Source organism: Streptomyces sp. NPDC020801, from assembly GCF_044334385.1.
In the GTDB taxonomy this organism is placed as follows: Bacteria; Actinomycetota; Actinomycetes; order Streptomycetales; family Streptomycetaceae; genus Streptomyces.
Map to the genome: position 1 here is coordinate 1 of NZ_JBIRST010000037.1, position 55,788 is coordinate 55,788.

41 protein-coding genes and 1 pseudogene are annotated in these 55,788 nt (G+C 72.0%); 15 read left to right on the forward strand and 27 right to left on the reverse strand.

The annotated features are described in order from the left end of the window. Positions 1-267: 267 nt before the first annotated feature. From ACH4UM_RS39200 to thyX, 3 genes are all read right to left on the reverse strand, one after another. Positions 268-1,953 (reverse strand): ribonuclease J, encoded by a 1,686-nt coding sequence (locus ACH4UM_RS39200; RefSeq protein ID WP_398190663.1) that lies wholly within the window; start codon positions 1,951-1,953, stop codon positions 268-270. Between the two features lie 185 nt (positions 1,954-2,138). Then, positions 2,139-3,038: a 4-hydroxy-tetrahydrodipicolinate synthase gene (gene dapA / locus ACH4UM_RS39205; protein WP_398190666.1), complete on the reverse strand. Its 900-nt coding sequence runs from the start codon at positions 3,036-3,038 to the stop codon at positions 2,139-2,141. Between the two features lie 221 nt (positions 3,039-3,259). Further along, the gene (thyX, locus tag ACH4UM_RS39210; protein WP_398190669.1) at positions 3,260-4,000 is read right to left on the reverse strand and encodes an FAD-dependent thymidylate synthase; all 741 of its coding nucleotides are present in this window, start codon (positions 3,998-4,000) and stop codon (positions 3,260-3,262) included. 202 nt (positions 4,001-4,202) lie between these two features. Between thyX and ACH4UM_RS39215 the strand changes: the two genes are divergently transcribed. Together ACH4UM_RS39215 and ACH4UM_RS39220 are read left to right on the forward strand one after the other, a co-directional pair. Next, entirely contained in the window at positions 4,203-4,433 is a 231-nt protein-coding gene (locus ACH4UM_RS39215; protein ID WP_398190672.1) for a hypothetical protein, read from the forward strand. Positions 4,434-4,566: 133 nt separating this feature from the next. Then, entirely contained in the window at positions 4,567-5,121 is a 555-nt protein-coding gene (locus tag ACH4UM_RS39220; protein ID WP_398190675.1) for a hypothetical protein, read from the forward strand. 285 nt (positions 5,122-5,406) lie between these two features. Here ACH4UM_RS39220 and ACH4UM_RS39225 read toward each other — a convergent pair whose 3' ends face one another. From ACH4UM_RS39225 to rpsO, 5 genes are all read right to left on the reverse strand, one after another. After that, positions 5,407-5,862 carry a hypothetical protein gene (locus ACH4UM_RS39225; protein WP_398190677.1) on the reverse strand — a complete coding sequence of 152 codons (456 nt, stop codon included), beginning with the start codon at positions 5,860-5,862 and terminating at the stop codon, positions 5,407-5,409. A gap of 24 nt (positions 5,863-5,886) precedes the next feature. Next, complete coding sequence (gene dapB, locus ACH4UM_RS39230) at positions 5,887-6,639, reverse strand: 4-hydroxy-tetrahydrodipicolinate reductase (RefSeq protein WP_398190680.1); 753 nt, start codon at positions 6,637-6,639, stop codon at positions 5,887-5,889. A 57-nt stretch (positions 6,640-6,696) separates the two neighbouring features. Continuing rightward, complete coding sequence (locus ACH4UM_RS39235; RefSeq protein ID WP_398190683.1) at positions 6,697-8,076, reverse strand: M16 family metallopeptidase; 1,380 nt, start codon at positions 8,074-8,076, stop codon at positions 6,697-6,699. Then, positions 8,073-10,298: a polyribonucleotide nucleotidyltransferase gene (locus ACH4UM_RS39240; RefSeq protein WP_398190686.1), complete on the reverse strand. Its 2,226-nt coding sequence runs from the start codon at positions 10,296-10,298 to the stop codon at positions 8,073-8,075. Before ACH4UM_RS39240 ends, ACH4UM_RS39235 begins: the two co-directional genes overlap by 4 nt. A gap of 402 nt (positions 10,299-10,700) precedes the next feature. Further along, positions 10,701-10,988 (reverse strand): 30S ribosomal protein S15, encoded by a 288-nt coding sequence (gene rpsO, locus ACH4UM_RS39245; RefSeq protein WP_004982702.1) that lies wholly within the window; start codon positions 10,986-10,988, stop codon positions 10,701-10,703. Between the two features lie 279 nt (positions 10,989-11,267). On the opposite strand from rpsO, the gene ACH4UM_RS39250 reads away from it, so the two are divergent. Next, positions 11,268-11,570: a DUF397 domain-containing protein gene (locus tag ACH4UM_RS39250; protein WP_398190688.1), complete on the forward strand. Its 303-nt coding sequence runs from the start codon at positions 11,268-11,270 to the stop codon at positions 11,568-11,570. Between the two features lie 76 nt (positions 11,571-11,646). Here the strand turns inward: ACH4UM_RS39250 and ACH4UM_RS39255 are convergent, their stop codons facing one another. Further along, positions 11,647-13,140, reverse strand: a complete 1,494-nt coding sequence (locus ACH4UM_RS39255; protein ID WP_398190691.1) for a hypothetical protein — start codon at positions 13,138-13,140, stop codon at positions 11,647-11,649. Between the two features lie 71 nt (positions 13,141-13,211). After that, positions 13,212-14,726: a type VII secretion integral membrane protein EccD gene (eccD, locus tag ACH4UM_RS39260; RefSeq protein WP_398190694.1), complete on the reverse strand. Its 1,515-nt coding sequence runs from the start codon at positions 14,724-14,726 to the stop codon at positions 13,212-13,214. 340 nt (positions 14,727-15,066) lie between these two features. Between eccD and eccCa the strand changes: the two genes are divergently transcribed. Then, entirely contained in the window at positions 15,067-19,035 is a 3,969-nt protein-coding gene (gene eccCa, locus ACH4UM_RS39265) for a type VII secretion protein EccCa (protein ID WP_398190697.1), read from the forward strand. A 227-nt stretch (positions 19,036-19,262) separates the two neighbouring features. Here the strand turns inward: eccCa and ACH4UM_RS39270 are convergent, their stop codons facing one another. From ACH4UM_RS39270 to eccB, 4 genes are all read right to left on the reverse strand, one after another. After that, entirely contained in the window at positions 19,263-19,565 is a 303-nt protein-coding gene (locus ACH4UM_RS39270; RefSeq protein WP_398190700.1) for a WXG100 family type VII secretion target, read from the reverse strand. A gap of 78 nt (positions 19,566-19,643) precedes the next feature. Continuing rightward, positions 19,644-19,982, reverse strand: coding sequence for a WXG100 family type VII secretion target (locus tag ACH4UM_RS39275; RefSeq protein ID WP_398190702.1), 339 nt, complete (start codon positions 19,980-19,982; stop codon positions 19,644-19,646). A gap of 546 nt (positions 19,983-20,528) precedes the next feature. Then, entirely contained in the window at positions 20,529-21,782 is a 1,254-nt protein-coding gene (mycP, locus tag ACH4UM_RS39280; protein WP_398190705.1) for a type VII secretion-associated serine protease mycosin, read from the reverse strand. A 15-nt stretch (positions 21,783-21,797) separates the two neighbouring features. After that, positions 21,798-23,321, reverse strand: a complete 1,524-nt coding sequence (gene eccB / locus ACH4UM_RS39285; RefSeq protein WP_398190708.1) for a type VII secretion protein EccB — start codon at positions 23,319-23,321, stop codon at positions 21,798-21,800. A gap of 198 nt (positions 23,322-23,519) precedes the next feature. On the opposite strand from eccB, the gene eccE reads away from it, so the two are divergent. The 8 genes from eccE to ACH4UM_RS39325 all read left to right on the forward strand — a co-directional run bounded on the left by eccE (position 23,520) and on the right by ACH4UM_RS39325 (position 35,740). Further along, complete coding sequence (gene eccE, locus ACH4UM_RS39290; RefSeq protein ID WP_398190711.1) at positions 23,520-24,854, forward strand: type VII secretion protein EccE; 1,335 nt, start codon at positions 23,520-23,522, stop codon at positions 24,852-24,854. A gap of 5 nt (positions 24,855-24,859) precedes the next feature. Continuing rightward, positions 24,860-25,627, forward strand: a complete 768-nt coding sequence (locus ACH4UM_RS39295; RefSeq protein WP_398190713.1) for a hypothetical protein — start codon at positions 24,860-24,862, stop codon at positions 25,625-25,627. A 339-nt stretch (positions 25,628-25,966) separates the two neighbouring features. Next, the gene (locus ACH4UM_RS39300; RefSeq protein ID WP_398190716.1) at positions 25,967-29,359 is read left to right on the forward strand and encodes an SCO5717 family growth-regulating ATPase; all 3,393 of its coding nucleotides are present in this window, start codon (positions 25,967-25,969) and stop codon (positions 29,357-29,359) included. A 332-nt stretch (positions 29,360-29,691) separates the two neighbouring features. Next, positions 29,692-31,566, forward strand: a complete 1,875-nt coding sequence (locus ACH4UM_RS39305; RefSeq protein WP_398190719.1) for an ABC transporter substrate-binding protein — start codon at positions 29,692-29,694, stop codon at positions 31,564-31,566. Positions 31,567-31,624: 58 nt separating this feature from the next. Continuing rightward, entirely contained in the window at positions 31,625-32,701 is a 1,077-nt protein-coding gene (locus ACH4UM_RS39310) for an ABC transporter permease (RefSeq protein ID WP_398190722.1), read from the forward strand. Beyond that, positions 32,698-33,612, forward strand: a complete 915-nt coding sequence (locus ACH4UM_RS39315) for an ABC transporter permease (protein WP_398190725.1) — start codon at positions 32,698-32,700, stop codon at positions 33,610-33,612. The genes ACH4UM_RS39310 and ACH4UM_RS39315 overlap by 4 nt, the downstream gene beginning before the upstream one ends. Then, on the forward strand, positions 33,609-34,649 hold the full coding sequence (locus ACH4UM_RS39320) for an ABC transporter ATP-binding protein (protein ID WP_398190728.1): 1,041 nt from the start codon (positions 33,609-33,611) through the stop codon (positions 34,647-34,649). The genes ACH4UM_RS39315 and ACH4UM_RS39320 overlap by 4 nt, the downstream gene beginning before the upstream one ends. Beyond that, positions 34,646-35,740: an ABC transporter ATP-binding protein gene (locus ACH4UM_RS39325; RefSeq protein WP_398190731.1), complete on the forward strand. Its 1,095-nt coding sequence runs from the start codon at positions 34,646-34,648 to the stop codon at positions 35,738-35,740. Before ACH4UM_RS39320 ends, ACH4UM_RS39325 begins: the two co-directional genes overlap by 4 nt. 55 nt (positions 35,741-35,795) lie before the next feature. Here the strand turns inward: ACH4UM_RS39325 and ACH4UM_RS39330 are convergent, their stop codons facing one another. From ACH4UM_RS39330 to rimP, 9 genes are all read right to left on the reverse strand, one after another. After that, complete coding sequence (locus ACH4UM_RS39330; RefSeq protein WP_398190734.1) at positions 35,796-36,752, reverse strand: bifunctional riboflavin kinase/FAD synthetase; 957 nt, start codon at positions 36,750-36,752, stop codon at positions 35,796-35,798. A gap of 342 nt (positions 36,753-37,094) precedes the next feature. Beyond that, the gene (locus ACH4UM_RS39335) at positions 37,095-41,162 is read right to left on the reverse strand and encodes a trypsin-like peptidase domain-containing protein (protein ID WP_398190737.1); all 4,068 of its coding nucleotides are present in this window, start codon (positions 41,160-41,162) and stop codon (positions 37,095-37,097) included. A gap of 818 nt (positions 41,163-41,980) precedes the next feature. After that, a complete protein-coding gene (gene truB, locus ACH4UM_RS39340) occupies positions 41,981-42,886 on the reverse strand; it encodes a tRNA pseudouridine(55) synthase TruB (RefSeq protein ID WP_398190740.1) in 906 nt (301 codons plus the stop codon). After that, a complete protein-coding gene (rbfA, locus tag ACH4UM_RS39345) occupies positions 42,883-43,344 on the reverse strand; it encodes a 30S ribosome-binding factor RbfA (protein ID WP_398190743.1) in 462 nt (153 codons plus the stop codon). The genes truB and rbfA overlap by 4 nt, the downstream gene beginning before the upstream one ends. 79 nt (positions 43,345-43,423) lie before the next feature. Continuing rightward, the gene (locus tag ACH4UM_RS39350) at positions 43,424-43,720 is read right to left on the reverse strand and encodes a DUF503 domain-containing protein (RefSeq protein WP_398190745.1); all 297 of its coding nucleotides are present in this window, start codon (positions 43,718-43,720) and stop codon (positions 43,424-43,426) included. Between the two features lie 347 nt (positions 43,721-44,067). Next, complete coding sequence (gene infB / locus ACH4UM_RS39355) at positions 44,068-47,127, reverse strand: translation initiation factor IF-2 (RefSeq protein ID WP_398190747.1); 3,060 nt, start codon at positions 47,125-47,127, stop codon at positions 44,068-44,070. A 199-nt stretch (positions 47,128-47,326) separates the two neighbouring features. After that, complete coding sequence (locus ACH4UM_RS39360; RefSeq protein ID WP_398190750.1) at positions 47,327-47,608, reverse strand: YlxR family protein; 282 nt, start codon at positions 47,606-47,608, stop codon at positions 47,327-47,329. Between the two features lie 124 nt (positions 47,609-47,732). Next, positions 47,733-48,731, reverse strand: coding sequence for a transcription termination factor NusA (gene nusA / locus ACH4UM_RS39365; protein WP_398190753.1), 999 nt, complete (start codon positions 48,729-48,731; stop codon positions 47,733-47,735). Between the two features lie 2 nt (positions 48,732-48,733). After that, a complete protein-coding gene (gene rimP, locus ACH4UM_RS39370; protein ID WP_398190756.1) occupies positions 48,734-49,231 on the reverse strand; it encodes a ribosome maturation factor RimP in 498 nt (165 codons plus the stop codon). 198 nt (positions 49,232-49,429) lie between these two features. Here rimP and ACH4UM_RS39375 point away from each other — a divergent pair, with 198 nt between their 5' ends. The 3 genes from ACH4UM_RS39375 to ACH4UM_RS39385 all read left to right on the forward strand — a co-directional run bounded on the left by ACH4UM_RS39375 (position 49,430) and on the right by ACH4UM_RS39385 (position 51,776). Next, entirely contained in the window at positions 49,430-50,098 is a 669-nt protein-coding gene (locus ACH4UM_RS39375) for a hypothetical protein (protein ID WP_398190759.1), read from the forward strand. Beyond that, positions 50,095-50,559, forward strand: a complete 465-nt coding sequence (locus ACH4UM_RS39380) for a ferritin-like domain-containing protein (RefSeq protein ID WP_398190762.1) — start codon at positions 50,095-50,097, stop codon at positions 50,557-50,559. Before ACH4UM_RS39375 ends, ACH4UM_RS39380 begins: the two co-directional genes overlap by 4 nt. 302 nt (positions 50,560-50,861) lie before the next feature. After that, positions 50,862-51,776, forward strand: a complete 915-nt coding sequence (locus ACH4UM_RS39385) for an aminoglycoside phosphotransferase family protein (RefSeq protein ID WP_398190765.1) — start codon at positions 50,862-50,864, stop codon at positions 51,774-51,776. 273 nt (positions 51,777-52,049) lie between these two features. Here ACH4UM_RS39385 and ACH4UM_RS39390 read toward each other — a convergent pair whose 3' ends face one another. From ACH4UM_RS39390 to ACH4UM_RS39405, 4 genes and pseudogenes are all read right to left on the reverse strand, one after another. Then, positions 52,050-53,756 carry a proline--tRNA ligase gene (locus ACH4UM_RS39390; protein ID WP_398190768.1) on the reverse strand — a complete coding sequence of 569 codons (1,707 nt, stop codon included), beginning with the start codon at positions 53,754-53,756 and terminating at the stop codon, positions 52,050-52,052. Between the two features lie 108 nt (positions 53,757-53,864). Then, positions 53,865-54,437, reverse strand: coding sequence for a GNAT family N-acetyltransferase (locus ACH4UM_RS39395; RefSeq protein ID WP_398190770.1), 573 nt, complete (start codon positions 54,435-54,437; stop codon positions 53,865-53,867). A gap of 76 nt (positions 54,438-54,513) precedes the next feature. Beyond that, complete coding sequence (locus ACH4UM_RS39400) at positions 54,514-55,362, reverse strand: GNAT family N-acetyltransferase (protein ID WP_398190773.1); 849 nt, start codon at positions 55,360-55,362, stop codon at positions 54,514-54,516. Between the two features lie 283 nt (positions 55,363-55,645). Next, positions 55,646-55,788, reverse strand: a pseudogene (locus tag ACH4UM_RS39405) (4-hydroxy-3-methylbut-2-en-1-yl diphosphate synthase); the annotation flags it as partial.

Genomic DNA, 55,788 nt, shown 5'->3' on the forward strand with positions numbered 1-55,788 from the left:
TTTCCTCCGGGCGCTTCCCTTCGGTGTTTCCGACTCTATCAGATCTTTTCCGATCCGATTTCCTCGGCGCTTTCCAGGTTTCCGCTTTCGCGTTTCCCTTTCCGGCGGCTCCGACTTTATCAGAGATTCTGAGTCGGATTTCCCGCCCCCTCCGGGAGGACCGCGGGAGTGCATGAAGCCTCCGGGTTCCCGTCCTGGCGGAGCCGTAAACGTACTGGAGCGGGGCGCCCCGATGCAAATCGAGGCGCCCCGCTGCCAGTTCGAACGTCAGACCTCCACGACGACCGGGAGGATCATCGGCCGGCGCCGGTAGTTGTCCGAGACCCATTTGCCCAGCGTGCGGCGGATGAGCTGCTGCAACTGGTGGGATTCCGCGACGCCTTCCTGGGCCGACCGCTCCAGCGCCTCCGAGATCTTCGGGAGGACACCCCCGAAGGCGGAGTCCTCGATGCCGGAGCCCCTGGCCTGGATGTGCGGACCGCCGGTGATCTTGCCCGTGGTGGAGTCGACCACCACGAAGACCGAGATGATGCCCTCGTCGCCGAGGATCTTCCGGTCCTTCAGGGCCGGCTCGCCGACATCGCCGACCGACAGTCCGTCGACGTAGACGTACCCGGCCTGGACCTTGCCGGAGATCTTGGCCTTGCCTTCGACGAGGTCGACCGTCACGCCGTCCTCGGCGATGACGATCCGGTCGTGCGGGACGCCCGTCAGGGCACCCAGTTCGGCGTTGGCGCGCAGATGGCGCCATTCGCCGTGGACCGGCATCAGGTTCTTCGGACGGCAGATGTTGTAGAAGTACAGCAGCTCGCCGGCCGAGGCGTGGCCCGAGACGTGCACCTTGGCGTTGCCCTTGTGGACGACGTTGGCGCCCCAGCGGGTCAGGCCGTTGATGACCCGGTAGACCGCGTTCTCGTTGCCGGGGATGAGCGACGACGCCAGGATCACCGTGTCGCCGTCGACGATGCGGATCTGGTGGTCGCGGTTGGCCATGCGGGACAGCGCGGCCATCGGTTCGCCCTGGGAGCCCGTGCAGACCAGGACGATCTCGTGGTCCGGCAGGTCGTCGAGCGTCTTGACGTCCACCACCAGGCCCGGCGGGACCTTCAGATAGCCGAGGTCCCTCGCGATGCCCATGTTGCGGACCATGGAGCGCCCGACGAAGGCGACCCGGCGGCCGTACTCGTGCGCCGCGTCCAGGATCTGCTGGATGCGGTGGACATGGCTGGCGAAGCTCGCCACGATGATCCGCTTGTTGGCGCCGGCGAAGACCTGGCGCAGCACGCTGGAGATGTCCCGCTCGTGCGCGGTGAAGCCGGGGACCTCGGCGTTCGTGGAGTCGGAGAGGAGGAGGTCGATGCCTTCCTCGCTCAGCCGTGCGAACGCGTGCAGGTCGGTGAGGCGGTTGTCCAGCGGTAGCTGGTCCATCTTGAAGTCGCCGGTGTGGACGGCCATGCCCGCAGGAGTGCGGATGGCGACCGCGAGGGCGTCCGGGATGGAGTGGTTGACCGCGACGAACTCGCAGTCGAAGGGGCCGATGCGCTCCCGATGGCCTTCCGCCACCTCGAGGGTGTACGGGCGGATGCGGTGTTCCTGGAGCTTGGCCTCGATGAGGGCCAGGGTCAGCTTGGAGCCGATCAGGGGGATGTCCGGCTTCTCCCTCAGGAGGTAGGGGACGCCGCCGATGTGGTCCTCGTGGCCGTGGGTCAGGACGATGCCCTCGATGTCGTCGAGGCGGTCCCGGATGGACGAGAAGTCCGGCAGGATCAGGTCGATTCCCGGTTGCTCCTCCTCGGGGAAGAGCACTCCACAGTCGACGATCAGCAGGCGGCCTCCGTATTCGAAGACCGTCATGTTCCGGCCGATCTCGCCCAGACCGCCGAGCGGGGTGACCCGCAGGCCGCCTTCGGGGAGGGGCGGGGGTGCGCCGAGTTCAGGATGCGGATGACTCAAAAGACTCTCCTCACCACGCGCGCCACGTACCGGTGGGCACGTGGCGCGCGTGACGTTCGTGCAGAAGCAATTGTCGTTGTGGGGCGCAGGCACCGGTGGCCCGCTTATTCAGTTGTCTCGCCCGGTGTCCCGGCGGGGCGCCGGGAGGAGGTGGGCGGTGCGAGGGATCTCGCGAAGTCTCGTTGTCAGAGCTGTACCCCGCCGGCGGCAAGATCGATCTTGAGCTGTTCGGTCTCTTCGGACGTGAGCTCGATCATCGGTGACCGCAGCGGTCCGCCGGGCAGGCCCTGCAGGGCGAGCGCGGCCTTGGCGGTCATGACGCCCTGGGTGCGGAACATGCCGGTGTAGACCGGGAGCAGCTTCTGGTGGATCTCCGTGGCCTTCTGGACGTCGCCGGCGGTGAACGCCTCGACGAGGGCGCGCAGGTCAGGGGTGACGACGTGGCCGACGACCGAGACGAAGCCGACCGCGCCCACGGAGAGCAGGGGCAGGTTCAGCATGTCGTCGCCGGAGTACCAGGCGAGGCCCGAGTGAGCGATGGCCCAGCTGGCGCGGCCGAGGTCACCCTTGGCGTCCTTGTTGGCCACGATCCGCGGATGCTCGGCGAGGCGGACGAGTGTCTCGGTGTTGATCGGGACGCCACTGCGGCCGGGGATGTCGTAGAGCATGACCGGCAGCCCGGTGGCGTCGGCGATGGCCTTGAAGTGCCGGTACAGGCCCTCCTGCGGAGGCTTGTTGTAGTACGGCGTGACGGTGAGCAGGCCGTGTGCGCCGGTCTTCTCGGCGGCGCGGGCGAGCTCGATGCTGTGGTGGGTGTCGTTGGTTCCGACGCCGGCCACGATGTGGGCCCGGTCGCCGACCGCCTCCAGGACCGCCCGTACGAGGTCCGTTTTCTCCGCATCACTGGTGGTGGGGGACTCGCCGGTGGTGCCGTTGATCACCAGGCCGTCGTTGCCTGCGTCCACCAGGTGGGCGGCGAGCCGCTGCGCGCCGTCGAGGTCGAGTGCGCCGTCCGCCGTGAAGGGCGTGACCATGGCGGTGAGGACCCGCCCGAAGGGGGTCTGCGGAGTCGAGGTCGGAGCCATGGGTAACACGCTACTCGTTGCTCAGGGCGGGGTCTGCCCTCGGGGCAGGCGACGAGTCGTGACAAAAGTGGAACCCGGCACTGCCTGCTCGGGGGTTCAAGCAGTGCCGGGTCCGTTTGATCAGGCTAGATGAACTTCTCCAAATGCCGCAATACGGACACCTCACAAGGCTGATGCATACATCTGTACCTGCGGATGCGGGGAGTGGGCCGAGGTCCGGGCTACGGGGCGACCCGGCCGTTGGCGTTGAAGGCGGCGTACGTCAGCGGCATGAGCCGGGCCCACTCCGCCTCCATCTTCTCGCCCACCATCTCGATCTCCCGCTGCGGGTAGGAGGGCACCCTGGCCAGCTCGTGCTGGGTGCGCAGGCCGAGGAAGTGCATCAGCGAGCGGGCGTTGCAGGTCGCGTACATCGAGGAGTACAGGCCGACCGGGAGGACCGCGCGGGCGACCTCGCGGGCGACGCCGGCGGCGAGCATCTCCTGGTACGCCACGTAGGCCTGCCGGTAGGAGTCCTCCATGACGCGGCCGACCAGCTCCTGCTGGGCCTGGGTGCCCTCGACGAACCGGTACTTGCCGGGGCGGCCCTCCTGGACGAGCTTGCGGGAGGCGTCGGGGACGTAGAAGACCGGCTGGAGCTCGCGGTAGCGACCGCTCTCCTCGTTGTACGACCAGCCGACCCGGTGCCGCATGAACTCGCGGAAGACGAAGATCGGGGCGCTGATGAAGAACGTCATCGAGTTGTGCTCGAAGGGGCTGCCGTGCCGGTCGCGCATCAGGTAGTTGATCAGGCCCGTGGAGCGCTCCGGGTCCTTGTCCAGCTCCTCAAGGGACTGCTCGCCGATGGTCGAGACACGGGCTGCGAACAGCACGTCGGCGTCCGACGCGGTGTGCTTGACCAGCTCGACGGTGACGTCGCTGCGGAAGCTGGGTTTCAGGTCGTCGGCGGGGGTGTCGGTCACGGCGCGGAGGATCCCTTCCATCACGTCTCTTCGGCGGCGCCCACTCTACGGCCCGCCTCTGACATCGGGGCGTTCGGTGCCGGGACGCGACATCTTCGGTGAAGTTCTGTGAATTCGGGGGAAGCGGGCACCTTTCGGGACACTCGCTCGTCTGTATTGGTGAAAGCCTCCGGATCGACCCCTGAAGGGAGCCGTACCCCCGATGTCCCGGCGCGAGCCCGTCCCGTTCGCCTTCGTCGCCGAAGCCGACAGGTTCCGCAGCAATGTCACTCCACCGCCCCGCGGGCGGGCGTCGATCGGCAGGATAGCCGGGCGCTGCCTGCTGGGCCTGACCATCGTGGCCGCCCTCGTGGGTTCCCTGATCCTGGGGATGCCCGCGCTGTCGATCAGCCACTCCCCCACGCAGACGCAGCAGGCCTCACACGGGCACTGAGCCGGCCGTCGCCTCTCTGCCGCCCGGGCGGCAGAGGAGATACCCCCCTTGGCCTCCCACGGGTGGTGAGCGAAGGCACGGGCGGATAGCCTCACCGGGCACAGCCCACGCATGGATTGAGTGAGGACCAGCCGTGCCCCTGCCCTTCCTGACGGCCGACCGTGCCTTCGACACCGCGGACGACATCGCGCTGCCGTTCGACGACCGTGAGCGCTGGCGGCGCCCCTACCGACCCGGGCCGTGGCGGGTGGGCGCGGCCGCCCTCCTGTTGCTGCTCGCCTCGTTCGTGCTGTTCGCGGCGGTCGTGATCGCCCTCACGGGTGAGCTGTCCTCCGCCGCGTTCTGTCTCGGTGTCGCGCTGGCCGTCATCGCCGGCGCGCTGCGGCTGCTGCGCATGGGCGTGTGGGTCAGCGCCCGCGGGCTGCGCCAGGTGAGCTTCCTCGTCAGCCGTACGACGCCCTGGGGGCAGGTGGTCAGCGTACGGACGGTGCAGCAGCCGGTGCGCTGGCTCGGGCTGCCGCGCACGGTGCAGGGGCAGGCGCTGCTCCTCGTCCACAGGAGCCGTGCTCCGCAGGACGTACCGCCGCTGCTGACCACGCACAACGCCGACTTCCTGGGCCGCCTCGAGGCCTTCGACCGGGCGGCGGACTCGGTGGAGGCCTGGGCCGAGGAATACCCGAGCCGCTGACACCGGCCGACCACGAAGCCGGTGGGTCCGGTCCGCAGAGCACGCGGACCGGACCCACCGGCATGTACGGGCACCATCGTGGGCGGCGGTGGGCGCCACCGGGTCGGGCGGGGCGCCCGGGGCGCCGGGGTACCCGAGGTCCCGGGTGGGACATGCGCGGGGACCGCGGTACGGGCGGCTCCGGGCCCCCCGGTGGACCAGCTCCGGGTGTCGCCGGCACGGCGGCACCAGGTGTCGTCCGGCGCGCACCGGTCCGCGTGCCGCCACGCACGGCCGCCCCTGGCGTCAGGCCGTTCCGACCGGCTTGGCGTCGTGGAGGGCAATCGCTCGCTGCATCGCCTTGCGGGCGCGCGGGGTGTCGCGGGCGTCGTGGTAGGCGACGGCCAGGCGGAACCAGCTGCGCCAGTCGTCGGGAGCCGCCTCCGTCTCGGCCTTGCGCCTGGCGAAGACCTCGTCGGCCGAGTCCCGGTCGATGCGCCCGCTGGGCGTGCGCTTCAGCTCGTCGACGGGCAGGCCGCCTTCGGCGTCGAGTTCGGTGGCGAGCCGGTTGGCGTCGCGGACGAACTGGGTGTTCTTCCACAGGAACCACAGGCCGATCACCGGCAGGATCAGTACGGCGATCCCGAAGGCGACGGTCACGGGCGTGCCGGACTGGATGAGCATCACGCCGCGGCTGCCGACCAGGACGAAGTAGAAGACCAGGACGGCGGCCGTGACGAGGTAGGTGATCTTCGCGCGCATGAGGGGCTCGGGCTTCTGTTTCGCTCAGTCGAGGTCGAGGAAGTGCTCCAGGCCGAAGGTCAGGCCCGGAGTGGTGACCACGCGGCGCGCACCGAGCAGGATGCCCGGCATGAAGCTGCTGTGGTGGAGGGAGTCGTGGCGGATGGTGAGCGTCTCGCCCTCGCCGCCCAGCAGGACCTCCTGGTGGGCGAGCAGGCCGCGCAGGCGCACGGCGTGGACCGGCACACCGTCCACGTCCGCGCCCCGGGCGCCGTCCAGGGCGGTGACGGTGGCGTCCGGCGCCGGGGCGGAGCCGGCCCTGGCCCGGGCCTCGGCAATGAGCTGGGCGGTGCGCGTGGCGGTGCCGGAGGGGGCGTCGACCTTGTTGGGGTGATGCAGCTCGATGACCTCCACCGACTCGAAGTACGGCGCGGCGATCTGCGCGAACTTCATGGTCAGCACCGCCCCGATGGAGAAGTTGGGGGCGATGAGCACGCCGGTCTCCGGGGACTGGGCGAGCCAGCCCTTCAGCTGCGCGAGGCGCTCGTCGGTCCAGCCCGTGGTGCCGACCACGGCGTGGATGCCGTGCCGTACGCAGAAGTCGAGGTTGCCCATGACCGAGGCCGGGGTGGTGAGTTCGACCGCCACCTGGGCGCCGTTCTCGGCGAGGGTCTCCAGCTTGTCGCCCCGGCCGAGGGCGGCGACCAGCTCCATGTCCTCGGCGGCCTCGACCGCTCGTACCGCCTCGGACCCGATCCGGCCCTTGGCACCGAGGACCGCCACGCGCAGCTTGCTCATCTCTTGCTTCCTTACGACCGAAGGTTGTCGGACCAGAGGTTTGTCGGGCTCGAGGGCTCAGGCGACCGCTTCGTGCAGGCGTGCGGCCTGCTTGTCCTTGAGCGGGCCGATGACCGACAGCGACGGGCGCTGTCCCAGGATCTCCCGGGCGACCGAGCGGACCTCGTCCGGGGTCACCGCCGCCATCCGGGCCAGCATGTCGTCGACGGAGATCTGCTCGCCCCAGCACAGCTCACTCTTGCCGATGCGGTTCATCAGCGCACCTGTGTCCTCCAGGCCGAGGACCGTGGAGCCCTGCAGCTGGCCGATGGCGCGACCGATCTCGTCGTCGGTCAGGCCGTGCTCGGCCACGTGGTCGAGTTCGTCGCGGCAGATCTTCAGTACGTCGTGCACCTGGCTCGGGCGGCAGCCGGCGTACACGCCGAAGAGGCCGCAGTCGGCGAACCCGGAGGTGTAGGAGTACACGCTGTAGGCCAGACCGCGCTTCTCCCTGACCTCCTGGAAGAGGCGGGAGGACATGCCGCCGCCGAGGGCGGTGTTCAGCACGCCCAGGGCCCAGCGGCGGTCGTCCGTGCGGGCCAGGCCCGGCATGCCGAGGACGACGTGGGCCTGCTCCGTCCTGCGGTTCTGCAGCTCGAGTCGGCCCGCGGTGCGCAGGCTGCGGCGGCCGTCGCGCGGGGCGATGGGTGCGGCCTCGGCGCTCTTGAAGGCCCCGGCCTTCTCGAAGGCGGCACGGACCTGGCGTACGACCTTGGCGTGGTCGATGTTGCCGGCGCAGGCGACGACCAGGTGGGTCGGGTCGTAGTGCTTCTTGTAGAAGCGGCGGATGCGCTCCGCGGTGAGGGCGTTGACCGTGTCGACGGTGCCCAGGACCGGGCGGCCCAGGGCGTTGTCACCGAACATGGTGTGCGCGAACAGGTCGTGCACGCAGTCGCCCGGGTCGTCCTCGGTCATCGCGATCTCCTCGAGGATCGCGCCGCGTTCGACGCTGACGTCCTCCTCCAGGATGAGCGAGCCGGTGAGCATGTCGCAGACGACGTCGATGGCGAGCGGCAGGTCGGTGTCGAGCACACGCGCGTAGTAGCACGTGTACTCCTTGGCCGTGAACGCGTTCATCTCGCCGCCGACGGCGTCGATGGCGGCGGAGATGTCCAGGGCGGACCGGCGGGACGTGCCCTTGAAGAGCAGGTGCTCCAGGTAGTGCGTGGCGCCGTTGAGCGAGGGCGTCTCGTCGCGGGAGCCGACGTGCGCCCAGATGCCGAAGGTCGCCGAGCGCACGGAGGGCAGGGTCTCGGTGACGATGCGCAGGCCGCCCGGGAGGGTGGTCTTGCGCACCGTGCCGATGCCGTTCTCGCCCTTGATCAGGGTTTGGGTACGGGCGACGGCCCGCGCCTCCGAGGAGGTGCGGGCCGTCGCCTTCGAGCCACGGGACGTCACTGGTCGGCGTCGTCCTTCTTGTCGTTGCCGCCCGAGTCTTCCTCGCCCTCGATCACGGGGACGAGGGAGAGCTTGCCGCGGGAGTCGATCTCGGCGATCTCGACCTGGACCTTCTGGCCCACGCCGAGCACGTCCTCGACGTTCTCCACGCGCTTGCCGCCGGCCAGCTTGCGGATCTGCGAGATGTGCAGCAGGCCGTCCTTGCCCGGCAGCAGGGAGACGAACGCACCGAAGGTGGTCGTCTTCACGACCGTACCGAGGTAGCGCTCGCCGACCTCGGGCATCGTCGGGTTGGCGATGCCGTTGATCGTGGCGCGGGCGGCCTCGGCGGACGGGCCGTCGGCGGCACCGATGTAGATGGTGCCGTCGTCCTCGATGGTGATGTCGGCGCCCGTGTCCTCCTGGATCTGGTTGATCATCTTGCCCTTGGGGCCGATGACCTCACCGATCTTGTCGACCGGGATCTTCACGGTGATGATCCGCGGCGCGTTCGGGGACATCTCGTCCGGCGTGTCGATCGCTTCCATCATCACGTCGAGGATGTGGAGGCGGGCGTCACGGGCCTGCTTCAGGGCGGCGGCCAGGACGGAGGCCGGGATGCCGTCCAGCTTGGTGTCGAGCTGGAGGGCGGTCACGAACTCCTTGGTGCCGGCGACCTTGAAGTCCATGTCGCCGAAGGCGTCCTCCGCACCGAGGATGTCGGTGAGGGTGACGTAGTGCGTCTCGCCGTCGATCTCCTGGGAGATCAGGCCCATGGCGATACCGGCGACCGGGGCCTTCAGCGGCACACCGGCGTTCAGCAGCGACATGGTGGAGGCGCAGACCGAACCCATGGACGTCGAGCCGTTGGAGCCGAGGGCCTCGGACACCTGACGGATCGCGTACGGGAAGTCCTCGCGCGCGGGCAGCACCGGCATCAGGGCGCGCTCGGCCAGCGCGCCGTGGCCGATCTCGCGGCGCTTGGGGGAGCCGACGCGGCCGGTCTCACCGGTGGAGTACGGCGGGAAGTTGTAGTTGTGCATGTAGCGCTTGCGGGTCACCGGGGAGAGGGTGTCCAGCTGCTGCTCCATGCGCAGCATGTTGAGGGTCGTGACACCGAGGATCTGGGTCTCGCCACGCTCGAAGAGCGCGGAGCCGTGGACCCGCGGAATGGCCTCGACCTCGGCGGCGAGGGTCCGGATGTCGGTGACACCGCGGCCGTCGATGCGCTTCTTCTCCTTGATGACGCGCTCACGGACCAGGGTCTTGGTCAGCGCGCGGTACGCGGCGGAGATCTCCTTCTCGCGGCCCTCGAACTCGGGCAGCAGCTTCTCGGCGGCCAGGCCCTTGACGCGGTCCAGTTCCGTCTCGCGCTCCTGCTTGCCGGCGATGGTGAGCGCCTGGGCGAGCTCGGGGCGGACGGCGGCGGTCAGCGCCTCCAGGACGTCGTCCTGGTAGTCCAGGAAGATCGGGAACTCGCCGGTCGGCTTGGCGGCCTTGGCGGCGAGGTCCGACTGGGCCTTGCACAGCACCTTGATGAAGGGCTTGGCGGCCTCCAGACCGGCGGCGACGACCTCCTCGGTCGGCGCCTCGGCACCACCCTTGACCAGCTGGATGGTCTTGTCGGTGGCTTCGGCCTCGACCATCATGATCGCGACGTCGCCGTCCTCCAGGGCCCGGCCCGCGACCACCATGTCGAAGACGGCGTCCTCGAGCTCGGTGTGCGTCGGGAACCCGACCCACTGGCCGTTGATCAGCGCGACGCGGACGCCGCCGATCGGGCCGGAGAAGGGCAGACCGGCCAGCTGCGTGGACGCGGAGGCGGCGTTGATCGCCACGACGTCGTACAGGTGGTCGGGGTTGAGCGCCATGACCGTGCAGACGACCTGGATCTCGTTGCGCAGGCCCTTCTTGAAGGACGGGCGCAGCGGACGGTCGATGAGGCGGCAGGTGAGGATGGCGTCCTCGGAGGGCCGGCCCTCACGGCGGAAGAAGCTGCCGGGGATCTTGCCGGCGGCGTACATCCGCTCCTCGACGTCCACCGTGAGCGGGAAGAAGTCGAGCTGGTCCTTGGGGTTCTTGGAGGCGGTGGTGGCCGACAGCACCATGGTGTCGTCGTCCAGGTACGCCACGGCGGAGCCGGCGGCCTGCTTGGCCAGGCGGCCCGTCTCGAAACGGATGGTGCGGGTGCCGAAGGAACCGTTGTCGATCACGGCTTCGGCGTAGTGGGTCTCGTTCTCCACTAGCGTTTTCTCCTCGTCCTCGTCCCTCCTCGCCCGTGTGGCGGGGGGACGGTGGCGGAGAAGCGCGCCGTCTGGTGCGGGCCGGTCTTCGATCGAAGCACCCGGGTCGTTTTCCCCGGGGGCCACTACCGAGGACCGGCGGCGGCGAGGTGCGCTTCTCCTCGTTCGTGGTGCGCGATGACGCCATACCCGCTACGGGTAGGCCGTATCACGCTGTGTCATACGTACTGCGTTGTGCTACCACACTACAAAGGGGCAGTGACACTCCGCACGTTTCCGCACGTCCAGCGGAGCTTTCCGCAGGTAGGGCGGGTTTTTCGTATGTACGCGCGCACCTGCGCACGCACATACGGCAAAGGGAGCGGCCCCCTGTCTCCCGGGAACCGCTCCCTTCACGGCGTCTTACTTGGCGCCCGCCGCACCGCGGCGGATGCCGAGGCGGTCGACCAGCGCACGGAAGCGCTGGATGTCCTTCTTGGCGAGGTACTGCAGCAGGCGACGGCGCTGACCGACCAGGATCAGCAGACCACGGCGGGAGTGGTGGTCGTGCTTGTGGGTCTTGAGGTGCTCGGTCAGGTCGGAGATCCGACGGGACAGCAGAGCGACCTGGACCTCGGGGGAGCCGGTGTCACCCTCCTTGGTACCGAACTCGGAAATGATCTGCTTCTTCGTGGCGGCGTCGAGCGACACGCGTACTCCTCATGGTCTGTGGTGCCACCGAGTGCCCCCGGTCTGCTTCTCGGGGGAGCTTCCGTTACTCGGAAGGCGGGTTCCGCTGGGCGCGGCCTCCGGGGCCCGCAGGTCTCCTGCGGGGGCGCCGGGGGTGCGTACACAAACGGCCGTCACACAGAGTACCAGGTGGTGGCGGGGGGCTTTCCCCGGACCCTCGACCGCCCCGGCCGGACCGCCGAAGGCCACTAGGGTGAGCGCTGTCACCGGGTACGTACGTCGGGAAGGGGTCGCTGCACCATGGCGGAGACGGAAGCGGAGATCAAGGCGCGCAAGGAGCGGGAGCGCGACGAACTGTACGCCCTCGACATCTCCGGCGTGGAGTGGCACTGCGCACCGGGCACGGAGCAGCACGAGGAACGCGTCGAGATCGCCTATCTGCCCGAGGGCGCCGTGGCCATGCGCTCCTCCCTCGACCCCGGCACGGTGCTGCGCTACACCGAGGCGGAGTGGCGGGCGTTCGTGCTGGGGGCGCGGGACGGGGAGTTCGATCTGGAGGTCGCGCCGGGCGACGCGGGGCTGGAGCCCGACGCCACGTCGTGACCGCCCCGGCGCAGCGACGGCGGCTTCGCGCCCGGGGCACCTGTTCCCGCTTCTCCACAGGTGCCCCGGGCCCGGCTCATGTGCCCGGCCTGACGGCCTCCACGCCGAGCACGAGCCAGATCCAGTGCTTCCCTTTTCCGCCGGGGCCGCTGGCCTTCTTCATCCCGAAGAAGAGCCGCCCGTTCTGCACCACCACATCCGCGAGGTTCGCGTCCGTCAGCAGCTGCGCGTCGGAGGGCAGGCCGAAGTAGAAGTACGGAGTCTCCCTGCCGGTCCCGGGGTCCAGGCTGACGAGTGCGTACGGCCGGATGCCATCGGCGCTGGAGCGGAAGGCGAGGAGCCGGTCGCCGCTCATCCGCAGGGGATACAGCAGCTGACTGCGGCCCGACTCGAACTTCTTCGTCGTGTTCCCGGTCGCGAGGTCGAATCCGATGATCCAGTTCGAGTTGTCCTCGATCCCCGCATCCGGATCCTCCCGGCTCACCAGGAAGACCTGACCGTCACCGACCACGGCTCCCGGGCAGTCGTCGATCCCGTTGTACGTCCCGAGATCCGCGCACTTCGCCAGGTAGTGGCCGCCCTCGAGCCGGATCGTGGCGCGGTACTTGCCGTTGTGGTCGAGAGAAATCAGGTCCGTGAACCCGATGTCCCCGGCCGCCGTGGCGAGGACGGGCGGTTCGGCTGACAGCAGGCCGACGTCCTTGACGCCGTCGGCGACGTTGTACGTCCACAGCACCTTGCCCGTGCGGGGCTCCACCTTCTGCACGCGGTAGGACCACGACTCCGTGCCCTTGGTCCAGCAGTCGACCCGGATCAGCAGGCCGTCTCCGCCGGCGTTGCCCCCGTCGGAGCAGTCACCGGTCCGTTTGGACTCCCAGAGCTTCTTTCCGCTGTCCATGTCCCACGCCCCGGAACCCTTCCCCCAGGAGACGGTCACCGTGGAACGCGTGAGGGTCACGCCCATCGGGTCGCCGTCCGCCCCCGTGCTCGTGGTCTTGTACTGCGCCTCCCAGAGCTTCTTGCCGGTGTCCAGATCGACGAAGGCGACGTGGTCGCACACCGCATGACGATCGGTACCCGACCTGAACAGGACGGCCGTGCGGTCGTCGACCGTGACGTGGCGGGTCGTCCCGCAGATCAGGCCGGGGAACTTGACCTTCCAGGCCTCTTCACCGGGCTTGGCGTCCTTGCCGATACCGAAGGCGGCGAGAGAGCTGTTGATGCCTTTGACGAGGAGTTTGCCCGTCGCCCACATGCCGGGCATGTCGTACGACTCGCCGGGGCCGAGGTCGTCGACGGAGAACCGGAACGCCATCCGCCCCGCCGCGCTCGCAGGCCGTTTCTCGACGGTTTCCCTGATGCTGTCCGGCCCCGGAGCGGCCGCTTCCGTGCCTTTGGCAGGCCCGCTGTCGCCCCCCGCGGACGACAGGAGCCGGCCGGCCACGCACAGTGCGGCGACGAGGATCACGGCCACGGCACCGCCGACGAGTCTCCTGCGGCGGCGTCTGCGGGCCTGGTCTGCGGCGAGACTGGACTGGGTGTACATGGAGGGGGGCGGGCCGAAGCTCACGCGGAGAGGTCCTTTCGTGCACGGCTGTGCCCGATGGCACAGGTGTGCGGGTTGGCTGCCGGCCGGAGCGCTCAGCTGGTCAGCGACCGGACGGTCGTGTACACGTCGAAGACGGCCAGGGCCAGCGGCACCAGGGTCAGCAGGACGAAGCCCTCGGCGATCTCCATGAAGCGGCCCCAGAAGGGGCTGAGTCCGCTGCGCGGCACGATGAGGCCGATCGCGGTGACGAGTGCGGCCGTCGCGGCGATCGCCGCGACCAGCCAGATGGTCCGGATGTCGAGGTCGCCGCGGTTTCCGTGCAGGGCCCCGTAGACGAACGAACGGGGCGGGTTGAGCGCCAGCCCGAGACCGAGCAGGACGAGCGAGGCCAGACCCGCCGCGAGCACGGGGCCGACCTGGGCGGTGTAGCGGAAGAGCTGGGCGCGCATCAGCAGCGCCAGGCCGGTCGCCAGTGCGAGCAGCTGGGCCCAGACGCCGTCGGAGAAACCGAGGACCGCCGAGGCCCCGACCGCGGTGAGCGCGCAGCCGCCGACCAGGCCGACCAGCAGTTCGTGGCCGCGGCGGGCCTGGGCCGAGATCCGCTCGGCGTCGACCGGCTCCGGGGCCGCGGACTCGGCGCCGTACACGGAGCGCGCGGTGGTGCTGGGCGGGTCGAAGCCGATCGGCAGGCGGGCGAAGCGCATCGACAGGCCCGGCAGGAAGGCCAGTGCCCCGACGGCGACCGGGGCACAGAGCGCGGCGATCTCGGACGGCGTCCAGTGCACGAGGATCGCGGTGAACACCGCGATCAGGCTGACGGCGGACGCGAAGACGAACGCGACGAAGGGCCCGTCCCCGCCCGGCGAGCACACCGTGAGAACGACCGAGGCCAGCAGCACCGCGACACAGGCGAGGAGGAACTGCAGCTTGCCGATGCCCTGACCGCCGGAGAGCGCGAGGAGTCCTGAACCGGCCACCCCGACATTGGGCAGGGCGCCGAGGCCGAGGGCTATCGCCGAGCTCCGGTCGTCGTAGACCCTGGCCCGCACACAGGCCAGGACCACCAGCAGCAGGCCGGTCACGGCCGCGAGGATGCCCGGCAGGCCGTGCATGTCGTGCCGCGGGTCGGCGGTCCAGGCGACGAAGGCGATCAGGGCCGGCAGGACGCCTCCGCCGACGAGTCCCGCGGCCCGCGTCAGGTCGCCGCTCCACAGGGTGTGCTCGCGCGTCACCGCGGAGGCGACCGCATCGGACACGTCGTCGAAGACGGCCGGGGGCAGGGACTCGGAGAAGGGCCGCAGGGTGAGCAGTTCGCCGTCGAGGATGCGCTGCGCGGCGAACGAGCGCGAGCTGTCGAGTACGGTGCCGTCCCGGCGCACCAAGTGGTAGCCGACCGGAGCCCCCTCGGCGGGCCCCTGCTGGGACAGCCTGAGGATCTCCGGGTAGATGTCGGCGACCGGGATGTCGTCGGGCAGTGCCACGTCGATCCGGCTGTCGGGCGCGACGATGGTGACCCGGCAGAAGCCGAGCCCCGTGCCGGCCCCGGAGGGCACCCCGGTACCGGAGCCGCCCGCCCCGGTGGCCGCCGCGGAGGCCGTGATGCTCACCTGCTGCTCCCCCTCAGTAATTGTTCTGCGACTGCGATGTGAAGGTCCTGCGCCTTTCCCCGGGCCCATGTCGCCGGCTGAGCGGCGAGGGAGCGGAAAGAGCGCCGACCGGCCGGCATCAGGGCGCCGTACCGATCCGCATCGCGCGGAATGCCCCGATTATTCGGCCTGTTCGGCATGTGCTCACGCGAACATCCGGCACCCTACCGCCCCTTGGTCGTCGGTGAGGTCAGTAGGATCACGCGGCGGCCTGCGTCCCCCCTGCACGGGGCGGCGTCGTCCGCCGGACACGGGGCGGCGGACGGAAACTCTCGTGGCCCGGCAAGGGAATTGGTGAGCAGTGAGTCACATCGTCGTCAAGCGTCCGCCGCGGGCGCTGCCGTCCGAAGTGCCCACGGACGAAGTCGTTCTGCAACCCCCGCCGGAGTTGCCGCGGGGGCACCAGGAGAGCGTGCTGATGCAGCTGCTGCCCACGCTCGGCATGGGTGGCTCGGTGGTGTTCTTCTTCACCAACGGCCAGCCGTTCATGAAGATCATGGGCATGGTGATGATCGCCTCGACGGTGGCGATGTCCATCGCGATGGTGGTCCGCTTCCGTCGCGGCTCCCAGGGGCAGTTGGCGGATCTGCGCCGTGACTACCTGAGCTATCTGTCGCAGACGCGGCATGCCGCGCTGGACACCGCCCGGGCGCAGCGCGACGCGCAGTACTACCTCCACCCCTCGCCCGACCAGCTGTGGGCCCTGGTCGCGGAGGGCAGCCGGGTGTGGGAACGACGGCCGGGCGACGAGGACTTCGCCCAGGTCCGCATCGGCCTGGGGCCGCAGACGCTCGCGACGCCCCTGAGCGCCCCGGAGACGGGCCCGGTGGACCAGCTGGAGCCGCTGACCGCCGGCGCCATGCAGCGCTTCCTGGCCGTCCACGGCACCCTGGACGGTCTGCCGATGGCGATCTCGCTGCGGGCCTTCTACCACGTCACGGTCAGCGGTGAGCCCGGCTCCGCGCGCTCCTCCGCGCGGGCGCTGGCCGGCTCGCTGGCCGCGCTGCACTCGCCCGAGGACCTCGTCATCGTGGTGGCCGCGGGCCGTCAGGCCCTGCCGCACTGGGAGTGGGCCAAGTGGCTGCCGCACGCGCAGGCGCCCGGTGCCGTCGACGGTGCGGGCAGCCGCCGGCTGATCGACAGCGACAGCCGTGAACTCGAGAACCTGCTCTCCGCCCGCCTGACCGGCCGGCCGCGCTTCCACCCGAACGCGGCTCCGCTCGCGGACGAGCCGCACATCGTCGTCTTCCTGGACAGCCTCTCCCTGCCGCCGGACTCGGTGCTGGCCGGTGCCGAAGGACTGCAGGGCGTGACGGTCATCGAGGTGGTTCCGGGCGAGCCGACGGGTGCGGGGGGAGACCTCTCCATCGTCGTACGGCCCGATGCGCTGCACCTGGAGTCGGGGCACGGTGCCGTCTACGAGGGGAGTCCGGACGCGCTGTCGCTGGAGTCCGCCGAGGCCCTCGCCCGGCAACTGGCACCGCTGCGGGTGGCCTCCGGCGGCGACGACGACGAACCGCTGCTCGCCAACCTGGAGTTCACGGACCTGCTCGGCCTCGGGGACGCGGCCTCGGTGGACACCAAGCGGACCTGGCGGCCACGTGCGCTGGCCGAGCGGCTGAGGGTGCCGATCGGCGTCGGCGAGGACGGCCGCCCGGTGATGCTCGACCTGAAGGAGGCCGCGCAGGAGGGCATGGGTCCGCACGGTCTGTGTGTGGGCGCCACCGGCTCCGGCAAGTCGGAGCTGCTGCGCACGCTGGTCCTGGGCCTGGCGGTCACCCACTCCTCCGAGACCCTGAACTTCGTACTCGCGGACTTCAAGGGCGGTGCCACGTTCGCCGGCATGGCGCAGATGCCGCACGTCGCGGCGGTGATCACCAACCTCGCGGACGATCTGACGCTCGTCGACCGCATGGGCGACTCCATCCGCGGCGAGCTCAACCGCCGTCAGGAGATGCTGCGTGACGCGGGCAACTACGCCAACATCCACGACTACGAGAAGGCGCGCGCGGCGGGCGCTCCGCTGCAGCCGATCCCGTCGCTCGTGCTGGTGATCGACGAGTTCAGCGAACTGCTCACGGCCAAGCCGGACTTCATCGAGATGTTCGTCCAGATCGGCCGCATCGGCCGTTCGCTGGGCGTGCACCTGCTGCTGGCCTCGCAGCGGCTGGAGGAGGGCCGGCTGCGCGGTCTGGAGACCTATCTGTCGTACCGGATCGGTCTGCGCACCTTCTCCGCGGCGGAGTCCCGCGCGGCGCTGGGCGTCCCGGACGCCTACGAGCTGCCCAATGTGCCGGGCTCCGGGTTCCTGAAGTACGGCACCGACGAGATGGTGCGGTTCAAGGCGGCCTACGTCTCCGGGGTGTACCGCTCGGGCACGCAGCGTCCGGCGGTGGCGGGCGGAGCGCTGCCGGTGGACCGGCGGCCGGTGCTGTTCACGGCGGCCGAGGTCCCGGTGCAGTACGCGCCGGTGCCGAAGCAGCGCACCGAGACCGGCTCCCAGGTCGACGACGCGCTCGCGGACACCGTGCTCGACGTGATCGTGCGCCGGCTGGAGGCGCAGGGCCCGGCGGCCCACCAGGTGTGGCTTCCTCCGCTGGACAGCCCGCCGTCGCTGGACGGGCTGCTGCCGGGGCTGACAGCGGTGCAGGGCCGCGGCCTGACCCAGCCGGGCTACGAGGGTGCGGGACGGCTGGTGGTTCCTGTCGGCCTGGTCGACAAGCCGTACGAGCAGCGCCGGGACCCGCTCTGGGTGGACTTCTCCGGTGCGGCCGGGCACATGCAGATCGTGGGCGGTCCGCAGTCCGGCAAGTCGACACTGCTGCGCTCGCTGATCGCCTCCTTCGCGCTCACCCACACGCCGTACGAGGTCCAGTTCTACGGCCTCGACTTCGGTGGCGGCGGCATGGCGGCGGTGGCCGGTCTGCCGCACGTGGGCGGGGTCGCCTCCCGGCTGGACCCGGAGAAGGTGCGGCGGACGGTCTCCGAGGTGTACGGCGTGATGACGCGCCGCGAGGAGTACTTCCGCTCCTCGGGCATCGCGTCGATCGCGGACTTCCGGACGCGCCGGGCCCGGGGCGAGATCTCAGTCACCGACCAGCCGTGGGGCGACGTCTTCCTGGTCATCGACGGCTGGGGCAACTTCCGCGCGGACTACGAGGCCCTGGAGTCGATCGTCCTGGACATGGCGGCGCGCGGTCTGGGCTACGGCATCCACGTCATCCTCACCGCCTCGCGGTCGATGGAGGTCCGGGCCAACATCAAGGACCACCTGATGAACCGCCTGGAGCTGCGCCTCGGTGACACGATGGACTCCGAGATCGACCGGAAGGTGGCGGCGAACGTCCCCGCCGGTGTGCCCGGCCGCGGCGTCTCGCCGCAGAAGCTGCACTTCATGGCGGCCGTACCGCGCATCGACGGTCTGACCTCCGACACGGACCTGGCGGACGCCACGCAGGCGCTGGCGGCGGAGGTCTCGCGGCACTGGCAGGCGCCGGGAGCGCCCGAGGTCCGGCTTCTGCCGCGCGAGCTGCCGGCGGCCCAGCTGCCTTCGGGCGACCGCTTCCCGCGGCGCGGCATCGCTTTCGCCATCGACGAGAACAACCTGGAGCCGGTCTTCGTCGACTTCGAACAGGACCCGTTCTTCCTCGTCTTCGGCGAGAGCGAGTCGGGCAAGTCGAATCTGCTGCGGCTGCTGATCAAGCAGCTGAGCGAGCGCTACTCGGGCGACGAGTGCAAGCTGTTCGTCGTCGACAACCGGCGGTCCCTGCTGGACGTCACTCCCGCCTCGCACCTGGCGGAGTACATCCCGATGTCCAACTCCATGGACCACCACATGGCCGCCCTCGCCGACCTGATGCAGCGCCGCACACCGACCGCCGACGTGACGGCCCAGCAGCTGCGGGAACGGAGCTGGTGGCAGGGTCCGACGGTGTACGTGGTCGTGGACGACTACGACCTGGTGTCGACGTCCAGCGGCAACCCGCTGAGCGGGCTGACGGAGCTGCTCCCCTTCGCACGGGACGTCGGTGTGCGGTTCATCGTCGCGCGGTCGACGGCAGGAGCGGGGCGGACCTCCTACGAGCCGTTCATGCAGCGGATGCAGGAGCTGGGTGCGCAGGGTGTCGTGCTGGCGGGCGACCCCGCCGAGGGCGACATCCTGGGGGGCGTCCGGCCTCGGCCGATGCCGGTGGGGCGGGGTGTCTTCGTCTCACGGCGACGCGGGAAGCCGTTGGTGCAGACGGCACTCGTGCCGCAGGAGTCGTACTGATCGTCCCGTGCCGGTCGCGGAGCCTTCCGCACGGGAGGACGGCCGAAGGGCCCCGCTCATGAGCGGGGCCCTTCGGCATGGGGGCGGAGCGAACCGGGCCGGAACCCGGTGGCCGAGGCCGCCCGGGTCGGTTCCTCCCGAGTCGTTGCCCGGCACGGGGCCGGCTGCCGGGGTGGGTACCTCCCGCGCGCACCCATCCCTGTCTCACTCCTCGGCAGGCGCCTGGGTCACTGGAAGTAGCCGGCGGCCTTCTTGTCCCCGGCCCGGTAGTCACCACCGGCCAGGTGGACGCGCTGACCGATGTCGACCAGCGCCTGGTGGATGGTCCGGGCGTGCCGGTCCCATTCCGCCGACTTCGAGTGGAAGGCGTTGTAGGCCTCGCCGCCCCAGCCCTCGGCCGCCTGGAGCACGGCCTGCTTCAAGGCCTCGAGGTTCTCCTCGAGCGCCTTCGCCTGGTTGCCGAGCTCCGTGGTGAGCGCGTCCAGGGTGCCGTACTTGACGGCAAGGTCGTTGTAGTGGACGCCGGACATGATTCCCTCGTCTCCCTAGTGGTTTCGGGCGGACCGCACGGTCCGCTGAACAGCGCGATCGAGCGCCGTCGGACGGTGTCAGTAGCTGCTGAGCGCCGAGGTGTTGCCGCCGAGGTCCACGTTGATCTTGGTGATCTGGGCGTGGATCTCGTCCTCGAGGGCGTTCTTGTCCGACTTGGTCATGTGGATCTTTTCGAGGAACTCGTCGAGCATGCGGCCGATCTGGGCCATCTCCGTGTTGATCTGGTGCTGCTTCTCGTTGAACGCGTTGGCACCGTGGCCCGTCCAGTTGGACTCGATCATGTCGATCGTCCCCTGGAGATGGGCGAGCTGCTTGCGGATCGACTCGTAACGGTCGATGACGTTCGTCTGGAGTTTCTGTACCCGGTCATCTGCGAACTTACGGCCGTCTGACATCTCGGCACTGTCCCTTTCCTCAGGAGTGGTTGGTCATCTTGGGATACGCGGCACCGAGTGGTGCGGCGTTGGTCTGTGTGCGGGCTGCGGCTCGTTCCTGCGCTTGGCCGGAGCCCTCCGGGCCTGCTCCTGCCGCCGAGGTCCGGCCCCCCGGGCGTCCATCCGCCGCTGTCGCGCGATCCTGGGCGCGGCTCCGCCGCCGATGGCCGTACCGCGCGCACCCCTGCCCACCGGCCGTGTCCGCAGGAAGCACGATGTCTCCCCTCCCCGTTTTCGCCGCCCGTCCCGGGCGAGCGCGTTGCACCCTTCAAGCGTTCGTGTTCGCAACACGATCACTCTAACCAGTACCTGTGACAGCCCCAACTGCCTTGTGCGACAGCTGTGTCACCATCGGCCAGGCTTTACTGGGTCTTCACCTCCGGCGGCATCCTCACCCGGAGTCCCGGCGTCCCCCGGGGGCCCGGCGGTTGCCTCCGGAATGCCCGAGCCCTCCTTCGTTGCAGTGCAGCGATTGCAACCGCCTTCGAGACCGTGGCACTTGTCCCCTCAGTCCGTCACCGACACTCCGCGTCCCCTCCTCCGCGCGTCCCGGACCGCGACCGCCGTGCCGCCGAGGCCGGCGACCAGGACGGCTGCGCCCACGGCGACGTACGTCGCGAGGCGGGCGTTGCGTTCATCGGCGGTTTCGCCGAGTTGGAGTCTGGCGGGGGTGGGAGGCTGGGCTTTGGTGAGGCCGTCCTGGGGGGCGGGGGACTCGATCGCGCGGTCGTCCTCCGTGAGCGCACGGACCGGGTCGACGACGCCCCAGCCGACCAGGATGTCACGGCCGGAGATCGTGCGCTCCGCGGTCTGTTCGATCTGGGCGACGACCTCGGAGGCGGTCCACTTCGGGTGCTTGGCCTTGACGAGGGCCGCCACGCCTGCCACGTACGGCGCCGAGAAGCTCGTACCGTTGTCGGAGCAGTGGCCGCCCTTCGGAACCGTGGAGATCATGTCGACCCCGGGGGCGGCCACGCCGACGAAGGCCCCGGACTGGGAAAAGGCCGCACGTTCGTTGTTGCGGTCGGAGGCCGCCACGGCGAGGACTCCGTCGTAGGAGGCGGGGTACGTCTTCTTGACGTTGCCGCCCAGGCCGTCGTTGCCCGCGGACGCCACCACCACGATGTTCCTGGCCAGCGCCGCGTCGACGGCCTGCCTGAGCGAGGGGGCCGGCTCGACCGCGTTCGACGTGTCCTGGGAGATGTTGATGACGTCCGCCTTGACCCGGATCGCGTACTGGATCGCCTCGGCCAGGGTCTGGGCCGTGCCGTGGCCCTCCGCGTCGTTCTGCTTGATGGGGACGATCGTGGCCCCGGGGGCCAGCCCGACGAAGCCGCTGCCCTTCATGGGGCGGGCGGCGATGATGCCGGCGACCCTGGTGCCGTGGCCCACCGTGTCCGTCGTCGCGGGGCCACCGGCCCCCTCGACCTTCTTGCCCTTGTCGTCCTTGGCCGGCAGGAAGTTCTTGCCGCTCTTCGCGTCGACCGCGCCCGTGAGTTGACGGTTCTTCACGTCCACGCCGGTGTCGATGACGGCGACGCGTACGCCCTTGCCCTTGGACTGGCCCCACAACTCGTCCAGATTGACGCGCTGGAGGGCCCAGGGACGGCCCGGATAGGCCTTGTTGGGGAATGTGCACTGGTCCGAGAAGGAGTCGTCCGCAACCGCGAACGGCGTGAGAAGGGTGGCGGTGGCCACCAGGGTCGTGGCCGTCACCGCCCCCGTGCGGCGCACGAGGCGGGACCGGGACGCGTACGACATCGTCTCCGCCCTTCCTTACGAGCCCTGCGGCTGGCGTGCCGCCGCGGTCGACAGGCGCGGGCCCGTGGGGAGGAACTCCGACCAGGCGGCGGGGATCGGCGCCGGGTTGACGTTCGCGTAACCGAGCCGGGTCTGGGCCTCCTTCGCCTCCTGCTCCAGCTGCTTGCGTTCCTTGGCGGTCGTGCCGATGCCCGCGTCCTCCGTGGCACTGTCGGAGTTGGACTGCAGTACGTAGCGCAGCCCGGTGTCGGTGACCAGGAAGACGGGGCCCGCCTTGGTCTCCCTGCCCTGGAACTGCCGGTAGACCTGGCCGGACCCGGGCGTGACATAGGCACTGGCGGAGCCGATCGGGAGCGGCGCGGGGAAGTCGGTGCCCGCCCAGGTGGTGAGGGTGGTGTCGCCGTTGTCGGCGTTCACGCCGCTCAGGACGTTGCAGACGGTGCTGCGGCTGCCGGTCGCGTCGGAGGGGTCGTTCACGGGCACGGGGTCCTCGGCCGGCCAGTTGTGCTCGGTGCCGAACGCCTTCCCGGGCCGGAACGCGCCCGGGCTCATCTCATGGGCGTGACCGGCCTGGCCGAGCCGGGCCAGGTCCTTGCTGAACAGCAGCAGTTGGGCGACGAAGGCGGACACGGGGGCGACACGGCCGGGCAGCACCACGTAGTACTGCTCCTTGTTGTTGTCGAACGCCTTGAGCACCATGCCGACCCGGTTCACCGAGGCGTCCAGCTGCCCCGGGGCGCCGGCGGCCGCGCCCGGCACGCCGTCGATCGCCGGGAACGTGATCGGGTCGCCCCGGTGCAGGGTGGCCAGCCACTCCTTCGACACACGCTCGGGCTCACGGCCCGAACCGACGATGGTGCGCAGCAGCAGCTCGTCGTTCCCGTCCACCGCGTACGCCCTGCCGCTCGCGTCCACGACGTAGCGGTTCTTGTCGGGGTCCACCACGTAGAGCAGTTCGCCGCCGTGCAGCAGCTCCTTGCCCTGGGTCTTCCTCGCGTCGCGGTCGGCCAGGACCAGCGCGGCCTTCTGGATGGACCGGCCGCCGGCGCTGGGGCGTTCGCAGACGGCCCAGCGCTTGGGGGAGCCGGCCTCCTGGTCGGAGGGGAGGCGGTCGGGGGCGTACGGGATGCCGATGGTCACGCCGTGCGGGATCTTCCCGCTGTCGAGCACCGACTCGGCGACGGTGACGACCTCGCCCTGGCCGGGGTTGAGCAGGAGTTTGGCGGACGCCATGTTGAGGACCGGGTGCAGTTGGACCTTGCCGTCGGTCTTCAGAACGACATATCGAGTGGTCGACTTGCTGGCGATGATCACCTTTTCGTTGGGCGTGTCCCAGCCCTGCGGTGCCGTCGGTTTGAACATCCCCCAGGCTCCGAAGACGGCCATGACGACCACGCCCACGATGGCGCTCGGGAGCACCGCCCGCATGGGGCGCGGCGCTCCTTCGTCGGAACCGTCCGGCGACGACTGGACGAAGGATGCGAGCATGCGACGCTTCGCGAAGGTGTAGGCGTTGAGCTGGTCCCGCCGAGATGCCATCTGTGCCTGTCTCTCCCCCGTGTTTCGCCTTGGCGGCGCTCGGGGGTTCGACGTCCCCCGCCCTCGTTGTCAGACCGGCCCCCTACTATGCCTGGTGCCGGCAGGGGACTGCGGGGCGGGTAGGGTACCCGGGCCTTGAAAAGCCTTGTGCCGTGCCGAAATGCCAGTGAGTTGTGAGTAAATCGGGGGGATCGAGTGATGGCTTCCGGGACGCGGACCCGGTCCCGTGACCGGGCGCAGGCAGGGAGCCCGCCGGCTGCCGGGCGGGGCCCCGCGCAGCGGCCGTCCGTGCCGGGCGCCCAGCCCTCGGGGGCGAGCACCCTTCATCTGCGGTCACGACAGGGACAGTCCGGGACGTTCCGGCTGCAACGGATGGTCCTGGTCGAGATCGCAGCCGCCGCAGTGCTCGTCGGCTGGGCGACAGGGCCCGTTGCCCTCGTACCGGCAGCCGTCGTCGCCGCGGTGCTCGTACTGCTCGCCTTCGTGCGCCGCCGGGGCCGGTCGCTGCCCGAATGGGTCGCCACCGCAAGGGAGTTGCGGGCGCGGCAGCGGCGGGCCGCGAGCACGGTGGTCCCGCCGGGCACGGAGCCCGGACTTGCGCCCGCCGTCGAGTGCGAGCCGACCCTGCGCACCTGTTCCTACGGCAACCGGGACCGCCGTCCCGTGGGAATGGTCGGAGACGGGACCTTTCTCAGTGCCGTCGTGCAGGTCGAGGCCGATGTCACCGCGTTGCGGGCCGAGCGGGGGCGGCAGCCGCTGCCGGTCGGGTTGGCGCGGGACGCGCTGGAGGTGGACGGGATCCGGCTGGAGTCGGCGCAGATCGTGCTGCACACCCAGCCCGCGCCGGCGCTGCACCTGCCGCAGCACTCCGTGGCCGTGACCAACTACGCTCCGCTGCAGGAGCAGACCGGTGCCCCGGCGGTGCGCATCACCTGGATCGCGCTGAAGCTCGACCCGGAACTGTGCCAGGAGGCGGTGGCCGCCCGCGGCGGGGGGCTGACCGGGGCGCAGAAATGTCTCGCACGGGTCGCCGGTCATCTGGCGAGCCGGCTGACGGGAGCCGGATTCCGTACGACCGTCCTCAACGAGGAGGAGCTGACCGCCGCCATCGCCACGTCCGCGTGCGCCAACCCGCTGGTCACGGCGGAGGCAGGACGGACCGAGGCGCGGGAGCGGCGGACGGAGGAGTCGGGGCGCAGCTGGCGCTGCGACAACCGCCGGCACACCACCTACTGGGTTCGGCGCTGGCCCCAACTCGGCGGCCGGGGGCCGTCGTTGCCGCAACTCGTGGCGCTGCTCACCGCCGTGCCCGCGCTCGCCACGACGTTCAGCCTCACCCTCTCGCGCGGGGACCGGCAGGAGACAGCGCTGTGCGGGCATGTGCGGGTGACCGGCCGCAGTGACGACGAACTCGTGGCCGCTCGGCGCGCGTTGGAGGACGCCGCCCGGCAGGCGGGCGCGGGGCTCGCCAGGCTCGACCGGGAGCAGGTGCCCGGCATGCTCGCCACGCTGCCCCTCGGAGGTGCCCGTTGACCGCGATGACCACACAGCCGGCCGGCCCGTCGGGGGCCGCCTCGTCCTCCGTCGCCGAGCGGGTGGCAGGGCGGCTGCGCAGTGGCCTCGGGCTGATCGGCCCGCGGCACGGACGGCACGCGCTGTCCGCGGAGCAGGTGGACGCGCTCGCGCTGCCGATCGGCGACGACGGAGTCGTCATCGGCGTGGACGCCGAGGGCCAGCCGGCGGTGCTGGGGCTCAACCGGCCGACGCCGTACGACGTCGTCCTCATCGGCAGCCTGTGGACCGCGCAGGTGCTCGCGCTGCGGGCGGCGGCCACCGGGGCGCGCGTCGCCGTGGAGACGGGCCGCCCCCAGTCCTGGATGCAGATGGTGCACGCCATGGGCGGCGGACAGAACGGCCTGGCCGTCCACGAGGTGGGCCGGGTGCCCCCGCAGGGCGCGTCGGCCGGCACGCCCGTGCTGGTGGTGCGCGACTGCGGTATGCGGCCACCGCGCGGCCGCGTCGTCTCCGGTCCCTGGCAGTCGGTGGTGACCCTGCTGCCGTACCTGAGTCCGGTGGCACCCCGGCTGATACGGCAGGCACGGCTCGTCGGTGTGCAGCGCATCTCTCCGGACGAGGCGGCCGAGCTGGGCCGCACCATGGCGTTGCCGCGGGCCGACATGGAGTCCCTGCCCACGCTCGCCGACGGTGTCACCCTCTGGTGCGCCGACCGCGACCGGCAGTACGTGATGACACAGCCCACCGACGCCGAGGTCGGGTTGCTGGGAACGCCGCGCCGGATGGACTGAACGGGGCTGCCGCTGAGCGGTGTTGGGCGCTTGCGATCGGTTCGTCCGCCTTGGGCGCCATTGCGCAGGTCGGTCATGTGAGTTGAGAGGCGATTGTGAGGCCCCGGAGCGGCGCGGAGGGATGACGGGCCTGCCGTCAGCGTGCCTGTGGTGATTAGGCTGGTACCGGGCGCCACACAGAACCCGCGGCCGGGCCGTCGGCGCTCCGGGGGAGGGCCGGGTGGACCGGGCGGGCCGGATCGGTTCGGGTCGTCCGCCGACCGCTTCCGACCGACCCTGTACGACACGAACGGTCGCCCCAGCACGGCATGAGGGTGCTCGACCACACCAGGAGGAACTGTGAACAGCGATCGGGACGGGATCCGCGGGGGCTGGGCCACACCCGGCGATGACCAGTCCGACGCGGAGTCCGCCATCGAGACGACGGGCGAGTTCACCATCGACTACGCGCCGCCTGCCTGGTACACGCAGAATGCGCCGGGGGCGGCAGGCGAGTCCTCGCAGGCTCCGGCCGCCCCGGCCCCTCCCGCCACGCCCGCGACTCCTCCCCCGCCGCCCCCGGCCGGGCCGCCGGTCGACCTTCCCGGCCCGCCGCCGGGCAGCGGCTTCCAGCCCGCCTGGGCACCCAACGCCGCCGCCTCGCCCGTGGCACCGGAGGCGGAGCAGGCCGGGAACGGCGATCTCGTCAGCGGCGCGACGATGCGGATCTCCGCGGCCGCCCTGAAGCGGGAGTTCGCGGAGCGGGCGGCCGCGGGCGACGGAGCGTCCCCGGCGGGTGGGGGCAGCGCCGCGCCGGAGACCGCGCCGGAGACCGCGGCAGGTGCCTACGGCACGGCGGGCGCCGACAGCGCTCCGGGCACGGACGGTGCTCCGAGCACCGACAGTGCTCCGGGCGCGGAGAGCGACGGCGTCTTGTCCGTGGCCGGGGAGGTGGCTCACGAAGGCGCCGAGAAGGACGCCTTGGAGACCGCAGCACCGCAGACCGCCGTCCCGGAGGCTACGGGCGAGGGGTCGGCCGTGTCCGGGGACGGTGCCGGCGACCAGGCGGCAGACACGGCCGGCGTCGCTGCCGCCGAGGCTGGTTCCCGGGCGTCCGGGGACGCCGGCGTCCTCAGCGGTGCGGACGGCGCGAACGACGGGGACACCGAGCGCGCGGACGCTGCCGGCGTCGTCGTGGAGCCCGGGGAGGGCCCCGAGGCGGCGGAGGGTGCGCGGGACGCGGAGCTTCCCGCGGCCCCGGCTGCCCCGGTCGTTCCGGCGGTTCCGGCCCCGGCGCAGGACGACTCCGGCCGAGGCGAGCGTGCCGAGACGGAGGCGGAGGCGGTCGCGGCGCAGGACGGCGACGTCCAGGACGCCGTGCCCGCTGAGGCCGGTCCGGCCACCGAAGTCGGAGGTGACGTACGGGCCGCCGTGCCCGACGCCGCCGACCCGGCCACCGACGCCGACGCCGACGCCGACGGGAACACCGAGAAGTCCGCTTCTGAGGGGGCGGAGCCGCCCACCGGCGACGTGCGGGATGCCGCCGCCCCCCACGCGACCGGGCCGGCCGAGGGTGCCGCCGGCGACGTACAGGACGTTCCGCCGGCGTGGGGTCCGCCGCCCGCGCCGCAGGCCGCGGTTCCACCCCTGCCTCCGTCGTACCAGCCCGCAGCGCCGGCCCCCGCTGCCCAGTGGCCCGCGCAGCCCCAGGCTCAGGCTCCGTCCCAGCCCCAGCCCCAGCCCCACGAACAGCCTGCCGTGCCGCCGCAGCAACCGGTCGGCGCCCCGGCCCAACCGCCGGTGCCGCCCCAGCAGCCGCCCTTCCAGCCGCAGGCACCGCAGCCCGCACCCGCCGCCTGGCACACTCCGGCCGCGCCGCCTCAGCAGCAGGGACCGGCGCCCACTCCCCCGGCGCCTCCGGCCGGTTACGGCTTCCCGCAGCCCGGCACCGCGCCTTCCGCCGCGCCCGCGGCACCGCAACCGGCGCCGCCGAACCCGGCGCAGAGCGGCTACGGCTTCCCCCAGACCGGCGTGCCCGCTGCCGACGCCGCAGGAGGTTACGGCTTCCCCCAGCCGCAGCCGGGCGCCCCCAACCCGTCCGCGCAGCCCGGCGGTTACGGTTTCCCGCAGCCGCCCGCACAACCGGCACAACCGGCACAACCGGGGCAGCCAGGTCTGCCGGGGCAGCCGCAGGCCCAGCCGGGTGCCGGGCCGCAGCCCGGCGCGGCGGACCCGGCGGCCGCTGCCGCTGCCGCTGCCCAGCAGGGCGCGCCGCAGCCTCCGCAGCAGCCCGTCGATCCGCGCCTCGGGGCCGCCTGGCCGCAGCCCATACAGCACGACCAGCGGCAGCCCACCAACCCCGGTGCCGCCCCCCTCGGTTACACCGCGGCCGTGGAGCTGTCCTCCGACCGGCTGCTCAACAACAAGAAGCAGAAGGCCCGCAGCGGACGTCCGGCCGCGGCCGCGGCCCGTTTCCGTATCGGCGCCAAGAAGGAGGAGGCGGAGCGGCAGCGGAAGCTGGAGCTGATCCGCACACCGGTGCTCTCCTGCTACCGGATCGCGGTCATCAGCCTGAAGGGCGGCGTGGGCAAGACGACCACGACCACCGCGCTCGGCTCCACCCTCGCCACCGAGCGGCAGGACAAGATCCTCGCCATCGACGCCAACCCGGACGCCGGCACGCTTGGCCGCCGGGTGCGCCGCGAGACCGGGGCCACCATCCGCGACCTCGTGCAGGCGATTCCGTACCTCAACTCCTACATGGACATCCGGCGGTTCACCTCCCAGGCGTCCTCCGGCCTGGAGATCATCGCCAACGACGTCGACCCGGCCGTGTCCACGACGTTCAACGACGAGGACTACCGGCGCGCGATCGACGTGCTCGGCAAGCAGTACCCGATCATCCTCACCGACTCCGGCACCGGTCTGCTCTACAGCGCCATGCGCGGTGTGCTCGACCTCGCCGACCAGCTCATCATCATCTCCACGCCGTCCGTGGACGGCGCCAGCAGCGCCAGTACGACGCTGGACTGGCTGTCCGCACACGGGTACGCCGACCTCGTCGCCCGCTCCCTCACGGTGATCTCGGGGGTGCGCGAGACCGGGAAGATGATCAAGGTGGAGGACATCGTCGCCCACTTCGAGACCCGCTGCCGCGGGGTCGTCGTGGTGCCCTTCGACGAGCACCTTGCCGCCGGTGCCGAGGTCGACCTCGACATGATGCGCCCGAAGGTGCGTGAGGCGTACTTCAACCTGGCGGCGATGGTCGCCGAGGACTTCGTCCGGCACCAGCAGGCCCACGGGCTGTGGACCTCCGACGGCAACCCGCCCCCGGTGGCCGCCCCGCCGCTGCCGGGCCAGCCCCTCCCCGGACACCCGGGTCAGCCCGGACACCCCGCACACCCGGGTCAGCCAGGACAGTACGCACAACCCGGCCAGCCCTACCCGGGACAGCCGTACCCCGGACAGCCATACCCGGGGCAGCCGGGACAGCCCGTTCCGGGACACCCGGCCCCAGGACAGTTCGCTCCCCCGCAGCAGCCGGGCCGGCCGTACGCGCCCCAGCCCGGCCAGCCGTACGCGCAGCAGCCCGGCCAACCCCAGCCGGGGCACCCGGGCGAGCCGGGCCAGTTCGCGCCCCCGCCGCAGCCCCAACAGCCCCTGCAGCCGCAGCCCCCCGCACACCCCGCACACCCCGCACACCCGCAGGAGCAGACCGGGCAGGCCGCTCCGCCGCCTCCGCCCCAGCAGTGATCCGGTGGCACCTTCCGGAGGCCGCACGCCTCGAGGCCCGTGCCGTCCCGCACGGCGCGGGCCTTCGCGCGTTCGCAGGCAGAACCGGCGGGAATCGGCCGCCACGCCCTCACCTGGAGGGTTTCAGTGGTCTCGACCAATGAGAGCCCCATCGCGGTCAACTCGTTGTTTCCGCAGGCCACAAGGGGTTTGACACACCGTTGACGCGCGCAGACTGCCGCTGATAGACACTCACTTCATTCCGCCGGCGTCACCCGATCAAGCCCGTTCAAGCCCGCCCGGCGCGGGGCGCAAACCGTCCCGCGCGTGCGATGACGCGAGGTCACCGAGCCATGAACACACAAGATCAGCACGGCAGAGGACGTACCGGCCCCCGCCCGCGAAGGGCCCGGCTCCTCGCCGCCGCCGGGGCCGCCGCCCTCGTCCTCACGGCCGGGCTCGCGACCCCGATGGCCCCGGCCGCCCAGCAGGCCCGCGCCGCGGAGGCGCAGCAGGGCAAGAAGGTGCTCACCGTCGCCGTCGCGCAGAGCGTGGACTCGCTCAGCCCGTTCCTGGCGGTACGGCTGCTCAGTACGAGCATCCACCGGCTGATGTACGAGTACCTGACCAACTACGACCCCAAGGACGCCCACGTCATCCCGGGGCTGGCCACCAAGTGGGAGTCTTCGCCGGACAAGCTGACCTGGACGTACACGATCCGCTCCAACTCCAGGTGGTCGGACGGACAGCAGGCCACCGCCGAGGACGCGGCGTGGACGTTCAACAAGATGATGGCCGACGAGGGCGCCGCCACCGCCAACGGCAGCTTCGTCGCCAACTTCGCGAAGGTCACCGCGCCCGGCCCCACCCGTCTGGTGATCCGGCTGAAGAAGCCGCAGGCCACGATGACCGCGCTCGACGTCCCGATCGTGCCCAAGCACATCTGGGAGAAGGTCCGGGACTTCTCGAAGTTCAACAACGACAAGAGCTTCCCGGTCGTCGGGAACGGGCCGTTCGTCCTCACCGGCTACAAGCCCGACAGCTACGTTCGGCTGAAGGCCAACAAGGGTTTCTGGCGGGGCGGGCCCAAGTTCGACGAACTGGTCTTCCGTTACTACAAGGACCAGGACGCCGCGGTCGCCGCGCTGCGCAAGGGCGAGGTCTCCTTCGTGGCGGGCTCACCGTCGCTGACACCCGCTCAGGCCGCCTCCCTCAAGGGCGACAAGAACATCCACGTCAACGACGCACCCGGCCGCCGCTTCTACGCCCTCGCCACCAATCCGGGCGCGCAGGCCGGGAACGGCAGGAAGTTCGGTGACGGCGACCCGTCCCTGCTCGACGAACGGGTCCGGCACGCGCTGTTCATGGCGGTGGACCGCGAGACGATCGTCGACAAGGTCTTCCAGGGGCACGCGGTCGGCGGTCAGGGTTACATCCCGCCACGCTTCTCCGCCTACTTCTGGAAGCCGGCGGCGAGCCAGGAGCTGGCGTACGACCCGGCGAAGGCGGCCCAGCTCCTCGATCAGGCGGGCTACCGGAAGAACGCCGACGGCAAGCGCGCGGGCAGGGACGGCAAGCCGCTGAACTACCGGGTGCTCTGCCACGCGACCGATCCGAACGACAAGGCGGTCGGCAAGTATCTGCAGGAGTGGTGGGGCAAACTCGGCATCGGGGTCACCGTCGACTGCCTGGACAACGTGACGGACCCCTGGCTCGCGGGCAGGTACGACCTGGCCTTCGACGGCTGGTCCGTCAACCCCGACCCCGACTTCGTGCTCTCCATCCACACCTGCGCCGCACTCCCGGCGACCCCCAAGGACACCGGCGCCACCGACAACTTCATCTGCGACAAGACCTACGACCGGCTGTACGCCCAGCAACTCGCCGAGTACGACCCGGCCAAACGGGCGGACATCGTCAAGCAGATGGAGTCGCGGCTGTACGACCTCGGGTACATGAACGTCATGGCCTATCCGAACGCCGTCGAGGCCTACCGCACCGACCAGATCCAGTCGATCACGACGATGCCGGCGAAGGCGGGCAACATCTACGGCCAGGACGGCTACTGGAGCTGGTGGTCCGCCGTTCCGGCGAACTCCGCTGACTCCTCGGGCGGTGCCACCTCCACGGGCGTCATCATCGGGGTCGCGGCGGGCGCCGTCGTCCTCGTCGGCGTCGTGGTGCTCTTCGCGATGCGCCGCCGGGCCACGGCCGAGGACCGTGAATAGCCCGCCGGCGCCCCGCCCGGACCGGTGTACCGGTCACCGATCGACCGAGTGAGTGCTCATGACCGCTGAAGCGACACCCGCGCTGGTCGAGGGCGCGGCCGCCGGCCCGGTGAGGTCCGGGCCGGCGGCCGCCGGGCGCGGAGGACGTGCGCGCCCCGCCACCGCGTATCCGCGGTATGCGGCGGGCAAGCTGGCCGGCGCGGCCGTCTCGCTGCTCGCCGTCCTCGTCACCAGCTTCTTCCTCTTCCGGCTGATCCCGGGCGACCCGGTGAAGTTCATGACCGGCGGCCGCCCCGTCTCCGCCCGGCAGATCGCCGTCTACCGGCGGGAGTTCGGGCTCGACCTGCCACTGTGGCAGCAGTTCACGCACTACTGCGGCAAGGCGCTGACGGGGGACCTCGGGACCTCCTACCAGTTCCGCGCACCGGTCATCGACAAGATCACCGAGGCGCTGCCGAACACCCTGCTGCTGACCGGCACGGCCTTCGTCCTCTACACGGCCCTCGGCATCGTCCTCGGCACACGCTCCGCGTGGCGCCACGGCGGGCTCGGTGACCGTCTCAACACCGGGCTCGCGCTGACGCTGTACTCCATCCCGTCGTTCTGGCTGGGGCTGCTGCTGATCATCGTGCTGTCGGTCGGCGCGGGCCCGATCCCGGGGCTCTTCCCGACCGGGGGCATGGAGTCGGGTGGCAAGGAGGGCCTGGCGTACGTCGTCGATGTCGCCCACCATCTCGTGCTGCCGGTGGTGACACTGGTCGCGGTCGAGTACGGGCAGACGCTGCTGGTCACCCGGTCGGCGCTGCTGGACGAGATGGGCAGCGACTATCTGACGACCGCACGCGCCAAGGGTCTGCGGGACGACCTCGTACGGCGCCGGCACGCCGTGCCGAACGCGCTGCTGCCGACCGTGACGCTGATCTTCGTCAACCTCGGCCGCACGGTCGCGGGCGTCATCCTGGTGGAGACCGTGTTCTCCTGGCCGGGCCTGGGCGGACTGTTCTACCAGGCGCTGAGCGTGCCCGATCTTCCGTTGGTGCAGGGGCTGTTCTTCGTCTTCGCCTCGGCGGTGATCGTGATGAACACCCTCGCCGACCTCCTGTATCCGCTGCTCGACCCGAGGGTGGGCCGATGACCACCGACACCGCCACGGCGCCCGGCCCGCGCACCCTCGCCCGGCAGCGCCGCCGGGCCTCCGCCGCACGGTTCTGGAAGGAGTACCGCCGGCACCGCGCCGGCCTGCTCGGACTCGCCGCGCTCGTGCTGTGGGCTCTGGTCGCGCTGACCGCGCCGCTGACCGTCGGGGCGGACGTGCAGAGCGTGACCACCGCGCCCGGCCGGCCCCTCGAGAGCCCGAGCGCCCACTTCCCGCTGGGCACCGACCGGTTCGGACGCAGTCTGCTCGGCCTGGTGGTGTGGGGCTCGCGCGTCTCGCTGCTGGTGGGACTGCTCGCGGCCGTGCTGTCGGTGGCGATCGGGGCGCTCATCGGCATCACCGCCGGGCACTTCCGCGGCTGGTACGCCACGGTGATGATGCGGATCACGGACTGGTTCCTGGTGATGCCGACGCTGGTGCTCGCCATCGCGCTCGCGACGGTGATGTCCCGCTCGCTCGGCACGATCGTCCTGGCGATCGGCGTGACCACCTGGCCGACCACCGCCCGGCTGGTGCGGGCGCAGACACTGGCGGTGGAGTCAAGGCCGTACATCGAACGCGCCAAGGCGCTCGGCGGCGGGCACTGGCACATCATGTCCCGGCACGTACTGCCCAACGTCATGCCGCTGGTCCTCGCCCAGACGACCCTGATCATCTCCTCGGCGATCCTGGCCGAGGCGACGCTGGCCTTCCTCGGACTCGGGGATCCGACGGTCGTCTCCTGGGGCGGGCTGCTGCAGGACGCGCGGGAGGCGGGGGCGGTGAGCTCCGGCGACTGGTGGTACCTGGTTCCGCCGGGGATCGCCATCGCGGTCGTCGCGCTGGCGTTCACGCTGTGCGGGCGTGCCGTCGAGTCCGTTCTCAACCCCAGGCTGGGGGTGGCCCGTTGAGCCTGCTCGACGTACGGAACCTCGAAGTGACCTATCCGGGCGGTGCGGCCGCCGTACGCGGGGTCGGCCTCACCCTCGGTGCGGGCGAGAAGCTGGGCATCGCGGGCGAGTCCGGCTGCGGCAAGTCCACGCTGGCGCTGGCACTGCTGCGGCTGCTGCCGGCCGGGACCCGGATCGGCGGGGAGATCCTGCTGGACGGCGAGGACGTGCTGACGATGAAGTGGGGCCGGGTGCGAGCGGTGCGCTGGGCGGGGGCGTCGATCGTCTTCCAGGGCGCGATGCACTCCCTCAACGCCGTGCACCGCGTCGGCGACCAGATCGCCGAGCCGATCCTGCTGCACCGCAGGGCCACCCCGGCGGGCGCGCGGAAGAGGACCGGCGAGCTGCTGGAGCAGGTGGGTCTGCCGGCGGCGCGTGCGCACGCCTACCCGCACGAGCTGTCCGGCGGCCAGCGGCAGCGCGTGATGATCGCCATGGCGCTGGCCTGCGACCCGCGTCTGATCATCGCCGACGAACCCACCACCGCGCTCGACGTGATGATCCAGGCCCAGATCCTCCGGCTGATCGAAGAGCTGGTGAGCGAACAGGAGGTGGGCCTGATCATGATCAGCCACGACCTCGCGGTCCTCGCCGACACCTGCGACCGGCTCGCGGTGATGTACGCGGGCCGGGTGGTCGAGGAGGGCCCGGCCCGGCAGGTCTACGAGGACGCCCGGCACCCCTACGGCAGGGCCCTGTCGGGGGCGTTCCCGCGCATCGGCGACCCGGCGTCGCGGTTCGCGCCGCGCGGGCTGCCGGGCGATCCACCGGACCCGGCGGCGGTGCCGTCCGGGTGCGCGTTCCACCCGCGTTGCCCGGTGGCGCTGGACGTCTGCGCCACGCGGGACCAGGTGCTGCGCGAGGCGAAGGCGGAGGCGGGGCGGAGGGCGGCCTGTGTGCATGTGCCGGAGGGGACGGCGGGCACCGGGGAAGGAGCCGCGGGCAAGAGGGCCGCGGCCACCGGGGGCGAGGCAGAAGTGGGGAGCGGCACAGCATGAGGACCGCGTCACCGCTGCTGAGCGTCGAGGGCCTGCACATCACCTTCCCCGGCCGGAACGGCGCGCCGACCGCCCGGGCCGTGGACGGGGTGGACCTCGACATCCGGCCCGGCGAGATCGTCGCACTGGTCGGCGAGTCGGGCTGCGGCAAGACGACTCTCGCCCGTTCCCTGCTCGGCCTCGTCCCGCCGACCGCGGGCCGCGTCAGCTTCGACGGCGCGCCGCTGGCGTACTCCTCGCGCGCGCTGAAGGCGTACCGCAGGCGGGTGCAGCTGGTGCTCCAGGACCCGAGCGGCTCGCTCAATCCCCGGCACACGGTGTACGACGCCGTGGCGGAGGGGCTGCGCATCCACGGCCACGGCGGTGACGAGCGGGCGGCGGTCGCCGAGGCCCTCGCGCGTGCCGGGCTGCGGCCGCCCGAGCGCTTCTTCCTGCGTTATCCGCACGAGCTGTCGGGCGGTCAGCGGCAGCGGGTCGTCATCGCGGGCGCGCTGGTCCTGGAGCCCGAACTCGTCGTCGCCGACGAGCCGGTGGCCTCCCTCGACGCCTCGGTACGCGGCGAGATCCTGGCGCTGCTGCTGCGGCTGCGCTCCGAACTCGGCCTGTCCGCACTGGTGGTGACCCACGACCTGGGACTGGCCTGGAACATCGCCGACCGGGTGGCGGTGATGTACCTCGGCCGGATCGTGGAGACCGGCGAGGTCGAGCAGGTCCTGACGGCGCCCCGGCACCCGTACACCCGGGCCCTGCTGTCCGTCCTGCCCGAGTCCCCCGGAGACCCGGTCGTCCTCACCGGCGAGCCACCGGACCCGTCGCGCATCCCCTCCGGCTGCCGCTTCCACGTACGGTGCCAGATCCTGGCGGGCGGCGAGGCCGAACGGGCGGGCGTCGCCGATGCCTGCCGCGGCCGGGACCCGGAGATCCTGAGCGGGGGCCGCGAGGCCCAGGTGGCCTGTCACTGGGCGCAAGCCGCACAGGCACAACAGGCCCAAGAGGCCCAACAGAAACAGACACAGACACAGGCGGAGACGAAGACGAAGACGGAGACGAAGACGGAGTCAGAAACGCAGGCACACACGCAGACGCAGTGACACGCACAGACGCAGTGAGCGAGCCGACGACGACCGCCGTGGGTGCGACTTGCGGCTACTTCGCCTTCTCGTCGGCCGCGATGATCTCGCGGCACTTCGTGACGTCCTCGGCCATCGTTTCGAGCAGCGCCTGAAGCGAGTCGAACTTCGCCTGGCCGCGCACGAAGGCCAGGAAGTCGACGGCGACGTGCAGGCCGTACAGGTCGAGGCCGACGCGGTCGATGGCGTACGCCTCCACGGTGCGCTCGGTACCGTCGAACTGCGGGTTCGTGCCCACGGAGATCGCGGCCGGCATCACCTCGCCCTGGGCGTGCAGATAGCCGGCGTAGACGCCGTCGGCGGGAATCGCGGTGTGCGGGAGTGTCTCGACGTTGGCCGTGGGGAACCCCAGTTCGCGGCCGCGCTGGGCGCCGCGGACGACCACGCCCTCCACACGGTGCGGGCGACCCAGGATCTCGCGGGCGCCCCCGACGTCGCCCTCGCCGACCAGGCGCCGGGTCAGGGTCGAGGAGAAGGGCTGACCGCCGCCCGCCTCACCGGTGACGTACAGGTCGACGACCTCGACCTCGAAGTCGTAGGTCTTGCCCTGTTCGGCGAGGTACTCCACGTTCCCGGCGGCCTTGTGGCCGAAGCGGAAGTTCGGGCCCTCGACGACCGCCTTGGCGTGCAGCTTGTCGACCAGGACCTTGACGACGAAGTCGGCCGGGGACAGCTTCGAGAACTCGGTGGTGAAGGGGAGGATGAGCACCGCGTCCACGCCCAGTTCCGCCATCAGCTCGGCCCGGCGGTGGTGCGGGGCGAGCAACGGCGGGTGGCTGCCGGGGCGCACGACCTCGCTGGGGTGCGGGTCGAAGGTGACGACGACGGCGGGGACGCCGAGTTCGCGCGCACGGTTCACGGCGTGCTCGATGATCAACTGGTGTCCGCGGTGGACTCCGTCGTAGGAGCCGATGGTGACGACGCTGCGCCCCCAGTCCTGGGGGATGTCCTCCAAGCCACGCCAGCGCTGCACTGTGACCGCTCCTCGTCGAACCTGTGTCCGTGTTGCCTTGGTTGTCTTACTGCTTGTCCGCAGGTCTAAGGGTGCCATGCCCTGTCCTCCCGGCCCGCATCGGCATGGAGGCTGTGACCGGGCGCACGTCCGGGCACCCGATCGGTGCCGGGTGGGGTGGTAAGTGCCGGTGAGCGGTCAGCGCCGGGTGGGCGGACGGTGCCGGGTGAGGGTAGGTGCCGGGTGGGCGGTCGGCGCCGGGCGAGCAGTAGGTGCCGGATGGGCGTAGGTGCCGGATGGGCGGTGGTCGGCGGCGAGGGCGCGCTCGCCGTCCGGGGACCGTCATGGGTCGCCGGGGCGCCGTCAGGCGGGGATATGTGCGCCCGCCAGGCTCTCGATCGCACGGCGGGCGCCGGGGCCCACGACCGCCGCCCAGTCCTGCGGCACGCCGGTCAGCCAGCCGGCCGCACGGGCGGCGAAGCCGGGGACGTGCCGGGCCAGCTCCACCAGGCCACGGTCGAACACGGTCGCGCCCTCCGGGGTGCGGACGAGGAGCAGGCCGACCCGGTGGACGAGGTCCCGGAGATCCTCCTCGGCGCGGGGGGCGGCGGCGTGCAGCACGGCGTCCAGGACGGCCGGGTCCTCCTCGTGGGCCAGGAGGAAGTCCAGGAGCTCCCGGCGCAGCGGGCGGGAGGCCTGCGTGCCCGGCGCGGCGAGGACCCCGCCCAGCGCGGCCCGCAGCTGTTCGGGACCGCCGTCCAGGAGGCCTGTGACCAGCGGAAACAGCACGGTGCGGGCGGCGGATCCATGGTCGAGGCGCCGGTCGGCGTACGCGGCCACATGCCCGGCGGTCTCCGGCCGCCGTGCAACGGCCTCGCGCACCGGGGCGGCGACCCTGCGCGCGAGGGCGGGCGTGGCGACGTCGTCGAGGACGCGCAGCGCCTGTGCCGCTTCGGGGCCCTGGCCCAGACGCTCTCCGAGGGCGGCCAGGACCGCTTCGGGGTGGGTTGTGAGGGCGGGGGCCAGCGCGCTCGGTGGCAGGTGCGGGTCGCCCTGCGCGAAGTGCCGCAACGCCTGCGGCAGATGACGGGCACGGGTGTGCGGATCACGTACGAGGAGGGCGAGCGCACCACCGTGCAGGGCGGCGTCGGCGGGGCGGGAGAGCAGCGTGCGGGCGGCGTGGCGCAGCAGGGCGCGGTCGGCCTCGGTGCGGGCGTGGGGGGCGGTGCGCAGTGCGTAGGCCACCGCCGCGGCCCGCCGGTCCGGGCGTTCGTCGTGCGCCCACCGGTCGGCGGCGCGGCACAGCGCGGACGGCTCCTCCTCGGCGAGCACGGCCAGCAGTTCGCCGGCGCGGCGGTGACCCGACTCCAGCAGTGACCCGGTGAGGTCGTCCAGGACGCGGTCTCGGTGGGTGTGGAGCAGTGCCTGGGCGGCGGTGGCCACGGTGGCCTGCGGGGCGGCGGGCAGCGGCCGCTCGTCGTCGAACCAGCGGATGAGGTGCGGATGCACGGCGGCGGGGTCGGCGGCGAGGAGCTGCGCGACGGCGTCGAGGTAGCGCAGGGGGCGAGGGGGGTGGGGTGAGTGGGGTGGGCGGAGAACCTCCGGTGTCCCCTGGGCGGTGGTGCCGGAGGCGGTGGTGCCGGGGCCGCTCGGGTGGCTTTGGCCAGCGGCGCCGTGCGGGGCGTCGTCGGCGAGGAGGAGCCGGCGGAGGAGGTCGCAGCGGTCGGCCTCCGGCAGGTGCAGCGCGGTCCAGAAGCCGGGCCCGAAGCCGGGGGGCACGGGCAGGTGGCACTCCTTCCAGACCACGATCCGGTCGGCCAGCAGCCGCAACACACCGGCGTACGGTGTCGCGTCCGGCAGGCGCAGCAGCACGCCGGCGAGCAGACGGGACGCCCACCAGCAGTGCGGGTCGCTGTCCAGGGCGCACACCAGCTCCTCGAGCCGGACGGCCAGCCGGCGCGTGCCGTGCCGGCTGGCCAGGAGGAGCAGGGCCTGGACGACCGGGCCGACGCGGTGGTGCGGCACGGGCAGGGTGTGGTGCGGCTCGCCGGGCGTGTACCGGCGGTGGACCAGGACCCGCAGGGCCTCGTCCAGATCGAGATGGATGCCCTGGATCCAGTCGGCGACTTCCTCGTGCGCGAAGCGGTAACCGCTGCCGGCGGGGACGAGAAGGCCCTCGGCGAGGACGGCGGCCGCCCAGCCGGTGCCGCCGCCGAGCCGGGCCGGGGCGGGTCCCCACGGGAAGACCTCCTCGAACGCCGCCCGGTCCAGCTCGCCCCGGCCGGAGCCGAGGCTGCGCCGGGCGGCCTCGTGCACCTGGCCGGAGACCTTCGCTGCGAGGCGCCCTACCGCGCGGCCGCGCAGGCCGTTCTCCGCGGCGAGGCGGACGGCGATGCGCAGGCACATCAGATCCAGATGGGCCGCGAGGACGTCGGCACGGTCGAGGCGGGGGTGGTCCGGGGCGCCGGGAAGGGCCGCGCGTACCTCCGAGAGGAGGCGGAGGGTGAGGGGGTGGCGGGTGTCGGCGTCCAGCAGGGCGCCGTCCGGGATGCCGTAACGGGAGCGGGCCTCGCGGGCCTCGTCGGGGGTGAGGTCGCCGAGGTGCAGGCAGGGCGGGAGGTGGCCGGCGGTGGCGTCGGGCGCGGCCGGGGTGTGGAGCAGGCCCGCCGGGAACTGCCCGCCCGCGCTCTCCCAGTACGCCTCCCGGCAGGCCACCACCAGCCGCGCCCCCGTGCTCCGCAGCCACCGGGCGGTGCCCTCGCTCCACTCCGGGAGCCGGTGCGCCAGGGCGGAAGGCATCTCCTCGGGGCCGTCGAGCAGCAGCAGAAGGGGACGGCCGTGGGCGCGGGCGAGGCGGGCGACGCGGTCGGGGGTGAGATCGGTGGTGTCGGTGGGGAGCGGCGCCCGGGATGCCGCGACGATCCGGGCGGCCCGGTCCAGCGCCCGGACCGCGGCATCCGCGACCGAGGCGTCGGCGCCGTCCAGATCCGCCCCGCGCAGCCACAGGGTGGGCGCGGGCGCCGTACCGCGCGCCCGCCGTGCGGCCAGGGCAGCGAGCTCGGCCGTACGTCCGCTCCCGGGCAGCCCGACAAGCCCGAGCACGAGTGCCCGGCCCTCCGTGAAGGCGGCCAACTCCCTTGTCACAGCCGTCCGTTCAACCGGAGTCACCGGTCGTCCGGGGCGCGGCCCGACGGCCTTTCGGTCCCAGTCGACCGGCGGGACGCCGTCGGTGACGGCACCCGATCGCCCCGGAGCCACGGCCCACCCGAGACCCGAGGCGGTGGCCGCCCGGCCGGGCCGCGGCGGCTGCGCGGTGTCCTCGGTGGGGCACGCCCGGTCAGGGCCCCCCGGCCGGACCGAGTGGGCTGCCCGGGCGGGCGGCACTGACCGGGCGACGGTGTGCGGGACGGCGGTCGGCCGGCCCGGAGCGGGCCGCTGGCCGGGAAGCCTGTCGGGAGTCTCCTGGCCGGATTCCATCCGGTGCCCGGTCCGGTGCCCGGTCCGAGGGCCGGGCCGAGGGATCTCGGCCCCCTGGTCCGCGGATGGGCGGCGTGCCGAAGCCGGCTCGGCGGCCGGGGCAGCGACCGGCCGCCCGGTGGCCGCCGACTGCCCGGCAGCCTCGGCGGCGGGCGTCGCAAGAGCCACGGGGTCGCAGGGGTCCACGGGGTCGCAGGGGTCTACGGGGTCCAAGGGGTCCACGGAGGTCTGGTGAGGTTCCACCGGCGTCCCGGCAACCGTGCCGGTGGTGGTGTCGGCGTGGGCCGGCAGGGCGCCCCGGGGGCCGTCCTGGGCCAGGGACGTGGCCGTGAGTTCCAGCACGGCCGCCAGGTTGAGGTCGGGGCCGTAGGCCGGGACCGTGGCCGCGTTGCGGTCGAGCAGGCCGGCCAGGGGGCCCCGGGCGGGGAGCAGCGGCACCGCGAAGCCGGTGTCGCTGTGGCCGGACCGCAGTGCCGTGCCGAGAACGGCCACCACCGCGCCGGTCGCCGCGTCCAGCACCGGTCCTCCGGCCGCCCCGCCGCCCAGCCGGAGGGCGTCGCGGCCCGCCGTGCCGATGGCCAACTCCAGGACGCTGTCCAGGAGGTGGAAGCGGTCCGTGGCGGTGTAGGTCGCCGGCGTGGTACCGAGCACCCGGGCCTCGCGCCAGCCGCCGGCCGCGATCCGGACGTAGGTGCCCGTCCCGACGACGTCCCGCACGGTGACCGGGAGCGGCTCCACGTCGAGGCCCTCGGCGCGTACGAGCGCCAGGTTCAGGGCGGGCAGCGAAGTCACCGCCTCGGCGGTCACCACGCAGGAGCGGTCCCCGGCGCCGGGAACGTGCAGCACGAGCCGGGAAAGACCGTCGACGGCCTCGTGGCTGGTGATCACCGTGCCGTGGTGGTCGGCCGCGAAGCCGGTTCCGCGGGGGCGCCCGGCCGGGTCGCGGACGCACACCAGGGAAGCGTCCAGAGCGCGGTCCCGAGCCTGAGCGGCGGCCCGCTGCCGGGTCTCCGTCGCCGGCTCCGATTCGATGCTCCGTGCCGTCCGCAGCGTGTCCCGGCCCGTGCGGGGCTCGTTGCCGGTGCGGGTCCCGGCCGTCGGCCCGGTCGGCCGGGCTGGGCCGGCGGACCCGGTAGACCCGGTCGGATTGATCGGCCCAGCCGGCCTGGTCGGCCCAGATGGCTTGGTCGGCCCAGATGGCTTGGTCGGCCCGGTCGGCTTGGTCGGCCCGGTCGGTTCGGCCGGTCCGGCCGGTCCCGTCGGCGCTTCGGGCGCGGTGCCCGTGGTGGCTTCGGGTCCTCGGGTCCAGAGCCCGGCCACTGCCGTACGGTCCGTTTCGCGCCGTTGTCCTGTCCCGCCCTGTGCTCCGCGGCCGGTCCCGGTCGCCCGCCGGCTCCGTGCCGCCATGGTCGAACCTCCCCGCCGTACAGCCTTACATCCTTGCCCGGAAACCGACGGTAGGCGCTTGATGATCAGCGGGACAGATCGCGCGGCGAACGCGCCCCCCTGCGCTCCCTCGGTTCACTCCGAGCGCCTGCACGGTCGGGTGAATAGCCGGGGGCGGCTGGATACACCCTAGGGGTGGGGGAACCGAGGGGGGACCGTGGAGCGGCGGCTGTGGAAGACCCCGTGTCCGCCGCTCCACGGGCAGCCGCCGACGTGACGGGCGCCTCGGCCCCGCAGGAACCCGCCCCACCCTCGTCCAGGTCCCCGTCGTGTCCCCGTCCCGTTCCCGTCCCGTCGCCGTCCCGTCAGCCGGGGGCGGCCAGGCCTCAGCCGAAGACGGCGAGGCTCTTGGCCTTGCCGCGCTGCTCCTCGACGAGCGCGAGGAAGCGCCCCTCGGGATCGAAGACGGCCACGGCGCCGGCGCCCGCGTACTCGTCGGGCATCTCCAGCCGTACGCCGTTGGTGAGCAGCCGGGCGCGCCGGACATCCACGTTCCAGCGGGGGAACGCGGCCGCGGCCGCCTCGGCGATCGGCATCACGGTCAGCTCCTGCTGGAGCTGGTCCAGTGTCTTGGCGGCGTCCAGCCGGTACGGGCCCACGCGGGTGCGGCGCAGCGCGGTGAGGTGGCCGCCGACGCCGAGGTCGGCGCCCAGGTCGCGGGCCAGGGCGCGGATGTAGGTGCCGGAGGAGCAGACCACCGAGACCACCAGGTCGAGCACGGGGGTGCCGTCCTCGGCCACGGCGTCGCGGACGTCGTGGACCGTGAAGGAGGAGACGGTCACCGGGCGCGCCGGGATCTCGAACTCCTCGCCCTCCCGGGCCCGCTTGTACGACCGTACGCCGTTGATCTTGATGGCGCTGACCTTGGACGGCACCTGCATGATGTCGCCGGTCAGCTTGGCGACGGCGTCGTCGACGGCGTCCCGGGTGACCTTGGAGGCGTCCGTGGAGGAGGTGATCTCCCCCTCGGCGTCGTCGGTGATCGTGTTCTGCCCGAGGCGGACGGTGCCGAGGTACTCCTTCTCGGTCAGCGCGAGGTGGCCCAGAAGCTTGGTGGCCTTCTCCACGCCGAGGACGAGGACGCCGGTCGCCATGGGGTCGAGGGTGCCGGCGTGGCCGACGCGGCGGGTCCTGGCGATCCCGCGCATCTTGGCCACGACGTCGTGCGAAGTGAAGCCCGACGGCTTGTCGACGATGACGAGGCCGTCGGGCGGGGTGGGCTTGCTGGTCATTCGGTGGCGTCGTCCGTCTCGTCGGCCTCGTCCTCGGAATCCGGCTTGCGGTACGGGTCCGCCCCGCCGGCGTACGAGGCGCCCGCGGACGCCTCACGTACCTTCGCGTCGGACTGGCGCGCCTTGTCGAGGAGGTCCTCGATGGTCCGGGCGGTGTCCGGGAGGGCGTCCGCGACGAAGGTGAGCGTCGGGGTGAACTTCACGCCGGCCGCGCGCCCGACCTCGGAGCGGAGGATGCCCTTGGCGCTCTCCAGACCGGCGGCCGCGGCCTGCCGCTCCTCGTCGTCCCCGTAGACCGTGTAGAAGACGGTCGCCTCCCGCAGATCACCCGTGACCCGGGTGTCCGTGATGGTGACGTGCGAGCCGAGCCGCGGGTCCTTGATCCCGCGCTGCAGCTTCTGGGCCACCACCTCTCGGATGAGGTCCGCCAGCCTTTTCGCCCGCGCGTTGTCGGCCACTGGTCCGTCTCCCGTTCTTTCTTCTTCTACGTTCTGTGGTGTGGTGCGGTGTGGTGCTTCGCGGAGTGCTCCGCCGGGTCTAGTCGTCGTCTTCGCCGTGGAAGCGGCGTCTGACGGACAGCAGCTCCACTTCGGGGCGGCCGGCGACCAGCCGCTCGCACCGGTCCAGTACGTCGGTCAGGTGTGTCGCGTCTCCGGAGACCGCGGCGAGGCCGATGACGGCTCGACGGTGCAGGTGCGTGTGGTCCACCTCCGCCGCGCTCACCGCGTACTTGCGCTGGAGCTCGGCGACGATCGGGCGGACGACGGAGCGCTTCTCCTTCAGCGAATGGACGTCGCCGAGGAGGAGGTCGAAGGACAGAGTCCCCACGTACATGTGTGTGCCGGGTTGCCCGCCGGTACGGGGTCGATGGTCCTGCCGTCGGTGTGGGCAGGGACATCAAGAACGGTACCGCGATCCTGGCGGTGGCTCGACGGGGTTTCTCCTCGCCCGCCACCCGCCGGACTCGGTGGGCGGAGGACCCGCTCACCGGGCTCGGTGGGCGGACGGCGCGGGTGGGCAGGAGGCTCCCGGGTCCCCAGGTGCTCCGCCGCCCCGTCCGTCCGGTGCGAAGTCGTCCGTGCCGGACGGGTGTGGCACGGACGGCGCACCGGAGCGTTGCGCACGGCGCACCGGCCGACGGAACCAGGTTCCGTCGGCCGGTGCCCAGGTGCCCCGGGGCGTTACGCCCGCGGCTTCTCGCGCATCTCGTACGTCGCGATGACGTCGTCGACCTTGATGTCGTTGAAGTTTCCGAGGTTGATACCGCCCTCGTAGCCTTCACGGATCTCGGTGACGTCGTCCTTGAAGCGACGCAGACCCTCGATGTTGAGGTTCTCCGCGATGACCTTGCCGTCGCGGATGAGGCGCGCCTTGGTGTTGCGGCGGACCTCGCCGGAGCGGATGAGCACACCCGCGATGTTGCCCAGCTTGGACGAACGGAAGACCTCGCGGATCTCCGCCGTGCCGAGCTCGACCTCCTCGTACTCCGGCTTGAGCATGCCCTTGAGGGCCGCCTCGATCTCCTCGATCGCCTGGTAGATGACCGAGTAGTACCGGACGTCCACGCCCTCGCGCTCGGCCATCTGCGCGGCACGCCCGGCGGCACGCACGTTGAAGCCGATCACGATGGCGTCCGAGCCCATCGCCAGGTCGATGTCCGACTCCGTGACCGCACCGACGCCGCGGTGCAGGACGCGGATGTCGACCTCTTCGCCGACGTCCAGCTGGAGCAGGGAGGACTCGAGAGCCTCGACGGAACCAGAAGCGTCACCCTTGATGATCAGGTTGAGCTGCTGGACCTCGCCGGCCTTGAGCACCTTGTCCAGGTCCTCCAGCGACACACGGCGCGTGCGCTTGGCGAAGGCCGCGTTGCGCTCACGGGCGGCGCGCTTCTCCGCGATCTGGCGGGCCGTACGGTCCTCCTCGACCACGAGGAAGTTGTCGCCCGCACCCGGGACGTTGGTCAGGCCCAGGACCTGGACCGGCGTCGACGGGCCCGCCTCGGCGACGTTGTTGCCGTTGTCGTCGAGCATGGCGCGGACTCGGCCGTAGGCGTCGCCCACGACCATCGTGTCGCCGACCCGCAGCGTGCCTCGCTGGACGAGGACCGTCGCCACGGCACCACGGCCGCGGTCGAGACGGGACTCGATCGAGATGCCCTGCGCGTCCTGGTTCGGGTTGGCCCGCAGGTCGAGCGAGGCGTCGGCCGTGAGGATCACGGCCTCCAGCAGCGAGTCGATGTGCAGACCCTGCTTGGCGGAGATGTCGACGAACATCGTGTCGCCGCCGTACTCCTCGGCCACCAGGCCGTACTCGGTCAGCTGACCGCGCACCTTGGTCGGGTCGGCACCCTCGACGTCGATCTTGTTGACCGCGACCACGATCGGCACGTCGGCCGCCTTGGCGTGGTTGAGCGCCTCGACCGTCTGCGGCATGACGCCGTCGTTGGCCGCGACGACCAGGATCGCGATGTCGGTCGACTTCGCACCACGGGCACGCATGGCGGTGAACGCCTCGTGACCCGGGGTGTCGATGAAGGTGATCTTGCGCTCTTCGTCGTTGACCTCGGTCGAGACCTGGTAGGCACCGATGTGCTGGGTGATGCCGCCGGCCTCGCCCGCGATGACGTTCGTCTTGCGGATGGCGTCGAGGAGCCGGGTCTTTCCGTGGTCGACGTGACCCATGACGGTGACGACCGGCGGACGGACCACCAGGTCCTCCTCGTCGCCCTCGTCCTCGCCGAACTCGATGTCGAAGGACTCGAGCAGCTCGCGGTCCTCCTCCTCGGGGCTGACGATCTGAACCTCGTAGTTCATCTCGCCCGCGAGGAGCTGCAGCGTCTCGTCGGAGACGGACTGCGTGGCCGTGACCATCTCACCGAGGTTCATCATCACCGCGACGAGCGACGCCGGGTTGGCGTTGATCTTCTCGGCGAAGTCGGTGAGCGACGCACCGCGCGACAGGCGAATGGTCTCGCCGTTGCCGCGAGGCAGCATCACGCCGCCGACCGACGGAGCCTGCATGGCCTCGTACTCCTGGCGCCTCTGCCGCTTCGACTTGCGGCCACGGCGCGCGGGACCGCCGGGACGGCCGAAGGCGCCCTGCGTGCCACCACGGCCACCGGGACCACCCGGACGACCACCGAAGCCGGGACGGCCACCGCCGGCACCGGGACCGCCGGGACGGCCGGCGAAACCGCCACCGCCACCGCCACCGGGACCGCCGGGACGGCCGGCGAAACCGCCACCGCCGCCGCCACCGGGGCGACCCGCGAAGCCGCCGCCACCAGGACGACCGCCGCCGCCACCACCAGGACGACCGCCGCCGCCGGGACCACGGCCGCCGGGGCCACCGCCGCCCGGACGCGGACCCGCAGCGGGACGCTGCGGCATCATGCCGGGGTTCGGACGCGGGCCGGCCGGGCCGGGACGCGGACCGCCCTGCGGACGGGGCATCGAGCCCGGGGTCGGGCGCGGACCGCCCGGAGCCTGCGGACGCGGACCGCCGCCCTGGGCACCGGGGCCCTGCGGACGGGGACCGCCGCCGGGAGCACCGGCACCGCCCGGACGCGGGCCCTGCGGACGGGGCGCCTGCGGGCGCGCCATACCGGTGGAGCCGCCGGAGGTGAAGGGATTGTTGCCCGGACGCGGACCGGCCGGACGGCCACCCGGACGGGGAGCCTGGCCACCGGAGCGCGGAGCGCCCTGGCCCGGACGGGCCTGGCCCTGACCGGAACCGCCGGGGCGGCCGCCACCGGGCTTGGGGGCACCGGGACGCGCGCCGGGGCGCGGGCCCTGGGCGGCCGGGGCCGGAGCCGGGGCCGACGGCGGAGCGGTGAACTCCGGCGCGGTGGGCGCCGCGGGGGCCGGACGCGGTGCGGGCTTGGGACCCGGCACCGGACGCGGGCCGGGAGCCGACGCGGGGGCCGACGGGGCCGCGGGCTGCTGGGCCACGGCGGGCTTGGGTGCGGCCGGCGGCTTCGGGGCAGCCGGACGGGCCGCCTGCGCCGGAGAGGGCGCTGCGGGCCTGGGGGCGGCCTTCCTGGGGGCACCCGGCTTCGCGGCGGACCTGCCGCTGCCGTTGCCCTGCTGGAAGGCGTCAGTCAGTTTGCGTACTACGGGCGCCTCGATCGTCGAAGACGCCGATCGGACGAATTCACCGAGTTCCTGGAGCTTGGCCATGACGACCTTGCTCTCGACACCGAACTCCTTGGCGAGTTCGTAGACCCGGACCTTAGCCACTTCGCTCCTTTGAGGTCCGGGTTGCGGCCGGACCGTCGTTAGTTCATGGGCGTACTCATCGCGTACTCATCGAGTGCTCATCGCAATCTCGACCTGCTTTCGACTCGCGAGGTACCAGGCCGCACGGGGTTCCGTACGGCACGTCTTTCCTTGCCGTGTCGCCTGCTCAGCGCTGCCCGGCGAACGGACAGCTGCTGCTTCAGCAACCTTGTGCCTGCTCGACGTAGTGGCGCAACGCCATTACGTCGAGCGGTCCCGGGACGCGCAGCGCCCTCGGAAACGCCCGGCGGCGCACCGCCTGGTCGATACAGACCGGGGCGGGGTGCACATACGCACCCCGGCCGGGCAGCGTACCGCGAGGATCGGGGACGCACTCACCCTCGACCGCCACGGTCCGCAACAGTTCGATCTTGGCCGCTCGCTCGCGGCACCCCACACAGGTGCGCTCAGGGCATACGCGGGCACGCGTCCGGCCAGACACTGCTTAGTCTACCTCCCCGCACCGACCTCACCCCTTTGGGGCAGAGATCGAACGGTTGTTGTCGTGATCTGAGCGACCTGCGGCTCAGATCTATTCCCCTCTCCCGGGTGACGTCCCGGGAGCCCTACTCGGACGCCTGCTCGGGCGCCTGCTCGGTGTCCGGCCGGATGTCGATGCGCCAGCCGGTGAGCCGGGCCGCGAGCCGGGCGTTCTGCCCTTCCTTGCCGATCGCCAGCGACAGCTGGTAGTCCGGCACGGTGACCCGGGCCGACCGGGCTGCCATGTCCACGACCTCCACCTTGGAGACGCGGGCCGGCGAGAGCGCGTTCGCCACCATCTCGGCCGGGTCGTCCGACCAGTCGACGATGTCGATCTTCTCGCCGTTCAGCTCGCCCATCACATTGCGCACCCGGCCGCCCATGGGGCCGATGCACGCGCCCTTGGCGTTCAGGCCCGAACGGGTGGACCGGACGGCGATCTTCGTACGGTGACCGGCCTCACGGGCGATCGCGGCGATCTCCACGGAGCCGTCCGCGATCTCCGGGACCTCCAGGGCGAAGAGCTTCTTCACCAGGTTCGGGTGCGTACGGGAGAGGGTGACCGAGGGACCCCGGACGCCCTTGGCCACCCGGACGACGTAGGAGCGCAGGCGCATGCCGTGTGCGTACGTCTCGCCCGGGACCTGCTCCTGCACCGGCAGGATGGCCTCCAGCTTGCCGATGTCGACCAGCACGTTCTTCGGGTCGCGGCCCTGCTGGACCACGCCGGTGACAATGTCGCCCTCGCGGCCGGCGTACTCGCCGAGCGTCGCGTCGTCCTCGGCGTCGCGCAGCCGCTGCAGGATGACCTGCTTGGCGGTGGTGGCGGCGATACGGCCGAAGCCGGACGGGGTGTCGTCGAACTCGCGGGGCTCCTGGCCCTCCTCGAGGTCCTCGGGGTCCTCCTTCGCCCACACGGTCACGTGCCCGGTCTCCCGGTTGAGCTCGACGCGCGCGTGGCGGCGGCTTCCCTCGGTGCGGTGGTAGGCGATGAGGAGGGCCGACTCGATTGCCTCGACCAGCAGGTCGAAGGAAATCTCCTTCTCCCGTACCAAGCCCCGCAGGGCGCTCATGTCGATGTCCACGGCTACGCCTCCTCTTCCTTCTTGTCCTTGCGGCTGAACTCGACCTGCACGCGCGCCTTGACCACGTCCGGGAAACCGAGTCTGCGGGTCGTGGCCCTGCGGCCCTTCACTCCGGGCACCTCGAGTTCGAGCCCTTCGTCGTCGACCCCGAGGATCCTGGCCACCAGCTCGCCGCCCTCGGCCAGCTGGAACTTCACCAGCCGCCCCGTGGCGCGCACGTAGTGCCGGTGTTCGGTGAGGAGGCGCTCCGCGCCCGGGGTACCGACCTCGAGGGTGTACTCGCCCTCGCCCATCGCGTCCGTCTCGTCGAGCCTCGCCGAGAGCGCACGGCTCACATCGGCGATCTGATCGAGGTCGGCTCCGGTGTCGGAGTCGACGACGACACGCAGCACACGCTTGCGTCCGACCGAGTCCACGGCGATCTCCTCGAGATCCAGGCCCTCGGAGGCGACGAGCGGTTCCAGTAGCTCTCGCAGCCTCTCGCTCTGGGTGGTGCTCATCCGGGTGACTCCTCGGCCGCGTGTGCTGTTGTGGGATGGGTCGCGTGTCTGATCAAAGGGTATCCGGTCCCGGGGGGTGTTGCCGTCCACCTGCGCGGGGGTGGTGCCGCTGAGTGGTGCGCGTGAGGGGCGCGGGTACCGTGATCACGGGCGAGCCGCCCCTCCCGCTTCGTTCGTACGCACCCGAGGACGTCTGCCGTGCCGTTCCCCCCATCCATGCGGGCCCTCGCGGGGCCGCGCAGAAGGAGTCTGCTCGCCTCGGCCGCAGGGGCGGCCCTGCTCGTGGGCTGCTCCACCGGTTCCGACGGCTCCGGCGGCACGGACGGCAGCCCGTCGCTCGCCGACCGGGTTCGCGCGCGTGCGGCACGGGACAGCCAGGAGCTGGCCGGGCACTACGACGCGGTGATCACCGCGCATCCGGCACTGGCGCAGCGACTGCGGCCGCTGCGGGCCGAGGTCGCGGCGCATGCGGAGGCGTTCGGCGGCGGCGCGAAGGCGTCCCCGGGGGCCTCGGAGGCGCCGAAGGCCCCCACGGCGGCGGACGAGTCCAGGGCGCCGGCCGGGGCCCAGGCGTCGCCCACGGGTTCACCTGGGTCACCTGGGTCACAGGTCTCGCCCCGCGACCCGGCGTCCGGTCCGGCGTCCGGTGGGCCGTCGGGGTCCGCCTCCGCCTCCGGCTCCGCGTCCGCCGGTGTGCCGGGGAACGAGAAGGACGCCCTCGCCGGGCTCGCCGCGGCCGAGCGGTCGCTCGCCGACCGGCGGGCGGCGGCACTGCTCCAGGCGCCGGGCGAGCTGGCACGGCTGCTGGCCTCGGTGGCCGCGGCCGGGGCGGCGCACGCGTATCTGCTGACGGAGGGTGACAGATGAGCCAGGCCACGGAACAGCAGCTTCAGGCCCTCCAGGCGGCACTCGCGGCTGAGCACGCGGCCGTCTACGGCTACGGCGTCGTCGGCGGCCGGATCCGCGAGGGGCGGCGCGCGGAGGCCCGTGCGGCGTACGACGCGCACCGAGCGCGCCGGGACGCCCTCGCGCGCGAAGTGCGGGATCTGGGTGAGCGGCCGCTGGCCGCGGCGGCCGCGTACGCGCTGCCCTTCCCGGTGCCGGACTCCGCGGCGGCGGTACGGTTCGCCGCCGAGCTGGAGGAACGCGTGGCCGGGGTCTACTCCGACCTGGTTCGGGCGGCCGGGGGCGAGCGGCGGCGCGAGGCGGCGGGGGCGCTGCGCGAAGCCGCGGTCCGGGCCGTGCGCTGGCGCGGGGAGAGCGTAGCCTTCCCTGGTCTCGCCGAACGGGCCGGCACCGCCACCGCGTCGCCGGCACCGACCGCGTGACGCGGGCCGGCGGACATCGCGGGCGGACGGACATCGCGGGCTGACACACGGACCGACGGACAGACGGACAGACGGACCGACGGACAGGCGGGCAGGCGGACCGACGGACAGACGGACCGACGGAAAGGCGGACAGGCGGACAGGCGGGCAGGCGGGCAGACAGGCGGACGGGCAGACGGACGAGGACAGGGCGAACCGAACGGGCGGAGGAGCCGGGCCGCTGACGACGCAGGACCGACCCAAGAGGCGCCCACGGCGCACGGCGACAGTGGAAAACGCGTCCAGGAAGGAACGACCCGCGCATGGCTTTCGAACCGCCGCAGCGTCTGGTGCGGGCGCTCGGTGAGACGGCACCGGCCGGTGACGACTGGTTGGAGAAGCTGCCCGAACTGGCGCGGCAGGCCGTCGCGCTACGCGAGTTGACCGTCGAGCGGGTGCAGGTGCCCGGCGGGCGCAGCAGCCTGGTGGTGCTGGTGCGGACGGCGGAGGGGACCCCGGCCGTGCTGAAACTGGCGCCGCCCCGGGCCCGTCCGGAGGGCGAGCAGGCCGCGCTCGCGCGCTGGGGCGGGCGGGGCGCCGTCCAGCTGCTGGAGCCCGGCCCGTCGGGCGAGGGCGTGCTGCTGCTGGAGCGGCTGCACCCGGACGTGTCGGTGCGGTCGCTGCCCGAGGCGCGGGCGCTGCTGGAGGCTGCGGGGACGCTGCGGCGGCTGTGGGTCGAGCCGCCCGGGGACGACGCCGGCGGCCGCCTCTTCGAGACGGTCGCGGAGCGGACCGGGCGGCAGGCGGAGGCGATGCGGGCGAGCGCCGACACCGATGCCGAGGTGGCACCGCTGGTCGGTGCGGCGCTCACGGCCCGCGGGGAACTGCTCGCCGCGCCGCCGGAGCAGCGGCTGCTGCACGGCACGTTCCGGCAGAGCAAGGTGCTGGCCGCCGACCGCGTGCCGTGGCTGGCGGTAGGCCCCGACCCGGTGGTGGGCGAACCCGCCTTCGACCTGGCGCGGCTGGTCCGCGACCGGGTGGAGGACCTGATCGCCTCCCCGTCCGGGGCCGCCACCACCCGGCGCCGGATCAAGCGGCTGGCGGAGTCGCTGGAGGTGGACCAGGAGCGGCTGCGTGCGTGGACGCTGTTCCGGGCGGTGGAGTCCGGGGTGCGGGCGCGCCGGGTGGGGCGGCCGAAGGACGCGGAGCTGCTCCTGGAGTTCGCCACCTGGCTCTAGCTGGTGCTGTGGCCGGAAAGGTTTGCCGGAAGGCTCGCGGCGTCCGGTGCGGTGCATCGCACGGCGGAGCATCGCCCGCGTACTGGATGTACTCGGGTGAGGCGACAACGCGGCGAGGTGCCGTGCCGGGCGTCGCGAGCCGGTGAACCTTTCCGGTCGCAGCACCAGCCGTAGCGCCCGCGCCCTGAACAGGCGTGGCGCCCTGAAGCGCGGGCGACGCGGCTGCGGGTCGCCTCCGGCGAGCGGGCCGCCCGCTCGCCGGAGATGCCGGCGTCACGCGTCGGCGGTCAGACGCGCGATCGCCTCCTGGACCGTCAGCTCCTCGCGCCCGCCCGTCCTGCGGTCCTTGAGCTCGACCACGCCCTCGCCCGCGCGCCGCCCGGCCACGAGGATCTGGGGTACGCCGATGAGCTCGGCGTCGGTGAACTTCACGCCCGGGGAGACGCCGGCCCGGTCGTCGACCAGGACCCGGACGCCGGCGGCGGCCAGCTTCTGCGAGACCTCCAGCGCCAGCTCGGTCTGCAGGGCCTTGCCGGCGGCGACCACGTGCACGTCGGCCGGGGCGACCTCCTTGGACCACACCAGGCCCTTGTCGTCGGCGTGCTGTTCGGCAAGAGCCGCGACCGCACGGGAGACGCCGACGCCGTAGGAGCCCATGGTGACGCGGACCGGCTTGCCGTTCTGGCCGAGCACGTCGAGCTTGAGGGCGTCGGTGTACTTGCGGCCGAGCTGGAAGATGTGGCCGATCTCGATGGCGCGGTCGAGCTTGAGCCCGGTGCCGCACTTCGGGCAGGGGTCGCCCTCCTGCACCACCACGACGTCGACGTACTCGTCGACCTGGAAGTCACGGCCGGCCACCACGTTCCTGGCGTGGGTGTGCTCCTTGTTGGCGCCCGTGATCCACGCCGTGCCGGGGGCGACCCGCGGGTCGGCGAGGTACTTGACCTTCTCCAGGCCCTGCGGACCGACGTAGCCGCGGACCAGGTCCGGGCGGCCGGTGAAGTCGTCGGCGGTGACCAGTTCGACGGCGGCCGGGGCGAAGTGCGCCTCGACCTTGTCCATGTCGACCTCGCGGTCGCCGGGGACGCCGACGGCGACGATCTCGCCGTCGACCTTGACGAGGAGGTTCTTCAGGGTGGCGGAGGCCGGGACGCCGAGGGAGGCGGCCAGGGTCTCGATGGTGGGGGTGTCCGGAGTCGGGATCTCCTCGGCCGCGGGCACGCCGGAGCCGTCCACCGGCTCGAGCTCGTAGGTGATCGCCTCGGTGTTGGCGGCGAAGTCGCAGTTCGGGCAGTCGGCGAAGGTGTCCTCGCCGGCGGCGGCCGGGGCGAGGAACTCCTCGGACCTGGAGCCGCCCATGGCGCCCGCGGTCGCGGCGCAGATGCGGTAGTCCAGGCCGAGGCGGTCGAAGATGCGCTGGTAGGCCTGGCGGTGCAGGGCGTAGGACTCGGCGAGGCCCTCGTCGGCGAGGTCGAAGGAGTAGGAGTCCTTCATCAGGAACTCACGGCCGCGCAGGATGCCCGCGCGGGGCCGGGCCTCGTCACGGAACTTGCTCTGGATCTGGTACAGGATGACCGGCAGGTCCTTGTACGAGGACGCCTGGTCCTTCACCAGCAGGGTGAAGATCTCCTCGTGGGTGGGCCCGAGCAGGTAGTCGCCGCCCTTGCGGTCCTGCAGGCGGAACAGCTCGGCGCCGTACTCGTCCCAGCGGCCGGTCACCTCGTAGGGCTCGCGCGGCAGCAGCGCGGGCAGCAGCACCTCCTGGGCGCCGATCGCGTCCATCTCCTCGCGCACGATCCGCTCGACGTTCGCGAGGACCTTCTTGCCCAGCGGCAGCCAGCTCCAGATGCCCGCGGCGGTGCGGCGGACATAACCGGCGCGGACCAGCAGCTTGTGGCTGAGGACCTCGGCGTCGGCCGGGTCGTCGCGCAGCGTCTTCGCCAACAACTGGGACATGCGCTGGACCGGTGCGTTCGCCATGGTTCTCGTACTCCTGCCGATGGGGGTCCCCCCGCTCGAGCGCAGCCGAGAGTGGGGGAGGGTGATGGCTAGGAGGTTAGCCGGGCGGGCTGTGCCGGTGGAAATCCGTTAACGGCGGCGCAGCGGGAGCGGGGCGCCCATCACGGCGTACGGCTTCGGGGCGCTGGGGAAGAGGACCTGCCGGGCCAGGTCCTCGTAGCCCAGGGAGTGGTACAGGCCGCGGGCCGGGCTGTCGGTGTCGATCGCGGAGAGGATGGACCGCGGCTCGGCGGCGTCGTCGGTGATCGTGGTGATCAGGGCGCGGCCGATGCCGCGGTTCTGGTGGCGCGGATGGACGTGCAGCTCGGTGATCACGAAGGAGTCGTCGAGCCAGTCGTCGTGGCCGCGGGCGCGCAGGTAGGGCTCCACGACGGTGGACCACCAGTGGGTGCGGTCGTTGGGCATGCCGTAGACGAACCCGACGAGCCGGCCGTCGGCGGTGGTGGCGCCGAGCGCGCGGGCACCCGAGTAGGTCATGTGGCGCAGCACGATCTGCCGGCGGACTACGACCTCGTCGGCGCCGAGGCCGAAGGCGACGGCCTGCACGGCGAGCGCCTCGTCGACGCGGGCCGGCAGGTCGAGGGGGCCGATCACGATGTCGTCGGGGCGGCGGCCGGAGCCGTGACCGGGAAAGTGCGGCATGCCGGGGAGACTACCCGGCTCACACCCGCCTCAGAACAGCACTGTGCGGCGCAGCCGGAACACCGTGCGCGGCGTGCTAGAACAGCACGCTCATGAACGCGCCGGCCTCCCGGAAGCCCACCCGCCGGTACGTCCTGCGGGCGGGTGTGTTGAAGTCGTTTACGTACAGGCTCACCACCGGGGCCACGTCGGCCAGCGCGTAGCGCAGCACGGCCGCCATTCCGGGTGCCGCGAGGCCGCTCCCCCGGTACTCGGGCGCCACCCACACGCCCTGGATCTGGCAGGCCTGGGTGGTGGCCGCGCCGATCTCCGCCTTGAACATCACCTTGCCGTCCTCGTCGAGGCGGGCGAAGGAGCGGCCGGAGCCGACGAGTTCGGCGACCCGTGCCTGGTAGAGCAGACCGCCGTCGCCGGCCATCGGGGAGACGCCGACCTCCTCGGTGAACATCGCCACGCACGCCGGCATGATCGTTTCCATCTCGTCCTTGCGGATGCGGCGGACGTAGGGGTCCGGGGCGATGTCGGACGGCATGCGGTCGGTGACCATGAGCGGCTGGCGGGCGCGGACCTCGCGGGCGGGGCCCCAGCTGGGTTCCAGCAGCCGCCACAGCTGGGCGGTGGAGTCGGCGGGGCCGACGATCGAGGAGCAGCGGCGGCCCGCCCGACGGGCGCGGTCGGCGAAGGCGCGCACGGCGCGCTCAGTGGCGCAGATCGGGACGAGGTTGGCGCCCGCGTAGCACAGGGACGCCAGCATCCCGTCCTCGTACCAGCCCCACATCTCGCCGCCGAGCCGCCACGGGTCCAGGCCCGCGACCTGGACGCGGGACGACACGAAGGCGTTCACGACCGGCTCGCGGTCGAGGACCGCGAGCGCGGCGTCCAGGTCACTCGGTTCGAGCACCCGCGAGGTGGTCTGGGTCAACACGTACGGGGCCTCACGCTGGGGGTTTGGCTGATCTCCGCACTTTACCCGCCGAATCTGGGCCGCGCCGCCCCCCGGGGACGGCTCGGTGGAGCGGGCGGGCCGGCCGTGGCCGGGGGGACGGCCGTGTCCGGTCTCCGCCTCGTCGATCGGTGATTGCCGGGAGCCTCGTCGGTCCCCGGTCCCCGGTCCACGGTCCCCGGTCCCCGGTCCCCGGTCGCCGGTCGCCGGTCGCCGGTCGCCGGTCGCCGGTCGCCGGTCGCCGGTCGCCAGGGAGCCGGTGCCCTCAGCCGGCGACCGAGACCTCGGGCTCGCCGGAGGCCACACCGGCGGCCTCCATCTGCTCGGCGAGCTTCATGGCCTCCTCGATCAGGGTCTGAACGATCTTCGACTCGGGCACGGTCTTGATGACCTCGCCCTTCACGAAGA

Excerpts from the sequence above, each read along its gene's own strand:
- dapA (WP_398190666.1), bottom strand. The coding sequence starts at position 3,038 with ATGGCTCCGACCTCGACTCCGCAGACCCCCTTCGGGCGGGTCCTCACC.
- ACH4UM_RS39215 (WP_398190672.1), top strand. The coding sequence starts at position 4,203 with ATGTCCCGGCGCGAGCCCGTCCCGTTCGCCTTCGTCGCCGAAGCCGAC.
- ACH4UM_RS39225 (WP_398190677.1), bottom strand. The coding sequence starts at position 5,862 with ATGCGCGCGAAGATCACCTACCTCGTCACGGCCGCCGTCCTGGTCTTC.
- dapB (WP_398190680.1), bottom strand. The coding sequence starts at position 6,639 with ATGAGCAAGCTGCGCGTGGCGGTCCTCGGTGCCAAGGGCCGGATCGGG.
- ACH4UM_RS39250 (WP_398190688.1), top strand. The coding sequence starts at position 11,268 with ATGGCGGAGACGGAAGCGGAGATCAAGGCGCGCAAGGAGCGGGAGCGC.
- ACH4UM_RS39270 (WP_398190700.1), bottom strand. The coding sequence starts at position 19,565 with ATGTCCGGCGTCCACTACAACGACCTTGCCGTCAAGTACGGCACCCTG.
- ACH4UM_RS39275 (WP_398190702.1), bottom strand. The coding sequence starts at position 19,982 with ATGTCAGACGGCCGTAAGTTCGCAGATGACCGGGTACAGAAACTCCAG.
- mycP (WP_398190705.1), bottom strand. The coding sequence starts at position 21,782 with ATGTCGTACGCGTCCCGGTCCCGCCTCGTGCGCCGCACGGGGGCGGTG.
- eccB (WP_398190708.1), bottom strand. The coding sequence starts at position 23,321 with ATGGCATCTCGGCGGGACCAGCTCAACGCCTACACCTTCGCGAAGCGT.
- eccE (WP_398190711.1), top strand. The coding sequence starts at position 23,520 with ATGGCTTCCGGGACGCGGACCCGGTCCCGTGACCGGGCGCAGGCAGGG.
- ACH4UM_RS39295 (WP_398190713.1), top strand. The coding sequence starts at position 24,860 with ATGACCACACAGCCGGCCGGCCCGTCGGGGGCCGCCTCGTCCTCCGTC.
- ACH4UM_RS39305 (WP_398190719.1), top strand. The coding sequence starts at position 29,692 with ATGAACACACAAGATCAGCACGGCAGAGGACGTACCGGCCCCCGCCCG.
- ACH4UM_RS39310 (WP_398190722.1), top strand. The coding sequence starts at position 31,625 with ATGACCGCTGAAGCGACACCCGCGCTGGTCGAGGGCGCGGCCGCCGGC.
- ACH4UM_RS39315 (WP_398190725.1), top strand. The coding sequence starts at position 32,698 with ATGACCACCGACACCGCCACGGCGCCCGGCCCGCGCACCCTCGCCCGG.
- ACH4UM_RS39325 (WP_398190731.1), top strand. The coding sequence starts at position 34,646 with ATGAGGACCGCGTCACCGCTGCTGAGCGTCGAGGGCCTGCACATCACC.
- truB (WP_398190740.1), bottom strand. The coding sequence starts at position 42,886 with ATGACCAGCAAGCCCACCCCGCCCGACGGCCTCGTCATCGTCGACAAG.
- ACH4UM_RS39350 (WP_398190745.1), bottom strand. The coding sequence starts at position 43,720 with ATGTACGTGGGGACTCTGTCCTTCGACCTCCTCCTCGGCGACGTCCAT.
- rimP (WP_398190756.1), bottom strand. The coding sequence starts at position 49,231 with ATGAGCACCACCCAGAGCGAGAGGCTGCGAGAGCTACTGGAACCGCTC.
- ACH4UM_RS39380 (WP_398190762.1), top strand. The coding sequence starts at position 50,095 with ATGAGCCAGGCCACGGAACAGCAGCTTCAGGCCCTCCAGGCGGCACTC.
- ACH4UM_RS39385 (WP_398190765.1), top strand. The coding sequence starts at position 50,862 with ATGGCTTTCGAACCGCCGCAGCGTCTGGTGCGGGCGCTCGGTGAGACG.
- ACH4UM_RS39390 (WP_398190768.1), bottom strand. The coding sequence starts at position 53,756 with ATGGCGAACGCACCGGTCCAGCGCATGTCCCAGTTGTTGGCGAAGACG.
- ACH4UM_RS39395 (WP_398190770.1), bottom strand. The coding sequence starts at position 54,437 with ATGCCGCACTTTCCCGGTCACGGCTCCGGCCGCCGCCCCGACGACATC.